Raw genomic sequence first — 57,671 nt, 5'->3', positions numbered from 1 at the left:
GGTGCCGCTCGACCTCGCGGACGAGGGCGGCCGGGTCGTCGAAGGCCGCGCCGCGGATCTTCACGGCGAGGTCGTGCCGGAGGCTCTCGGGTTCGATCGGCTCGTGCAGCCACCGGGAGAGGGCGGTGCGGCCGGGGCCGGCGACGGAGTACTCCTTCTTGTCCGGCCGGCCCTGCTGCGCCACCTCGCGGACGGCGAGCATGCCGTCGGTCTCCATGCGCTTGAGGACGCGGTAGATCTGCTGATGGGTGGCGGTCCAGAAATAGCCTATGGACCGGTCGAAGCGGCGGGCCAGCTCGTAGCCTGAACCCGGCTTCTCCAGCAGCGAGACGAGGATCGCGTGTTCGAGCGCCATACCCCCGATCTTTCTATGCAACTCGTTGCATAGACAAGCCGCAGCACCCGGGTGAGACGCGGCTCACCCACGGGCGGCGGGTCGGCCGCCGCGAAAGCGGGACCGACTTGTCACGCGATTTCGGCTGGAACCGCCGCGCGCCGCTGATCACCGACCAGCTCGACCCGTGCGTACCCGCGACCGGCCGCTCGCCCCGGCCCGGGAGGGCGCCGACTTCACCGTCCGGAGGCCTCTGACGCGAACGAACACTTTACCCGCCCCTCATGGCATGCCCCGGTCAAATCTGCCAGGCTCTTCCGGCAGTCGTCGCCCTGAACCCCAGGGGGACACCGCAGCAGATCTCACTCAGCGCTCGTGCAGACGATGCGCACAGCCCGCGGCCGCCCTCCGGCGCACCCGAGCCGACCGGGCGGCCACCGAGCAGGCCGGAATCCCGGCCGCCTCAAAGGAGTTCCGTGTGAGACCGACCCCCCACAAGGCTCTCGCCGCGAGCGCATTCGCCCTCGCCGCGCTGGCCGCCGCCGCACTCTCCGTCACCCCCGCGGCCGCCGCGCCGCCCAAGGCGCCTCTCGCAGCCGCCTGCACCCCGGCCCAGGTGGTCGCCAACGGCGACTTCGAAAGCGGCACTTCGCCCTGGAACCAGTCCCAGACCGGCATCGTCACCAACCGCGCCGGCCAGGCCGCCCACGGCGGCACCACCTTCGCCTGGCTGAACGGTGTCGGCCGGACGCACACCGACACGCTCTCCCAGAGCGTCACGATCCCCTCCGGATGCAGCACGGCCACCCTCACCTTCTGGCTGCACATCGACACCGCCGAGACGACCACATCGACCAAGTACGACAAGCTGACGGCGAAGATCGGCGCCACGACGCTGGCGACGTACTCGAACCTCGACAAGAACACCGGATACGTGCAGAAGTCGTTCGACGTGTCGGCCTTCGCGGGCCAGACCGTGAGCGTCGCCTTCACCGGAACCGAAGACTCCAGCCTCCAGACGAGCTTCGTCGTCGACGACGTCGTCCTCGCCACCTCCGGTGGCACGGTCCCGCCCGCCGACTCCACCCGTACGCCGGCCGCACCCTCGTACACCGTCAGTCTCAGCAGCAACACAAGCGGCACCGTCTGGACCGGCCACGAGAGCGCGACCTTCACCAACGCCTCCGCCACCCCGCTCAGCGAGGTGTACCTGAGGCTGTGGGACAACTACCACGGCACCTGCTCCGCCATGCCGATCACCGTCGGCAACGTCACCGGTGGCACCGCAGGCGCCCTCTCGGTCGGCTGCACGGCCCTGAAGATCGACCTGCCGGCGCCGCTGACGCAGGGGCAGACCGCCACGATCGGCTTCGACCTGGGCATCACCGTGCCCAGCGGCGCCGACCGCTTCGGCTACGACGGAGCCTTCAGCTTCATCGGCAACGCCCTGCCCGTACTCGCGGTCAGGGACGCGGCGGGCTGGCACCTGGACCCCTACACCAACAACGGCGAATCGTTCTACTCGCTGGCCGCCGACTTCCGCGTGGCCCTCGACCACCCGAACACCCTCCTGGTGCCCGCGACCGGCGGCTCGGTCGACACCCCGGGATCGAGCGGACGTACGGTCACCACGGCAACCGCCTCCAAAGTCCGCGACTTCGCCTGGGCGGCCGGCCCGTTCAGCAAAATCTCCGGCAGCTCGGCCGCCGGTACCCCGGTCAACGTCTACTCCGTCTCGGGCATCAGCTCGGCCGACGCGCAGTCGATGCTCACCACCGCCAAGTCCGCCGTGGACGCTCACGCGGCCCGGTTCGGCGCCTACCCGTACGGCGAGCTGGACGCCGTGATCGACAACAACTTCTGGTTCGGCGGCATGGAGTACCCCGGGTTCGTCCTCGACCTGGTCAGCAACACCGCACTCACCCACGAGATCGGCCACCAGTGGTGGTACGGCATCGTCGGCGACGACCAGTACACCAGCCCCTGGCTCGACGAGGCGTTCACCGACTACTCCACCGACCTGGCGCTGAACAAGACCGGCGCCAACTGCTGGAACAGCGTCTCCTGGGCCGGATCGGCGGAGAAGATCACCAACTCGATGGCCTACTGGGACGCCCACTCGTCCCGGTACTCCACCGTCATCTACGGCTACGGCAAGTGCGCCCTGCACGACCTGCGGCGCGTCCTCGGCGACAGCGTGATGGCCAAACTGCTGAAGGACTACGCCACTTCGCACTGGTACGGCGTCTCGACCACCGCCGAGTTCAAGGCGGCCGCCCAGGCCGCCACGACCACGGACCTGACCTCCTTCTGGACGCAGCACCGCATCGACGGCTGACCTGGCGTCGACCCCCTGGCACGGTCCGCCGCGGGCGGGCGCCTCCTGGCGTCCCACCCGCGGCGAACTTGTGACGTCTCCGGCACCCTAGCCGTCACCTGTGACATGTGAAATATTACCTGCGCTTCGACCGAACTCACCGAAAGGTCAGCCACGTTGCGCAGACTCCCCGCGGTGGTAGCGGCGATATCCCTCGCCCTCCTCGCCACCCCCGCGCTCGCCGCACCCGCCCCGCCGCCCTCCGCGGCGCGGCCGGCCCCCGAACTCTCCCCGGCCCCACCGCCCGCACCGCTGGAGATCCAGCGCCAGAGCCTGCGCCGCCAGGCGCTCGAGGGCGTCGCCTCCGGCGCCACCGCGGCCGAGGCGGACGGCACACTCCCCCGCCGCGCCGCGGTCGGCAAGCGGTACGTCGAACTCGCCCAGGAGCGCAAGGACAAGGTCTTCGTGATCCTCGCCGAGTTCGGCGACCAGGTGGACACGACCACCGAGTTCGAGGGCAAGCCGCGCTTCGGCGGCACGCCCGGACCCCGCCACAACACCATCGGCAAGCCCGCGAAGAGCGACAACCACACCCTGTGGCGCAAGGACTTCAGCCAGGCGTACTACCAGCAGCAGTTCTTCGGCACCGACCCCGGCGCCGTCACGCTCCGCAACTACTACCGCTTGCAGTCCTCCGGCCGTTACGACATGGACGGCCAGGTCAGCGACTGGGTACGGCTGCCGTGGAACGAAGCCCGGTACGGGACCGACAACTGCTCCGAGCCCGGCCAGTGCCGCACCAACTGGGACCTCGTACGCGATGCCACCAACGCCTGGTACCACACCGAGCGCGCCAAGGGCCGTACCCCGGAGCAGATCAAGGCCCAGCTGGCCGAGTACGACGTGTGGGACCGCTACGACGCCGACCACGACGGCAACTTCGACGAGCCGGACGGCTATCTCGACCACCTCGTCGTCGTCCACGGAGGCAAGGACCAGACCTGGGGCGGCGGCGACCAGGGCAAGGAGGCCGTGTGGGCGCACCGCTGGTTCGCGTACTGGGACCAGGCAGGCAGCGCGGGGCCCGCGGACAACAAGGCGGGCGGCGCCCCGGTCGGCGACTCCGGCATCTGGGCCGGCGACTACCTGACCGGCGGCGAGAACAGCGGAGTCGGCCTGTTCGCCCACGAGTTCGGGCACGACCTCGGGCTGCCCGACCTGTACAGCTCCGACGGGGACAACAGCGTCAACTTCTGGTCGCTGATGTCCTCGGCCTCCTACCTCGGCAAGGGCCGCAACACCACCGGCGACTACCCCGGTGACCTCGACCCCTGGAGCAAGCTGCAACTGGGCTGGCTGGAGTACACCGAGGCGGACGCGGGCCGCAAGACGCGCGCCGTGCTCGGGCTCTCCGGCTACAACACGGAGGATCCACAGGCGTTGTTGGTGCATCTGCCCCCATCGGTGACCCGCACCGAGCTGACCGACCCGTACGAGGGCGGCAGCCAGTGGTGGAGCGGCACCGGCGACTTCATGGACAACACCCTGACCCGGACGGTCGACCTCTCCGGCACAGGGCAGGCGGCCCGGCTCGACGCCCGCGTCTGGTACGACATCGAGCAGGACTTCGACTTCCTGACCGTGGAGGCCTCGACCGACGGCGGCACCACCTGGACCGCCCTGCCGGGCACGGTGGGCGGCGCGGCGATCCCTGCGAAGGGGGTCTCCGGTACGTCGGTCGGCTGGGCCGAACTTGCCGTACCACTGGACGGGTTGGCCGGTCGCAGCATCCAGCTGCGATTGCGGGTGACCTCGGACGGCAACACGCACGGCAAGGGAGTCACCTTCGACGACATCCGGATCACGGCGGGTGGGCGGGAGCTGCTGCGCGACGGCGCCGAGCAGGGCGCGAACGGCTGGAACGCGCTGAAGTGGTCGCGTACGCAGGGCCGTACGGGCACCGCGGAGCACCCGCGCGCGTACCTGGTCGAGAACCGCCGCTACACCGGCTACGGGGCCTACCTCAAGAGCGGCCCGTACAACTTCGGCGCCGGGAACGACACGGTGGAGTTCTACCCGTACCAGCAGGGCGTACTCATCTGGCTCTGGGACACGGCGTACAGCGACAACACCACGAAGGCGCACCCGGGTGCGGGGATGCTGCTGCCCGTCGACGCGCGGCCGGAGCCGCTGCGCAACGCCGACGGGACCCTGCTCAACGCACGGGCGCAGACCTTCGACGCGACGTTCTCCACGCGCCCGAGCGACGAGATCGTGCTGCACAAGGCGGGCGTACCGGTGCTGATCCCGGCGCGGCCGGGCGTCCCGGTCTTCGACGACCGGCGGGGCAGCTACTGGAACCCCGACCTGCCGCAGGTGGGCGTGAAGGTACCGGACACCGGGACCCGGATCGCCGTGGTGAAGGAGGCCTCCGGGGGCGCCCTGACCACCGTCCAGGTCAGCCCGTCCCCCTGACGCACGGCCGCCGGACCGGTCCTCTCGGCGTTGGGGCGCCGAGAGGACCTGGTGGGGGTGTGACCTCGTACGACTCAGGGCGTTCGGTCCAGCGATGCCTCCAGGTCGAGTTCGCCTTCACGGGTCTGGGCGCCGGCCGCAACGGCAGCACGCATGCGCTCGACCACGGAGTCCGGCGCCGGATACACCCCGCCCAATGCCTTGCTCTCCTCGTCGAGACCCTCGGGCAGGCTCCCGCTGCTCGCTGCGGCTTCGACCGCCGCCTTGGCCGCGGCGATCTGCTCCGGGCGCAGCGACGCGATGCGCCGGGCGAGGTCGTCGACGAAGCGGTCGAGTTCTCCGGCCGGGAGCGCACGATTGATCCAGCCGTAGCTCTCGGCCAGCTCCGGGTCGAACAGGTTCCCGCCGAGGATCACCTCGAGGGCCCTGGCCCGCCCCACCAGCGGGGGCAGCAGCTGCAGGTCGATCGTGGAACTGCTGCCGTGCGTCGTGACCGGCGAGGTGACGCCGGAGCTGCTCGAACGGCTGTCGGCGGAGCGGGATCGCATCGACTGCCAGATCAGCAACCTGGCCACCACCCGAGACCGGTTGGACACCATCATCGCCACGGCCACCACCACCTTCCGGACCGGCCGCCCCTGCCCCTGACCAGCGCGGTGGCCGCGGCTGATGCCGGCTCCGGCTCCCAGGTGCCGCTCAGTCGCTGCGGGCGGCGAAGGGACCGTCGGTACCGAAGGCCAGTTCCGCGAAGCTATCGGCCATGCGGCGGTGGGTGGCGGCGTCCGGGTGGAGTTGGTCGGGGAGCGGGAGGTCGGCGAAGTCCGACTCGCCGTAGAGCTCGCGGCCGTCGGCGTAGTGCAGGTGGGGGTCGTCGGCCGCCCGCTGTTTCACGATGCGCGCCAGCTCCTCGCGGATGACGTTGAGCGTCAGCTTCCCGGCTGCGCGCTCCGCGGGGTCGCCTTCGGCCCGGAACTGCAGCCTCCCGGCGCTGAGGGTGCTGAAGTCCGGGGCGGTGGGGCCGGGGGTGTCCTCGTGGATGGGGCACAGGATGGGCGAGACGACCAGCAGGGGCGTGGTGGGATGCCCCTCGCGGAGGGTGTCGAGGAAGCCGTGCACCGCCGGGGTGAAGGCGCGCAGACGCATCAGATCCATGTTGACCAGGTTGAGGCCGATCTTGACGCTGATCAGGTCCGCGGGGGTGTCCCGCATCGCACGGGCGGTGAACGGATCCAGCAGGGCGCTGCCGCCCAGACCCAGGTTGACCAGCTCCACATCGCCGAGGGAGGCGGCCAGTGCCGGCCAGGTCGTGGAGGGGCTCGCGGCGTCCGAGCCGTGGCTGACCGAACTGCCGTGGTGCAGCCACACCCTGCGGCTCCCCTGCGGTACGGGCTCGACGGGGGCGTCCGTGCGCAGGGCGACGAGCTCGGTGATCTCGTTGTACGGCAGCCAGATCTCGACGTCCTTCGGCCGGTCGGGCAGACCGGCGAACCGGACGGTGCCGACCGGGCCGGGGCGGGTCTCCGCGGACCCGGTGGTCATGTCCACCATGAGGACGTGGCCGCCGGTCACCCCGGACTGCCGGGCCGGGCGGCCGTCGACCAGGAGGTCGTACACGCCGTCGGGGCGGGGCGGTGCGCCCACGTAGGCCATCTTGGTGCGGAGCGTGTCCAGCTCGACGACGGTGGCCCGGGTGCGGAACACCAGCCGTACGCCGGAGGGCTGGGCCTCCGCCATCGCCAGCTGCCCGTCGGTGCACTGGGCGCGGGCCCCGGCCGGCAGCCGGTGCGGGAGCACACCGTGCTCGGTGCGCTCCAGGTCGAGGGCGCCGCGCAGGAGTTCCGCGGTCATGGGTGTGGTGGTCAGGTCGTTCATGATTTCAGCCTGTCAACCCGACGCCGGATCCGCACATCAGTTTGTGCCGGTTCAGCGGGCCGTCATGGAGCGGGCCGGGCTGTCGGCCGGGGTGCTACGGCGCTGGGGTGCCAGGAAGAAGACCATCGTCGGGACGAGGTAGAGGCCCCACACGACCACCTGGAGGACGGTCGGGTCGGGCTGGAAGTTGAACACGCCCTTGAGCAGGGTCCCGTACCAGCTGTCGGCCGCGACGGTGTCGCTGATGTCGAAGGCGAGGGTGTGCAGGCCGGGGAGGAAGCCGGCCTCCTGGAGGTCGTGGAACCCGTACGCGAGGACGCCCGCCGCGACGACGATCAGCATGGCTCCGGTCCAGGTGAAGAACCCGTTTACCGGGGCGCCTGCGGCGGCGACAACACCCTGATGTCACACACGCTTCGCCGCGGCCACGGCACCTGCGGCGGTCAGCCAGGTCAGGGCGTAGAGCCAGCCGCCGAGGACATCCGTGGGCCAGTGCACGCCGAGGTAGATCCGGCTCAGGCCGACGGCGATCGCCCAGCAGGCCGCCAGAGCCCAGCAGAACCGGGCGGTGGCCGGAGTCGCCGTACGCCATGCGGCCCAGGCCAGCAGCCCGGCCACGATCGCCGAGGTCGTGGCGTGACCGGAGGGGAAGGCGAACCCCGTGGCGAGCGCGGCCCAGTCGGCAACGGGCGGACGCGGCCGCGCCACGCCGTACAGGACGGCGTGGCGTACGGCCTGGACGAGCACCAGGAAGCCGAGCGCGCCCGCGGCGGTCAGCACCCGGCCGCGGGTACCCCGGCCCGCGATGAGCCCGGCGGCGACGGCGCACACGTACGGGACGGGGCCGCTGCCGGTCGCCGTGATACCGCGCGCGAAGGCCACCCCGACCGCAGGGCGGTGCTCCACCGACCACTGGTGCCAGCTCTCGTCGAGGGCGTACGGGGTGCCGTGGCGGGCCACGACCAGGGCGGTCAGCAGTGCGAACAGCGCGGCGCACAGCACTGCGGCCAAGGCCCAGCGGGTGGGTGATTGTGCCTGGCCGGTCCTCATCAGGGGGCGACCCGAGGCCGCCGCGGCGGCGTGTCGCCCGGTCGTCGTACGAGGGAGGCTGCCATGGGGAACAACTCCCGTGCGGTGAAGGGGTAAGAGCCCAGGACGGTTCCCGGCCGGCCGGCGACTGCAGCCCCGGAAACGTCCACGGAAAGGTAGACGATCGAGGTGCGCAGCACGTTCCCTCGGCCGACACGAACCCGGACCGGCCCCGGGCGGGGGCGGCCCCCGACCGTACGCGAGGTCAGGGCTCCAGCGCCGGAAGAGCACCGAGCCCCGTGTCGCGCATGATGCGGTCGACGGTGTCCGCCAGGGAGCTCTCGGCGTCGATGAGGCCGATGTTCGCGGCCCCGGGCCGATCGCGTTCACGCAGCGCGGCCCGGCGCAGATTGTCCTGCCCGACCCACGCCACGCCGCGGCCGAACCGCTCCCGGATCCCGGCGGCGACGGTCGACTTCCCCGACGCCGAGTTGCCTCGCAGCACGATCAATCGGGTCTGTGCAGCGCCCACCATCACCCGGGGGACGCTACCGAAATCATGACCAGGGGTGCCTATCCGATGGCGACCACGCGGGCCCATGCGGGCGGCGAGTCCGGGACGTAATCCGGGTCGTCCTCGTCCCACGCCTGCTGTCGGGGAAAGAGGCCGACCACCGTCCGGCACGGCGGTCGTGTGCTCGGCCAGGGGGTCTGCCCGTCGGTCAGGACCACGATGACGTCCGGCCGGGCCCCCGCTCGGAGCGCCTTCGCGAAGCCCGAGCGCAGATCCGTACCCCCACCCCCGAGCAGTGCGATTCCCTCGCCACGGCACAGGGGGTGGGCGATCCGTGCCGCCGCGTCGCACGCCACCACGGTGACCAGGTCCCGGCGGCCGCCCACGGCACGGGTGATCGCGGCGACCTCCAGGAGCGCGCTGCCCAGCTCGGCGTCGCTGACCGAAGCGGAGGTGTCGATGACCACGGAGACGCGGGGCGGCCTGCGCCGCAGGCTCGGCAGAACAGCGCCGGGCAGCCCGGCCGAGCGCCGCGACGGGCGGCCGTACGAATAGTCCTCGCCCGCGCCGGAACCGGAGGCCGCCGAACGGACCGCCGCTCCCAGCAGCTCCCGCCACGGCTGCGGCGGGTGGAAGGCCTCCTCCGCCCAACGCTTCCACCCCTTCGAGGCGTTCCCCGGACGGCCCCTGATGCCCTGCGCCACCCGGAACCTCACCGCATCCCGTTCCTGTTCGCTGAGTCCGTGCGCGCCGTCCTCCCCGAGGTCCCATTCCCGTTCCAGCCCGTCGGCGCCGCTGCCGCAGTCCAGCCAGGCCATGTGCTGGGTACGGGGCCCGAGCGTGAACTGGCGCAGGTAGTCCTCCATGAGCTGCCCCTCGGACAGTCCCAAGGACACCGGATCGACCACGTCTTCGGGCCGGACCAGCCCGTCGCCGAAGACGTCGTCGTTGATCTCGCAGTCCGCGGCGATGTTCATCCGCAGCCGCTCCGCCGGGCCGTGCAGCCCGCGCTCCCGCGCGACCCGGTCACCTCGCCCGTGGTGGTCGCGCAGCAGGTGGGACACCTCGTGCACCCATACCCCGGCGAGTTCCTCCACGGGCATGCGGTCCACGAAGGCCGGTGAGACGTAGCACCGCCAGTGCCGGTCGACGGCCATCGTCGGTACCCGCCGCGACTCCACGGTGTGCAGGGCGAACAGCGCGGTCGCCAAGTAGGGCCGGGCCCGGGCGGCGTGCAGTCGGGCGGCGAACAGCTTGTCGCGGTCGAGTGCCCGCGGTGTCTCCCCGGTCATCGCCGGCCCTTCGTGGCGGCTGCGGCCCGGGCCGCCGCCTGGTCCGCCCGCCGGGAGAGCGACACCGCTCCGGCGAGCCGCTCGATGGCGGCCGGCACGTCCCACTCCTCGCGGCGCAGCGAGGCGAGCGTGGACGCGGGGACGACCACCAGGTCCGGGGCTCCCGTCTCCAGCGCCCGGACCAGGAGCGCCCATGCCGCGTCCCAGCGCGTCTTGTCGGGGCGCTTGCGGACCGCTTCCACCACGCCGTCGAGCACCGCTTGGCGCAGATCGCCCCGCTCGGGCAGGACCGCGCCCGCCGGATCGGCGAGCAGCACCTCGGGGTCCGGGAGGTCCATCCGGTCCAGGCTCGCCAGCAGTTCAAGTCCGGGGCCGTCCCCCACCGCGCCCCTGACGAGCAGGGACAGCACGTCCCGGGAGGAACCGGCGGCGGTCGCGAAGGCGATCAGACTCAGGGTCATCTCCCAGCTCCGAGGTGACGGCCAGGGGCCGCCCCGGCGGGTTTCACCGCTGGGCAGCCGGTGTACGAGCGTGGGGCGGGCGGCGAGGAGCCCGCACACCGCGCGGCGGGCGAAGTCCACGGCCTGCGGCAGCATCGAAGGGTCGAGCCGCGGCAGCGTGGCCCGGGGCCACGTCCCGCCGAGGCCGCGTACGACGACGTCGTGGTCGTGGGTCCACTGGAGATGGACGAAACGGTTGGCGAGCGGCGGGCTCAGCTCCCAGCCGTCGGCCGCCGAGGACCGCGGATTGGCAGCGGCCACGATCCGGACCCCGGGCGGCAGTTGGAGGGCGCCGATGCGTCGCTCGAGTACGAGGCGGAGCAGGGCGGCTTGTACGGCCGGCGGCGCGGTGGACAGCTCGTCCAGGAACAGCAGCCCCCGGCCGGCTCGTACGAGGCGCACGGCCCAGTCCGGCGGGGCCATCGGAACGCCCTGTTCCGCGGGGTCGTCCCCGATGACGGGCAGGCCGGAGAAGTCGGACGGCTCGTGGACGCTGGCGATCACGGTGGTCAGGGGAAGGTCCAGTGACGCGGCGAGCTGGGTCAGGGCGGCGGTCTTGCCGATCCCCGGCTCGCCCCACAGCAGGACGGGCAGGTCGGCGGCCACGGCGAGGGTCAGGGCCTCGAGTTGTGTGTCGGGGCGCGGTTCGGTGGTCGTGTCGCGGAGCAGGGCCAGCAACTCGCCGGCGACATCCAGCTGGGTGGCGTCGGCGGCCGGGTCGGCGGGGGTACTGCGTACGGCGAATGGGGCGTATGCGGGCATGTTTGATCACCTTTTGCGGGTTCGTTGTGCGTGGAGGGAAGGGCGGGTGCAGGGTGCGGTCCCCGGCCCCCGGCCCCCGGGTCAGCGACCTGCCGTATGGCGTGGATGCGAGCGGTGCCCGCGGGGGCGGCTGGGGCCCGGACGGATGCGGCCGGGCGCGGGTCCGGTCAGGCCCGCTCTGAACAGCCTGTACGTGATCCGCTGCCGCGCGGCCGCCTCCAGTTCGTCCCGGAGGGCGCCGTCGCGCAGCAGTGCGTCGGGGCCCAGCAGGCTCTCGACGACGGCCAGTGCACCGGCGGTGTCGCCGTGGTCCAGGCGTTCGCGTACGCCGGTGAGGCAGTCCGGGCGACGGTGCGCCTCGTCGATCGCCTGCAGGCAGGGCAGCGGGGTTCCTGTCAGGGCAACCAGCAGTTCCTCCCGGCGGATCTCGGCCGGATCGTGGTCGAGCGGGGCCAGTACCTCGCCGACGAGGCCGATCCGGTGCTGGGCGCCCCGGCACTCGACGAGGTGCGGTTGGCCGGCCCGGTCCGGAATCCGGGACGGGGCGGTCGGCGCGTGATCCGGTACGAGTGCCGACGCGACCAGCGGGTGCAGCCGATCGGCGTCGATGGAACCGGTGCGGAGCAGTTCCAGGTCGGGCAGCAGCCAGGTCGCCGCGTCGGGCAGGATCGGGGGCGGGCAGGCGCCGGGATGCGTGGGCGCCGCCGAGATCCGTAGTACGGGCTGCACGTTGCCGTCCCTGCTGCCCCCTCTGTCCGTGCCGCCGCTGCCGTCCCTGTCCGCGGCGAGGTCAAGGTCCAGGTCCAGGTCCAGGTCCAGTCGCTGCCGGGACCCGAGCCGTACGGTGAAGGTACGGGTGGAACACCCGTCGGTCCGGAGCAGGATCCCCGCCTCGGCCGCCCACCGGTCGACGGCGCAGCGACGCCCCTGTGGCACGAGCCCGAGCACGTCCGGGTCCGTTGCGGGGGCCCCGGCGGCGGGTGGCGGCTCGGCCCCGGACCGGTTCCGGAGCTCATCGGTCCTGCGCGCGTCCCACAGGTGGCGGTGCAGGTCGAGGCGGAACCGGGGGCTGGGGTGGGGATGCGGATGTCGGCGGGCGCCGGCGTCGTCGGGGGATCCGTCCCAGAGCGCGAGGCTGATCCGCTGACCGGCATCCGCCCACGCCGGCGCGGTCCGGGCCACGAGGTGCACCGGGCGTTCGCCGACGGGCCCGGGGGCGGCGTACCGGGCCAGGGTGATGGTCAGGCCCGGGCGCAGCAGTCCGTCAGGCGCGATCCTGGGCATGTGCCAGCGCAGCAGGTCGGGAGCCAGGTGGCGGAGATCGGCCCGGAGCCGGGCCGCGAGTTCGCGCCCGTGGGTACGCGCCACGGAACGCAGATTGAGATCGACGTCGATGCCTGCGGCGGCGCACGCCCCACCCCAGTCCCCGGCAAGGCGGCGGGCGGTCGCAGTCTCGATCATGGACGGCGGCACGGCGAACTCGCGCACGCGCAGCCAGAGGGAAAGGCGGGAATCCCCATTCGCGGTGTGAGTGAGCATCAGCACTCACCTTGCGCGGACGGGACCCCCATTCTGTGAGCAGAGTGAGTCATCATCAAGGTGATCGTACCGACCCTCACCCCGAACTGCCAGGTAGTTTGTCGGGCCAGGGCACTGCTCACCGAGCCGGAAGCTCACCCGAGTAGCCAGGCAGGCACCTTCACTCCCAGCGCCGGTGCCATGCCCAAGCGCCCGGCCTCGGTCGTCGGCTTCTACCCCGGCACCGATGTCACCCGGATGTGGAACGACGATACAGCCGGCACCCGGAAGGCAGCCGGACTCCTCACCGGCGGCACGCCCCAGCAATACCCCGAGCGCTACCGCGAGGTGTCCCCCGCCACCGGCATACGCTCCGCCCTGCCACGCACCCTGCTGGTGGTCGGCGACCGCGACCGCAGCGCCCGCCCGGAGACCGTCACGTCAGGGCAGCTGGATCACCACGCAGGTGGGCCCGCGCTCCGCGAGCGTCTCGCAAACGTCAGACCCGTTGGCGGCCACGGCGTTGATGGCGATGCCCCACGCCCCGGCCGGAGTGGCGACCGGCGTGTCGACCCGGTGCTCGATCACGCCCCGGTCATTGGGCCGGAGATTGCTGCGGAAGAAGTCTGCCGGCTTCACGGCTTCCCCGTTCGCATCCACGGCGTACGCGTACACCGTGATGGTGGCCCATGTATCGACGCCGTCGGCGTGCACGCGGAACCTCAGCCTCGGATCGGACCGGGGCCCCGTGAGGCTGACATCGATGATGGACGGCCGCCCGTTCCCGCCCGCAGCCTTCGCGGCGCCGACCACCGCCACGCTCAGCGCGACCATGTAGAAGATCACCCCGAGGATGAGCACGGCGGTCTCCCACATGTTGCCCCGCCGTGTGGGACGAATCAGCATCGCCGCGATGCTGCAGACGATCGCCAGGATGGCGCAGAGCGACGCCACGTAGATGGGCCACGACTCGTTGTTGAGCGCGACGAAGACGACGTCGCTGCTGAGCCCGAGAGCGGTCATGACGCCTGCAACGGTGACCAGGGCCCCGGCGAGGATCTTGGCGACATCGTCCAGGCGCTTCCCGAGTCTGGCCTGGATCTCGTCGGGCAGCGGGGCGTGTTCCCGCCCATCGCCCGGCCTTCTCAGCCCGCTCATGGAACAGACGCTAGTCGTGGACGCGATCTCAGGCGCCAGGGTGTGGGCCGAACGGAGCAACGGCGCCGCCAACTGTGGCCAGTTTCGCGCATGACCGGCCGGTCCCGCTGGCCCGGAGCGAAGGAACTCGCAGCATGATCGACGGCTGTCGCATCAAGGACGCCGCGGACACGACCGCCGCCCTCCGCGCCGCCGCCGTGCACTGACCCCTCGCCACACCGCAGGCGACACGCCGCGCGACGGCCCTCCCGTGGGGAGTGCGGGAGGGCCGTGTGCCCGGGATGGTCCGGAGCCACACCATATACACGGATACGCGCAATGCGACAGGCATATGACATGAGCAACTCCGGATGCGGCGTACCCGCGGTCGATGCGACTCAAGTCGCAGAGCCTGCACAACCCGAGGGTGACGCCACGCTGCGGGAACGCCTCGAACATGGCGACGTGAAGGCAATGAGCGCACACGTGCAGATGTCCCCCTGGGAAGTCCTTCTGGTGCTGGGAGCAGTCGCACTGGTGCTGGCGCGGTGGCTTCCGATCCGGCTGCGGGGGCCGGTCACCGTCACCGCGGCGGCGGTCGTCGTGGTGTCCGGGGCAGCACTCGGCGTGCTCGGGCTGCGCTGGCAGATGGTGCCGGTGCTGGTCGGCACGGCGGTCGCCCTCCCCTTCGCCATCTCACCGCTGCTGCGGCGAGGTACCGGTCGGAGGGCGCGCAGGGCCGCGTGGCGGCTCGCGCTGCCCGGGTCATTGGTGTGCCTCGGCCTGATCGCCGCGGGCCCGGCCGCGGCCTGGGCCCTGCCCACGCCGGTGTTCCCCCAGCCGTCCGGGCGGTTCGCGGTCGGCACCAGCGTGCTGGAGCTGACCGACCCCGAGCGCCCCGAGACCGCCACCGCCGCACCCGACGACCGGCGCACGGTCGTCGCCCAGTTCTGGTATCCCGCCCGGAAGGGGCCCGCGGGCACCGGCCACGCCCAGTACCTCGGACGCACCGAACACGAGGCCCGCGTGGTCTCCGACGCCCTCGCGGACTATGCCGGCCTTCCCGGGACCCTGCTGGACGGCCTCCCGCGCGCCCGCACCCAGTCGGCGTACGACGTCCCGGTGGCCGGCGACGGCGAACGGGTCCCCGTGCTGTTCTCCCCCGGGCTGGGAGGGGTGCGTACGCAGAACACGGCCTGGGCGGAGGAACTGGCCAGCCACGGCTACGTCGTCGTCGGCCTCGACCACCCCTACGACTCCGCCGCCGTCGTGCTCAACGACGGCCGCACGATCCGTACGAAGGTCTCGGCGACGGGCAACGCCGCCGAGGACGAGAGGCGGGCGGCCGACTGGACGGCGGTCCGCGCCGCGGATCTCGCCTTCGTACGCACCCAGTTGGACCACATCGACAGCGGCGAGATCGCCGGCCTTCTCACCGGGCACCTCGACACCGGCCGCGTCGTGGCAGCCGGCCACTCCCTCGGCGGCGGCGCGGCCTTGCAGGCAGCCCGCCAAGACCCCCGGTTCGCCGCCGTCATCGACCTGGACGGCTTCCCCCACGACCCGGCGCCGCAGCCCTTCCATCAGCCGGTGCTCGCGCTCACCCAGGCCATCGGCCCGGACACCGACCCGGATTACATCCCACGCCTCACCGGTGTCCTCGACCTCGGCACTGCGACGAGCTACCGCCTCACCGTCCCCGGAGCCGCACACCTCACCTTCACCGACGCCACCCTCTACCTGCCGCCCCTCCCCTCACTCATCGGCTCCCTGGACCGCACAGCGGGCCCGCGCATCACCGCCGCCGCGAGCATCACCTTCCTCGACAGCACACTGCGCGACGACCCGCGCGACCCGACCGCAGCCCTGTCGTCGTACGGCAGTCTCGTCGTCCACCACCCCAACGGCCACTGACGGCCGCCCGGAGTCGCGAGAACCACGCGTTCGTAAGATCTTTCGCTGTCCTATCATCGCCCGGTGATACTCGACGCGGCCTTGGCCGACCTCATCGGCCAGGGCAGTTCCGAGAGCGGCACGGAACGGGTCCTCGCCGCCCTGATCGACCACGGCGTGTTCGTACCGGTCCACGACGACGGCTCGCCGTACCTCCTCCGACACGGCGCGGACGGCGCTCCGGCACTGCCCGGCTGCGTCAGCGAGGCGTGTTGCACCGAGCACCTGCCGAATGCCGCGGGCACGGTCCGCTGCGACGTGATACGGCTGATGGACATCGCCCGGGAGACCGGCGCCGAGCAGCTGCTGCTGTTCGCCTCGGACGGGGCGTCGGTGGTCGTCCCGTTCCCGGCCCTGTTCGGTGCCATGGCCCGGCGAGGCCTGCGGGGCGACGGGCAGCGGCTCAGGCTGACCTGGTCCACCCACCCGCTCGCCGTGGCCCTGCGCGACGCGGCATTCCGCCGGCTGCGCGAGTTCCCGGACATCCACTGCGTCTGGGTCTCACACGCCCGTTGGCTCGACACCGGCAGCGAGAACCTCATGGTGCACATGGCCGTCGACGAGGAGCTCCCCTCTGCGGCCTCGCAGCGGTTCATGCAGACGCTGCTGAACGACGGGGTGACGGTCGGAGGGGACGACCCGATGGTCTCGGCGCTCGCGCTGCACCGGGTCACCCACGCGGCCCAGATCGCCGACCTCGACCGGATGCGGCTGGACACCATCCGGATCGATCACTCCACCGGACGGATCGAGCTGATCTCCCGGAAGTACGACGACCCGGAGGCCGCCGAGGCCGCTCGCCGGGCCCTCTCCGAGCAGCAGGTCGACGACCGGAACGGCGACCGGCAGGACGGGCAGGACCGGCAGTCCCCTCCACGCCGTTGGTGGCGCCGCCGCTCCTGACGCCGGGCTCCGGTACGGCCGGGCCGGGCCGCGGGGGCGCCAAGTCCACTGCGTGAACAGTCGGTTGATCTCCCGGGTGGGGCGGCCACGCGGCACATATGCTCCCCCCGTACGTCAGTGCGTCACCGCGTCGTTACGCCGTGCATCCGAACGCCTCGCGAGCCGTAAGGGGACCGCCCCGTGAGTATCCGAATTCAACCCTCCTCCCAGGTCGACGAAACGGCCGAACTCGGGGACGGGACCACGATCTGGGATCTGGCGCAGGTACGGGAGGACGCGCGGCTCGGGCGCGACTGCATCGTGGGGCGGGGGGCGTACGTCGGGCCCGGCGTACAAATCGGCGACAACGTGAAGCTGCAGAACTACGCACTCGTCTACGAGCCCGCCGAACTCGGCGACGGAGTTTTCATCGGCCCGGCAGCCGTGCTCACCAACGATTTCTATCCGCGGGCCGTCGACCCCGACGGCCGGCAGAAGCGCGGCGGCGACTGGGAGGCCGCCGGTGTCGTGGTCGCCGAGGGGGCCTCGCTGGGCGCCCGTTCGGTGTGCGTGGCCGGGGTGCGCATCGGGCGGTGGGCGCTGGTCGCGGCCGGCGCGGTCGTGTCCCGGGACGTACCGGACTTCGCACTGGTCGCAGGGGTACCGGCCCGCCGCATCGGCTGGGTGGGCCGGGCCGGGGTCCGCCTGGTGGAGCGCGAGGGCGAGCCGGGCGTGTGGGAGTGTCCGCGCACCGGTTCGCTGCACGAGGAGAAGGACGGAACTCTGCTCGAGCGGACCTGACGGTACGTCGGCAATTTGGGTCAGCGGCATTTCCTCAAAACCGCAATCAACGCACACCCTTGGGCATACCTTGTCCCTGTACACGGGATCTGAGCAGGCAACAGGCTTTGTTCAGTGGGGGGTTGTACACGACGAGGGCATCGCGGACCAAGTGACGACGGACGGCGCGCAACGCGCCCGCCCGACGCTGCCGTTCGCGTGTGCTCCGGTCCTGGGCATCGCTGGGGGGATCCAGTGGGCGGCCCCGGACGGTTCGTGCCATCGGGGGAATTCACACCGCCGGCACGTGCGCCGTCATGCGCATTCCCCTCCGCGGAACGACGACCGCCGGGTCTGTCCGAGGAGCGATCAGAGGGGGTAGGTGTGTTGGAGCCGTACAGCTCGGACATACGAGGTGGGCGCAGCACACAGGGAACCGGGGTGGGGACCCGGTGACCACAGCACGAGCAGCACGATTAGAAGCACTGGCCCACGAGGACCCCTCGCTGTACGCGCTGGCCGAGCGGCTGCTCGCGCTGGCCGAGGCGGGACTGCCCGAGATGTACCTGGCGGGCTCCGACACCTTCGTGTTCACCCGGGTGGGGACGGTCACCTCCGACGGCATCCGCCGGGTGGAGGGGCGCGGAACCAGCACCCGGTACGCGGCCATCACCGCGCTGGGGGCGCGGTTCCTGCCCGAGGAGCGGCAGCGCGCCCTGTTCGGCGGACACGGCGTCGAGGAGTACGCGGGGCTGCTGGTGGAGCGGTTGCCCGTGGTGACGAACCTCGGGGACGCGGCGCTCATCGCCTGGGCCGCCGCCGAGACCGGGCACCCGAAGCTTGCGGACGCCCTCGCGCGGGTGGCCGAGCTGGACGTCCCCGGACGGCCGCAGTACACCGTCGAGGCGGCCTGGGTGCTCTCCGCCCTGGCCGCGGCCCGTACCTCGGCGGACGTGGAGCACCGGCTGGCGGCCGCCCGCGACCGTCTGCTGGCGGCCAGGGCTGCCGGCAGTCCGCTGTTCCCGCACGCCACCGGGCCGGGGCTGGTCCCCGGGTACCGCTCCCACGTGGCCTGCTTCGCCGACCAGACCTATCCGCTCCAGGCACTGGCCCGGCTGCACGCGAGCGGCCCGGACCCGGAGGCCCTCGCGGCCGCCGATGCCTGCGCCGCCCGGATCTGCGAACTCCAGGGGGACGGCGGACAGTGGTGGTGGCACTACGACGCCCGCACGGGCGGCGTGGTGGAGGGCTACCCCGTCTACAGCGTGCACCAGCACGCCATGGCCCCGACCGCCCTCTTCGACCTGGCCGAAGCGGGCGGCACCGACTTCGGCGCCGCCATCCGCCGGGGGCTGCGCTGGATGACGGACGTGCCCGAGATCAGTGGGCCCGACGGCTGTCCGCGCGAGCCCATGATCCTCGAGAAGTACGGGGTCACCTGGCGCAAGGTCTACCGGGGCGACCCGGCCAAGGCCGTCCGCGCCGCCCGCGGAGTCACCACCAAGGTGGCCCCGCAGGCGCGGCTGGCTCCGCTCGACCTGATCTTCCGTCCGGTCGTGATCGACCGCGAGTGCAGGCCGTACGAGTTCGGCTGGCTGCTCCACGCCTGGCTCGGGGGTCCCGGGAGATGATCCACCGAAAGTCCCGACCATCCCGCCAGACCCTCTTCGGGGTCACGCTCGACGCGCTGACCATGGACGAGACCGTGCAGCGCTGCCTCGAGGCGGTACGGCGCCGTGAACAGATCGAGATCGGCATGGTCAACGCCGCCAAGCTGGTCAACATGCGGCGCGACCCCCGTCTCGCGGCGGCGGTCTCCGGCTGCGACCTCGTCCTGGCCGACGGCCAGGCCGTGGTGTGGGCCGGCCGTGTCCTCGGCGTCCGGCTGCCCGAACGGGTCGCGGGAATCGACCTGTTCATGCGGCTGCTGGCCGCCGCCGAGACCGCGGACGTCCCCGTCTACCTGCTCGGCGCCCGGCCGGACGTACTCGACCTGATGCTCGGCCGGATCGCCGAGCGCTTCCCGGCGCTGCGCGTGGCCGGCAGCCGCAACGGCTACTTCGAAGACTCCGACCAGGCGGCGGTCGCCGACGCCGTCGCGCAGAGCGGCGCCCAGCTGCTGTTCCTCGGCATGACCTCGCCCAAGAAGGAGATCTTCACCGCCGGCTACGGCAAGCGCACCGGCGCCCACGTGGTGCACGGCGTCGGCGGCTCCTTCGACATCCTGGCCGGCATCACCAAGCGGGCCCCCGTGGTCTGGCAGCGCATGGGCCTCGAATGGTTCTACCGCGCCCTGCAGGAGCCGCGCCGCCTCGGGAAGCGCTACCTCACCACCAACACCGCCTTCCTCGTCATGACGGTCCGGGAACTCATCCGCCGCACACCGTCTGCCGTACCGTCTGCCGGTTCCGCGAACAGGAGTCACTGATGCGCGTCGTCGTCGTGGGACAGGGATACGTAGGCCTCCCGCTGGCCATCAGGGCCGCCGAGGTCGGACACCAAGTGGTCGGGTACGACGTGGACGCCCGGCGGATCAAGAGCCTCGCCGCCGGCGAGTCGTACGTGGAGGACGTCTCCTCCGAACGCCTGACCCGGGCACTGGAGCGCGGCTCCTACCAGCCCAGTGAACTCGCGCGCGACTGCGGCGGCTTCGACATCGCGGTCGTCACGGTCCCGACCCCGTTACAGGACGGTGCCCCCGACCTGCGCTACATCGAGGAGTCGGCACACACACTGGCCCGCTTCCTGCGGCCCGGCGCGACCGTCGTCCTGGAGTCCACCACCTACCCGGGCACCACCGAGGAGCTGTTCGGCCCGATCCTGGAGGACGGCTCCGGCCTCACCGCCGGAGCCGACTTCCACCTCGGCTACAGCCCGGAGCGGATCGACCCCGGCAACACCGTCTGGGGCTTCCAGCAGACGCCCAAGGTCGTCTCCGGCGTGGACGCCGCCTCGCTCAAGGCCGTGGAGGCCTTCTACGGAGGCCTCGTCGACAAGACGGTACCGGTGCGCTCGCCCAAGGAGGCCGAGCTGGCGAAGCTGCTGGAGAACACCTTCCGGCACGTGAACATCGCCCTGGTCAACGAGATAGCCATGTTCGCCCGCCACCTCGACATCGACGTGTGGCAGGCCATCGAAGCCGCGTCCAGCAAGCCGTTCGGCTTCATGAAGTTCACCCCGGGCCCCGGGGTCGGCGGACACTGCCTGCCGATCGACCCGTCGTACCTGTCCTGGCGGGTGCAGCGGGAACTCGGCCAGAACTTCCGCTTCGTCGAGCTGGCCAACGACATCAACAGCCACATGCCCGAGTACGTCGCGCGCCGCGTGATCGACTCGCTCAACGCGAAGCGCCGCTCGGTCAACGGCTCCCGGATCCTGCTGCTGGGGCTGGCGTACAAGAAGAACACCGGTGACGCCCGGGAGTCGCCGGCGGTACGCATCTCGCAGCTGCTGCTCGACATGGGCGCCAAGGTGCGCGCGGCCGACCCCCACGTGGTGGAGGGCCTCAAGGTCGACGCCCGCCTCGTACGGGTCGAGCCGACCCGCAAGGAGCTGGCCGCCGCCGACGTGGTCGTCCTACTCACCGACCACGACTCCTTCGACTACGCGATGATCACCGAGCACGCCTCCTTCGTACTCGACTGCCGCAACCGGGTCTCCGGTCCCGCCGTGGAGGTGCTCTGACACCATGCCCAGGATCATCTGCGTGGCCGGAGCACGGCCCAACTACATGAAGATCAAACCGGTGATGGACGCGCTGGAGCGCCGCGGCGCCGAGGTGATCCTCGTCCACACCGGCCAGCACTACGACGAGTCCATGAACGACGTGTTCTTCCGCGACCTCGGCATCCGTCCCCCCGACCGGTACCTGGGCGCCGGGTCCGGTACCCACGCCCAGCAGACCGGCCGGGTGATGGCGGCCTTCGAGCCGCTGGTCGACGAACTGGCCCCGGACGTCGTGGTGGTGGTGGGTGACATCAACTCCACGCTGGCCTGCGCCCTGGTCACCGCGAAGGCCGGCCCGCTGCTGGCCCACGTGGAGGCCGGACTGCGCAGCCGGGACTGGGGCATGCCGGAGGAGGTCAACCGGGTCGCCACCGACCGCGTCAGCGACTACCTGCTGGCTCCTTCCCCCGATGCGGCCGCGAACCTGCGGTCGGAGGGGTACCGGGAGGACCAGATCCACGTCGTCGGCAACGTCATGATCGACACCCTGCTCGCCAACCTGGACCGGGCCCGGGCCTCGGACGTCCTGGACCGGTACGGGCTCACCCGGGGCGGATACGGCCTGGTCACCCTGCACCGGCCGGCCAACGTGGACGACCCCGGGGCGCTGCGCGGCCTGCTGAAGGCACTGGGCGAGATCGCCGACCGCTGCCCGCTGCTGCTGCCCGTGCACCCGCGGGCGGCGGAGCCGCTGGCCGAGATCGGAGTCCCCGGCGGGATCCGGATGGTCCCGGCCGCGGGATACCTCGACTTCATCGCCCTGCAGGACGCCGCCCGGGTGGTGCTCACGGACTCCGGGGGCGTCCAGGAGGAGACGACCGCCCTCGGGGTGCCCTGCGTGACGCTGCGGGAGAACACCGAGCGGCCGATCACCGTCGAGGAGGGCACCAACGTACTGGCGGGCACCGACCCGGGGCGCATCACGGCCACTGTGCACCGAGTGCTCGACGATCCCCCCGCGGCGCGCTGCCCCGAGCTCTGGGACGGCCGCGCGAGCGAGCGCATCGCGCAGGTCCTGCTGGGCGAGGGGCCGACGCACACGCGGCTCAGACCCACCGACCTCCAGGCGGGCACAACGCCCGTCGTCTGAGTGGTCTCGGGGAAGTGGGGTGCGTTTTCGCGTCGTCCGGTGCGGTGCATCGCAAGGCGGAGCGGCACGCTCGTACTGGACGTACTTCCGAGGCTCTCCGCGTACGCACCAAGATTGTCAACTCCCCACCGGGCAAAGTCGGTGGTTCCCTCGAAAGAAGGCTGATGGATCTCGCGGAGATCTGGCGGGTCATGTGCAGGCGCTGGTACGTGCTGCTGCCCGGACTGCTGCTCACGGCCGCGCTCATCGCAGGCGTGTACGTGCTGGTCCCGGTGGAGTACCGGTCACAGAGCACGGTGACGCTCCTGAACTCGAAGAAGGCCACGGTGGCCTTCGACGGCAACCCCTTCCTGAGCACGCAGGCCTCGCTGACCGGCATGGCCGACGGCCTGGCCCGCAATCTCAACTCCGACGACTCCCGGGCCGACCTCAAGGCCCAGGGCGTCACCGGGGAGTACGAGGCGAAGATCGCCGACAACGCGCAGGGGCCCTTCATGTGGCTGAGCGTCACCGGAACCGAACCGGCCGCCGTCCTGAAGTCGGACCAGGTCTTCACCGCCTACGCCGAGAAGCGGCTGCAGGAGTTCCAGGCCCAGCAGTCGGTGACGCCGGAGGCCATGATCCGCATGGCGACGATCGTTCCGCCCCAGAAGCCGGAGGCGCAGACCAAGACCCGGCTCCAGTACCTGATCATGGCGGGGGCACTGGGCTTCGTACTCAGCCTGGTGGCCACCTTCTTCGTGGAGGCCCGCCGCCGCAGGTCGGGCAAGCCGGGCCGGCACCGGCCCGCGCCGGCCGAGACCGCCGCACTCGGAGGCACCGAGTCCGAGGCGGTACCCGACACCGCGGACACGGCGGGCTCCGCGGGCTCCGGGGCCTCCCGTAGCGCCCGAGCCTCCGCCGGATCGTCGCCGTGACCGGGACCGACCCCGGTGTCCAGGCGCCGCCCGAAGCACCGTCGCTGGGGCGCAAGGTCGGCTCCGCCGCCCGGTGGAGCCTGGTCAACACCGTGGTCATGCGCCTCGGCAACTTCGTCACCGGCATCATCCTCGCCCGCTTCTTCCTCGGTCCCGAGGCCTGGGGCGTGTACGGGATCGCCCAGACGGTGCTGCTGGTCCTGCTCTCCGCGAACGAGCTCGGCGTCTCCCTCGCCATCGTGCGCTGGGAGGGCGACCCGCGCCGCTTCGCCCCGACCGTGCTCACCCTGAGCGCCTCCTCCAGCTGCCTGCTCTACGCCGTGCTGTTCACGGCCGCCCCCGCGGTGGCCCGGGTACTCGGCTCGCCCGAGGCGTCCGGGATCCTGCGGGTGATGTGCGTCTGCGTGGTCCTCGACGGGCTGTCGCAGGTGCCCGCCGGGTTCCTGACCCGGGAGTTCGCGCAGGGCAAGCGGATGGCCATCGACGCCGTCAACTTCGTCCTCAGCACCGGGGTGACCCTGCTGCTGGCCGTCGAGGGCTGGGGCGCGATGAGCTTCGCGTGGGGCTCCGTGGCCGGCAACGCGGCCGCCCTCGTCGGCTGCTGCCTCGCCGCGCCGGGCACCCTGAGGTTCGGCTGGGACCGGGAGCAGGCGCGGTCCCTGCTCCGCTTCGGGCTCCCGCTCGCCGGGGCCAGCATGCTCGCCCTCGGCGTCGTCAACGTGGACACCATGGTGGTGGGTTCCGCCCTGGACCAACTGGCCCTCGGGTTCTACGTGCTCGCGTTCAACATTTCCGGCTGGCCCGTGCGGATCATCTCCGAGGCGGCCCGCCGTGTCTCCTTCGCCGGGTTCTCCCGGCTGGCCGACTCGCCGGGGGCGCTGGCCGGCGGATTCGGCCGCGCCCTGGGGATCGTGATGACCGGCACCGTCCCGCTCTGCGTCCTGCTGGCCGCCCTGGCCGCCCCGATCGTCGGGCTCGTGTACGGCGACCGATGGCTGCCCGCGGCCGCCGCGCTGCCCTGGCTGATGGCGCTCGGCCTGGTCCGGATCGGCTGCGAACTGGCCTACGACTGCCTGGTCGCCATCGGCCGCCGCCGCTCGCTCATCGGCGTCCAGGGACTCTGGCTCGTCATCCTGATCCCGGTCCTGGTGGTCGGCGCCGGCGCCGGCGGGATCGTGGGTGTGGCCCAGGGGCACGTCCTGGTCGCGGGCGCGGTCGTGGTGCCGGTGTTCCTCTACGCGCTGCACCGCGGCGGCGTCGGCCTGGGAACCGTGGCCCGTGCCTGTGCCTGGCCCTTCCTCGGCGGCGCCGCGATGGCCGCCGTGGTCCTCGGCCTGGAGCGGCTCCTCGGCGACGGCGTCCTCGCGCTCCTCGCGACCGCGGCCGCAGGCTCTGTCTGCTACGCCCTGTGCATCCTGCCGAGCCTCGGCTTCCTGCGCGGCTCCCCGCCCGCCGGAGCGACCGCGGCGGCCGGGGGCTAGCCGCGATGGCACGCAACCGGAGGCGGCGCCTGGGGGCCTGGCTGCTGGCCTTGCTCGTACTGGCCGTCGTACTGGCCCTGTACGAGGCCGACCGGACCGGGGTGAGCGAGCCCTCGGCCGGGTCCTGTCCGGACAGCGCCCTCCAGTGCCCCGGCACCAGCCCTGCCCCAGGGCCCACGCCCACGCCCACGCCATCCGCGGACCCGTCCGCGACCGGCAGCCCGAGTCCGTCCGCCACCGCGGCCCCGTCCTCCTCCGCCACCCCCTCGCCCGGGACCGGCGGGGCGCCCACCACCGGCCCCTGCTCCTCGCCCGGCGCCTGCGGATTCCCAGACCCCCACACCACCGGCCCGCGGATCGCGCTGGAGCGGCACGACACGGGGAACATGTCCGTCAAGACCGACGGCACGGTCATCAAGGGCTGGGACATCCGCGGTTCGCTGGACGTCTACGCCAACGACGTCACGATCATCGACAGCCGGATCACCTCCACGAACTGGTGGGGGATCAACCTCCGCCCCGGCTACAGCGGCCTGCGGGTCCTGCACACCACCATCACCGCCGTACCCGGCAAGGGCCCCGACAACGGCGGCGTCGACTACGCGGTCTCCAATATGGGCGGCAGCTCGATCGAGGTCGGCTGGTGCGACATCTCCGTGTTCGGCAACGCCCTCTCGATGGGCCAGGGCGAACTGCACGACAACTACGTGCACGACATCGTCGCCTTCCGCAACCAGGGCGGCGAGTGGCAGCACACCGACGCCGTCATCAGCGGCGGCGGCAACAAGGGCCGCCTCACCATCCGCCACAACACCCTGCTGAACCCCGTCCCCGTGGAGCAGGGCGCCAGCGCGGCCATCGGGCTCTTCGCGGACACGGGCAGCGTCTCCTCCGTGGTCGTGGACGGCAACTGGCTGGCCGGCGGGGCGTACGCCCTCTACGGCGGCGGGCCCGGCGCCACCGGCATCCAGGTCACGGACAACGTGTTCTCCGCCCAGTACCACCCCAACGGCGGTGCCTACGGGCTGGTCGCCGCCTGGAACGCGGGCGGCGCCGGAAACGTGTGGCACGGCAACCACACGGCCGACGGCCGGCCCGTCGTTCCCGAGCCCACCTCCTGAACACCGTGCCCCCTGACGATCGAGAGGACATCATGCACCGCATCGCCAGGGCCCCCTGGGAGCTGCTCAAGCGGGCCTTCGGCTGGCTGGTGCTCTTCGAGGCCAGGAACAAGGTCCTGCTCGCCCCGTCCGCCGTGCGGCTGCGCCGTTTCGAGGACGCCGAGGCCACCCGGCTCGCCGCCGTCCTGGGCAGCCCGCCGGCCGCGCTCGTGGCCACCGTGATCGCCACCCACCGGCGCCCCGAGGCGCTGCGCGCGGCGGTCCGCTCGGCCCTGGACCAGACCGTCCACGACCAGGTGGTCATCGTCGTCGACGACGGCGCCGGACTCCCCGAACTCCCTTCGGACCCAAGGCTGTTCGCCGTGTCCCTGGCCCGCAACACGGCCACGGCCGGAGTCGTGCGCAACGTGGGCATACGGCTGACCCGCTCGCGGTACGTGGCCTTCCTGGACGACGACAACCTGTGGGAGCCCGACCACCTGGAGCAGGCCCTCGCGGTGCTGGAGCCGTCCGGCGGGCCCGACGCCGTGTACACCGCGCTGCGCCGGGTGCTGCCCGACGGCACCGAACGGGACGTGCTGTCCGTCCCGTTCGACCGGCGCCGCGCCGCCCGCGAGGCGTTCCTCGACACCAACGCCTTCGTGGCGCGTCGTACCCGGTCCCTGTACTTCAGCCGGCTGCGGCGCACGCCCGAGGTGCTGCCGCGCGAGGACTGGGAGCTCGTACGCCGCTACGCGCGCCGCCACGAGGTTCGCCACGTGCCCCGGCCCACCGTCCGCTACCTGGTCAACCCGGCGAGCTTCTACACCGCCTGGGACGGGCAGGCGCCCACCGGGTGATCCGGCGGCCGCCTCAGGGCCCGGGCGTGGCGTGCAGCGCGGACGGGCTGGCCAGGGCCCGCGCCGCCGCCCTGTTCGCCGGCCGGCCGAGCGCCGCCCGCGAGGTCTCGCGCAGCAGGACGGCCCCGCGGAAGGCTGCGGTGGCCGCCGCCCCGTGCCGACGGCTGTAGAGCCGTACGCGGTTGAGGGTCAGCAGCGTCCACAGGCGCGGCGACACCTGCGAGTCCCCGCCGAGGTGGACGGCCGAGGCCGCGGGCTCGAGCCGGGTCGCGAAGCCGCGGTCCCCGGCGCGCAGGCAGTACTCGGTCTCCTCCGAGTACAGGAAGAACGACTCGTCCCAGGCCCCGCAGGCGTCCAGGCACGGGCGGGAGAGGGCCATCAGCGCACCGGTCGCCCAGTCGGCGACGGTCGCCCGCCCGTACGCGGACGGATCGGTGACCAGCTCGCTCCACCGCGGGAAGCGCCCGGCCCGGCGGTTGCCGATCACCGCCTCGCCCAGGGCCCGCGTCACCTGCGATTCGCGGCGCAGGGAGTGCTGGAGCGTGCCGTCCTCCTCGTACAGCAGCGGGACGGTGATTCCGACCCGGCGTCCGCCGGACAGCGGGGCGTCGAGCGCGTCGACGAGGAGCCTGGCGCAGCCCTGCCGCATCCGGATGTCGGGATTGCACACGAGGGCGGCGTCGAAGCCGCCCTCCCACGCGGCGGCGGCCTCCAGGGCGGCGTTCACCCCGGCCGCGTACCCGGCGTTGCGGCCGGTCTGGACGATCGTCGCGTCCGGGGCCAGCGACCGGACGAGCTCGACGGTGCCGTCGGCCGAGTCGTTGTCGGCGACGACCAGGCGCCAGTCGAGCCCGGCCATGCCCTCCGGCAGGGAGGCCAGGAACTCGGGCAGCACCCGGGCGCTGTTCCAGGTGACGACGAGGACGGCTATGGGACCGGCTGCGCGAGATCCGGCCGGGTGGCGGCGGGAGGGCATGGGAACTCCACGGTTCGGGGCTTCGGCGCGCTGCGCCGGATGAAGCCGAGGTAACTGCCTCCGGCGGCGATCGTCAGGAAGAACATCCCGGCGAACATCGGGAAGCTGAGGGCGTCGAAGGTGGCGCTGCTGACCAGGGCGACGAGGGCCGAGGCGAAGAACGCCTGGCCGAGCTCCCGGTCGGACTCGTCGGCGGCGAGGCGGCGGATGGCTCCGCCCTGGTGGATGCCGGTGAAGAAGAGCGCCAGGAGGGCGAGGAGGCCCAGCAGGCCCATCTCGGCCAGGGTCAGCATGTACTGGTTGTCCGTGAAGAAGTAGAGGTCCGGCGTGAAGGTTCCCAGGCCCCGCCCGAACAGCGGGCGTTCCTCCAAGTAGGGGACGATCGCGCTGTACTTGACGGTACGGGCCTGGGTGCTGCTGTCGGAGTTCGACAGGAAGGACCCGAAGAGCGTGGTGATCGTGCCGATCAGCCCGGGGACGAGGACCTTGAAGCAGGCCACCGAGCCCAGCAGGAGGCCGATCGCGCTCCAGCGCCGCTGCGGCTTCCAGCGCGGCACCATCACCAGCACGACGATGAGCGCGCCGATGATGGAGGTGCGTGACACGGTCAGCGGCAGTGCGCCGCCCATCAGGGCCACCGGACCCCAGCGCCGCCGGCGGCTGAGGTGGCTGCGGACCGGGTCGAAGGCCTGCTGTACGGCGAAAGGCAGCAGCAGGGCGAGCATGCCGCCGAACTCCAGCGGCTGCGCGGTGGTGGAGCGCGGCCTGGTGAACGCCCCGCGGTCCAGGGTGGTGATCTGGGCGACGCTCGAGTGGAGGCCTGGGATGCTGATGTGTTCGGCGATGTTCGTCGCGGTGAAGAAGTCGTAGTAGCCGATGGCGGCGACCACCGATCCCATCACCACGGCCCGCCGCAGCAGGACGTCGAGGCGGGCCCGGTCCTGGATGCCGGCGGAGACCAGCACGACGATCGACACCCAGACGAGCAGCCCGATCAGGCCGCGGTCCGCCCCGAGCACCTCCTTGTGCGAGCTGCCGCGGGCGGCGTTCGCGAGGTACGAGGCCAGCACCGAGACGGCCAGCAGCCACATCACGACCCGGGGCAGCCGGGTGCCCGCGGCCGACCGGATCCGGCCGGTCAGCCAGGTCGCGAGGTACCAGAACAGGCCGAGGAGCGCGAACACGTTGGCCGGGGTGCCCACGCCGCCCATGCCCGGCAGGGTCAGGTTCGAGGGGATGAAGAAGGCCAGCCCCAGGTAGCCGCTGAGTAGGGCGGCGGCGTCCGGCTGCCGGCCCCGCAGCCTTCTGCGGACGCGCTTGCGGGGTGCGCCGGCCGCGGCGGCGGCCTCGCGCCTGCGGCGGCGGGCCACCAGCAGAGTCTCCGTCACGAAGGAAAGCGTGAAGCCGGCGGTGACGGACGCGATGACGACGCCCAGCACCTGCTGGTAGCGGCTCTTGAGCTGGGGTTTGGGGGTCTGCGGCAGCACCACCGGAGCCGTCTGCACGAAGTACGCGGGCTGCACCTTGGCCGCCGCCTGGAGCGCGTTGAGCTGCTCGCCGGCGAAGGTGGTGAGCGTACTGGTCTCCTTGAGCACCTTCGCCCGGTCGGTACCCGTGACGGTCAGGGTGAGCATCGGGCCCGAGGTGTTCGCGGCGAAGCCGACCGTGTACGGGTCGGTCACGCCGAGGCCGTGCAGATCGCGCGCGGCGTCCGCCCCGGACAGGGTCCTGATCAGCACGTCCGCGGTCACGACGAGGGAACCGCCCGCGTTCGAGATGGGGTTGCCGAAGGCTGGGGCCAGTTCGGCCACCGCCGTGGAGTCGAGCAGCGCCACCGAGCTCTGCGACTGGTACGCCACGGGCACCGACCGGTACAGGTGCAGCCCCGCGAGGAGTCCGATCAGCGTGAGGGGCACCATCACGTACCAGCGGCGCCGCAGCACGGCGGCTATTTCACCGATGCTCACGAACACTCCCTTGCGCCTGCCGGAACCGATGGCGGGCCGACCCGCGTCCTGGGAAGATCGAACGCGACGGAAGGAATCCTGTGTCGCCTGGTGAGTTGTTCCGCACGCTTCGCCGCCGCTGGTACGTCCTGCTCCTGGTGGCGGTGCTCGCGGGCGCCGGGGCCCTGCAGGTGCTCCGCCCCACCGTGACCTATGTGAGCTCGGGGATCGTCGTGCTCAAGCCGCCGGTGACCGGCAGCCAGCCGAACCAGCTCGCCAATCTCCAGCCGCCGCTCGCCGCCGTGTCGTACGCGGCGGTCCAGCAGCTGGAATCCCCCGCCGGGGCGGCCGAGTTGCGTGCCGCGGGCGTGACGGGCACGTACCGGCTGATCCCGCGGAACAGCGGCACCAGCGTCACGCCCCGCTATCTGATCCCCTCGCTCCAGGTGCAGACGGAGCACGCGGAACCCGCCGCGGCCAACCTGGCCGTGCTCAAGGTCGTCGAGGCCTATACGAAGCGCCTCGCGGACATGCAGGCCGAGCAGCAGATCCCGGAGCCGGCGCGGATGAGCGTGACGCTCCTCGTCCCGCCGACGGCGGTGGCGCAGACCGGGACCAAGAGCCGCGGGCTGGCCGGGACGGTGCTGCTGGCCGGGGTCTGCGCCGTGGCCGCCGCCCTGTGGACCGATCAGGTCGTGACGCGCCGGAACCGGCGCCGGCGCGAACGCGCCGACACCGGTCCGGAGAACGCGGCCGAGCCCGAGGCCGAAAGCCGGGTGCCCGCGGCCGCGGCGGCCCGCTGAGGAAGCGGGCCGCCGGGCCGGTGGTGCCCCGAGCACGGGGCGGTGGTGCAGTTGGTGCTGTCGGTACTGCTGGTTCATCAAATCCCTCGGCGTTTCCAGGACTGCCACCAGAGCCACTCGCGCCCCCGGTCGGCGACGGCCGAGAGCACCAGCGGCTGGAGGTACGGCATCACACGGGCCCCGATCCGCCGTCGCCGGCGCAGCGCCCGGTACTCGGCGAGCGAGGTGTACTCCGGCAGGCACTCGGCGGCGAAGGCCTCCAGTTCCTCGACCGGAACCACCCCGGTGCGTCCCCGGTCGTACGCGCGGTAGGCGCGCCGCAGCGCGTACCGGGCGAGCCGGGACCGCGCCAGGGCCGCCAGCCGGCCGGACTCCGGGAGCAGCCCGGAGCACTTCTCCAGGACCGAGTCGAAGGCGACGAGGCGCTGGCGCAGGTCGTCGAGCTGTCCGCCGAAGTCCGTGGTGGACATGTTGTTGCCGTGGACGCGGTAGAAGGCCTGGTCGGCCCCGCGGACGTAGCCCACGTCGGCGTGCGCCGCGAGCCGCATCCACATCTCGATGTCGCCGGCGTGCGGGAGGTCCGGGTCGTAGCCCCCGACCTTCCGCTGGAGGCTGGTGCGGACGACCACCTCGGGCGAGGTGATGCACCCGGTGCCCTCCCGGAAGCGCCGCTCCAGCCACCACCGTCCGGGGTAGACCACCGAACCGGTGCTCCGGGTGCGGGCCGCGGGCAGCGGTCCGCCGTGCCGGAACCTGAGCGGCCTGCCGTAGGCGAAGCCGGCTTCGGGGTGGGCGTCGAGCAGCGCCGCGGCGCGTACCAGGGCACCGGGGACCAGCCGGTCGTCGGCGGAGAGCAGGGCGACGTAGTCCCCGTCGGCCCACTCCAGCAGGCCCTCGTTGTAGGTGGCGATGTGGCCTTGGTTGCGCTCGTGGACCCGGACCTCGATGCGGGGGTCGGCGGCCGCAAGCGCCCGCGCGACCTCCGCCGAGTCGTCCGGCGAGGCGTCGTCGATGATCAGGACGCGTACGTCGACTCCCGGCTGCTCGTCCAGGACGCTCTTGACGCAGTCGGCCAGGAAGTGGCCGTACTTGTAGCAGGGGATCACCACGCTGACGGTGCTCACTGGCCGGACACCTCCGTGGAGCCGTCCGTCGCGAGGCCGGCCGGCGCCGTGGTGGTGAACACCGGGCCGACCCAGTAGTTCACCGAGCCGAAGGTGTTGGTCGGGTAGGCGGTGGAAGCACCGTACTTGTAGAGGCCGTTGGCGCCGCCGCTGCCGTCGGCCGGGGCGACCAGCGGGTAGGAGCGGTGCGCGGCCGTGAAGTAGCCGCCGTCCACTGAGTACTTGCCGTTCGGTGCGTGGTAGGAGGCCACATAGCTGGTGCCCGCGGTAATGGGAACCGGCGTGGCGAAGTGGAGCTGCTGCCAGCCGGACAGCGTTTCGCTGCCGAAGGTGCCGGTCGCGAGGAGCGTCCCGTCTGCCGACCACAGGCTGCCGGTGTGCGTGCCGGTGTTCCCGGGGCCCTTGTAGAAGGTGATGCCGGTGACGTATCCGCTGACCGCGGACTGGAAGCGGGTGCCCAGTTCGACGGAGTTGGTGTCGTCGCCGACGTTGGCGGTGCTCGGCTCGGCGGTGGGACCCCACAGGGTGCAGGGGCAGTTCACGGTGGGCGGGCTCGCACTGGTGGTGAAGGTCCAGGTGACGGGCGCCATCATGGTGTTGCCCCACAGGTCGGCGGCCTGCACCGACGCCGTGTACGTGGCGTTCAGCACCAGCTCCGTGGACGGGGTGAAGGTGGCGCTGTTGGAGGCGCTGAGGACCTTGCTGCCCGGGACGGCGGCGCCGCCCGGGTCCTTCAGGGTGAAGGCGAGGGTGTCGGCGTCGATGCCCTCGCTGAAGGTGGCCTTCACCGCTGCCGTGATCGCGGTGCCGGTCGCCGCGGACTGCGGCGTGATCGAGGTGACGGTGGGCGGTGTCGTGCTCGCGGTGGAGGTGTCCAGGACCGCGTCGACCCAGTAGTTGCTGCCGGACGAGGCCGTGGAGGGGAGCCCGCCCGTGGCGCTGTAGCGGTACACGCCGTTGCCTCCGTCGGTACCGCTGCGCAGCGCGGTCAGCGGGGCCAGCCCCGCGTCGGCGGTGGCGAAGGTGTTGTCGAAGGAGTATCCGCCGTTGGGGGCGAAGTAGGAGGCGATGTACGTGGTGTTCGCCTTGACCGGGACCGGCGAGGAGAAGTTCAGCTGTTGCCAGCCGGACGCCGTCTCGTTGGTGAAGGTACCGGTGGCCAGGCGCTGGCCCGTGCTGCTCCACAGGCTGCCGGTGTGGGTTCCGGTGTTGGCCGGGGACTTGTAGAAGCGGACGCCGGTGATCGAGCCGGGTGCCGAGGAGCGGATCTTCACGCCGAGTTCGACGGCGCTGCCGTCGCCGGCGTTGACGGTGCCCGGTACGGCCGCGGCCGGCCAGACGGTGCAGGGGCACTGCTGGGGTCCCACGGTCAGCGGCACGGTGGTGGTGGCGCCGATGTTGACGCTGTCGTCCACCGCGCGGACCTTGATCTGCACGGGTCCGGGCGTGGTCGGGGTCCACTTGTAGCTCCAGGACCCGATGCCGGTGGTCGCCTTCCAGGTGGTCCCGCCGTCGGTGGAGACCTCCACCCTGGCCACGACGCCGCCGCCGCTGTCGGTCGCGGTGCCCGTGATGGTCACCGGCCGCAGCGCGGGCACCGTGGCGTTGGGCGCCGGGCTGGCCACCGTGATGGCCGGGCCCGTGGTGTCCGTGGAGGCGGTCGCCGCGATGAGGTTGCTCTGCAGGGACTTGGGCTGGACGCCCATGTCGGCGAAGACGTTCACCGTGGCCTGCTGCATCCGCTTGTCCTCGGTGACCACCGCGTCGTCGGGGTTGCCCGTCGGCATGTTGGTCAGGCCCCAGGACCACTGCACGGTGCCCGCGCCGAAGACCAGGGCGTGCGAGGTCTGGTCGCGGAAGGCGACCAGGCTGTGCGTGGCGGTGCCGTTCCCGTACGTGTTGCCGTAGTCGAGGCGGAGTTTGCCGTCGTTGATGTCCACCGTGGTGGACGACAGCTGGATCTGGCCGGGCGGCCGCGCCGCGTCCTCCGTGTCGCTGTCCCACTCGTAGCCGAGCGTGCCGGCCGGGAACGTGGCGGTCTGGGAGGGGGTCAGGCTCGCGACGGTGGTGTTCCGCCACAGCCGCATCTTGGCGAACGCGCCGGGGACGGTGAGTGCGTCGCTGCGGTAGCCGTTCACGCTGAACAGCGAGCCGGTCAGCTGGTTCTGCGGCTGGTAGGGCCGTCCGTTCGTGGAGCTGGCCGGGTCCATGAAGGTGCCGGTCCAGATTCCGCTCGGGTCGGGGATGCCGTTGGGCTGGGGGAAGGAGAGCTTGGTCTCCTTGTAGCAGACCAGTGTCCGGTTGGCCGTGGCCGCGCCGTCGATGCTGGGCGCGAGCCGGGTCTTCCAGAAGACCTCGTTGCCGCTGAAGTACGTCTGGTGGAGCCCGGCGCGGCGGGCGTTCAGCGCGTTGGTGAACTGGTCCTGGGTCCAGTACTCGTCGTGGCCCGAGGACATGAAGACCTTGTGGTTCCGGAGCTGCGTCGCGCCGCGGGTCGACATGTCGATTCCGGACATATAGCTCACGTCGTACCCGTTGCGCTCCAGCCAGGAGATCATCTGGTACTCGGACCCGTAGATCCCGTTCTCCCCGCCGATGTCCATCGGCCGGTTGTAGCTGACCTCGTACGCCCGGCCGTCCGGCGCGGGTCCCCCGCCGTCGTACAGGTCCTGGCCGCCGTAGTTGTTGTACGCCTGCCAGGTCTGGTCGCTGGTCTGCACGACGATGTCGGAGTGGCTGGAGTCGTTGCGGACGACGAACGGGTAGGGCATCACCCCGTTGCCGTCCGCCTGGTCGAGGTTGGCGATGTACAGGCCAGACACGGCGTCGGCCGGTACGGTCCACGTCGCGGTCACGGGCCAGTTGCCGCAGTCGACCAGGCCGGTGGCGGCCTTGGTGGTGCAGCTGTGCGGGTTGCCGCCCGGCAGGAAGTTCGCCGGGTAGGTCTGGGCCGCCTGCGCCGCGGTCGACATCAGGCGGGCCCCGTCACCCCCGTAGTGGCCCAGCCGGTAGACCGACACCCGGTACGGGGTCGGCGACTGGACCTTGAACTGCACCGTTTCGCCCGCCTGGACGCTCATCTGGGCGCTGAAGCCCTTGATGTCGCCGTAGGCGCTGGGCGCGAACCAGTCGGACATCGGCGTGCCCGGCTTGGAGTTCTCGCACACGATGGCGTTCGTGCCGGGACCGCAGGGGTCCGCCGCACCAGCCACCGAGGACGGAGGTAAGACCGTGGCCATCAGGGCCGCGACCACGGTGAAGAGGCCGTACCGGAGCAACCTTGTCCGTCTGTTCATCTGTACCTCATTTTTGTACGTCGGCGCGGCGCAGGGCGTCAGCGCAGCGCGTCGGTGAGCGCGTCCACGACCCGCTGCTGTTGGGCGGCGGTGATCTGCGGGAAGAGCGGGAGGGAGAGCATCCGGTCCGCGGCCTGCTCGGCGTGGGGGAAGTCCCCGCGGCCGTGTCCGAGGTGGCCGAAGGCCGGGGTGAGGTGGACCGGGGCCGGGTAGTGCACGCCGGCGCCGATACCCTCCGCGTTGAGCTTGCCGACGACCGCGCCGCGGTCCGCACCGCTGACCCGGACGACGTACAGGTGCCACACGTGGACGTTGCCGTCCGCGGTGACCGGCAGGGTCAGGCGTCCGGCGGCCGCCAGGCCGCCCAGCAGATCGTCGTAGCGGGCGGCGGCTGCGCGGCGGGCCGCGTTGCCGTCGGCGAGGCGGGCCAGCTTGGCCCGCAGGACCACGGCCTGCAGCCCGTCCAGCCTGCTGTTGAACCCGGCCACGTCGTGCCGGTACTTGGCGATGCCGCCGTGGTTGGCGAGGGCCCGTACGAGGTCGGCCTTCTCCTCGTCGTCGGTGACCACCGCGCCCGCGTCGCCGTACGCGCCCAGATTCTTGCCCGGGTAGAAGCTGGTCGCGGCGATCCCGCCGCCGCCCGGGGAGCGGCCGTTGCGGGTGGCACCCTGGCTCTGCGCGGCGTCCTCGACGACCTTGGCGTACGAGGGCAGTTGCGCGGCCAGCTCCGCCGCGGGGGCGCACTGGCCGTACAGGTGGACCGGGACCACGGCGCGCGTGGCCTTGCCGACCGCGTCCAGCGCGGCCTGCGGGTCCATCAGCAGGGTGTCGGGGAGGCAGTCCACCAGGACCGGACGAGCGCCGATCCGGGCGACGGCGCCGGCGGTGGCGATGAACGTGTTGGCGGGCAGCACCACCTCGTCTCCGACGCCCACCCCGCTTGCGCGCAGGGCGAGTTCCAGCGCGTCGGTGCCGTTGGCCACGCCGACGCAGTGGCCGACCCCGGCGAAGGCGGCGTACTCGCGCTCGAAGGCGCGGACCTCCTCACCGCCGATGAAGGCGGTGTCGGCCAGCACCCGGTCGAATCCTGCGCGTAATTCCTGCGCGACCTCGGCGTGCGCCGCCTTCAGGTCCACGAGCGGTATCTGGTTCATCCGACTGTGCTCCCCCTTCGCGTTTCCGGCCTCATGCGTGTCTCGGGCCTCATCCGTGTCTCCGGCCCCAGGCCGGTCTCCTCGCCGTCGGCCCGCAGCTCGTCGAGCGCCGGGCCTCCCGCCTCGCGCAGCCGGCGGGCCGGGCTTCCGGCCCACACCTCGCCGGGCGGCACATCGGCCAGGACCGTGCTTCCCATACCGGTCAGCGACCAGGCGCCGACCGTGATGTTCTCCCGTACGAGGGCGCCCGCGCCCACGTACGCCCCCCGCCCCAGCCGGACCCCGCCGCCGAGGCGGACCCCGGAGGCGAGCGTCGCGAAGTCCCCGACCGTGTCGTCGTGGGTGAGCACCGCGTGCGGCATCACCGCCACGTGCGCGCCCACGCGTACGGCCGCGGTCAGCACGCAGTGGGCGAGCAGCACCGAGCCCGCGCCGAGCACCGAGGACTCCGAGACGGCGGCCGTGGGGTGGACCACGGTCGCGTACCGGCTCTCGGACAGCGCCAGGCGCCGCACCAGGCGGGCCCGTACCGCGTGGTCGCGCGGACTGCCCACGCAGACCACGACCCGGGCGTCCCGGCGCTGGTGCACCAGCTCGCTGCCGCCCAGCACCGGCACGCCGTCGACGTCCCGGCCGTGCAGGGCCGGGTCGTCGTCCAGGTGCCCGGCGAGCCGCCACCGCGGGGCGCGGCCGCGCTCCCGGTCGGCGGCGACCGCGTCCCGTACGGCCTGGGCGGTCTCCCGGGCGAATCCGCCCGCGCCGACGATGAGGAGCGCCTGGGTGATCGGGCCGGTTGGGGCGGTCATCCGCCGGCCTGTTCGCGCAGCACCGCCACCACCCGGTCCTGCTGGTCCTCCGTCATGGTGTGGAACAGCGGCAGGATCAGCGAGTCGCGGCTGATCCGCTCGGTCACCGGCAGCGGCGCCGCATCGTGCCCGGCGTACGCCGGTTCCAGGTGCGAGGCCGTGATCCCGCGCCGGGCCGAGACCCCGGCCCCGGCCAGCACCGCGAGCAGCTCGTCCCGGCCGACCGGGAAGTCCTCGGCCAGCAGCACCCAGTACGACTGGAAGTTGCCCTCGCCGTGCCCGGGGTCCCGGACCGGGCGCAGGCCGGGGATTCTGGCGAGCAACTTCCCATACCGGGCGCCCAGTTCACGGCGGCGGGCCACGATCGCGTCCAGCTTGCCGAGCTGCACCAGGCCGACCGCGGCCTGGATGTCGGTCATCCGGTAGTTGTAGCCGACCTCCAGATAGCTCTCGGCGATCGGCTTGCTGCTGGCGTGCCGCTGCGCCGCGGACACGCTCATGCCGTGTTCGCGCAGCCGGCGCAGCCGCTCCGCCCACTGGGCGTCGTCCGTGGTCACCATGCCGCCCTCGCCGGTGGTGATCACCTTGCGGGGGTGGAAGGACCATGCGGCGAGGAGTGCGCCGTGGCCGACCGACTTGCCGCCCACGGTCGCGCCGATGCCGCAGGCGGCGTCCTCCACGAGCGGGATGCCCCAGTCGGCGCAGGCCGCGCGCAGGGCGTGCACGTCGGCCGGCACCCCGCCCTGGTGAACGGCGAGCACTGCCCTGGTCCGCGGGGTGCGTACGGCGTCCACGGTGGCGGGGGTCAGGTTGCCCGTGGCCTCCTCGACGTCCGCGAACACCGGGTGGGCGCCCACGTAGCGCACCGCGTTGGCGGTGGCGATGAAGGACAGCGAGGGCACGACCACCTCGTCGCCCGGCCCTAGTTCCAGCGCGATCAGCGCCAGGTGCAGGGCGGTGGTGCACGAGCTCACGGCGATGCCGTGCTCCGCGCCCACCCGCTCGGCGAAGGCCCGCTCGAACTCGGCGACCCGGGGGCCCTGGGCGACCCAGCCGGAGAGCACGGCGTCGGCGGCGGCCTGCGCCTCCTCCTCGCCGAGCCAGGGGACCATGACGGGGATGCGGGCGGGGGCCGGGTCCTGGGCGCTCATCGGCCGGCCTCCCCGGCCGCCGGCTGCGCGGCCGCGTCCGCCGCGCGTTCGGCCCGCCACCAGTCCACCAGGTCCCGCAGCCCGCGGCGCATGTCGATCTCGGCGGTGAAGCCGAGGCGCCCCGAGGCCTGCGAGGTGTCCGCGAGGCGCCGGGTGACCCCGTTCACGGCGCGGGCCGGTCCGTGCTCCGGGACCATCCCCTCCGCGCCCATGGCCTCCAGCAGCCCGAGGGCCAGGTCGCGCAGGCTGGTCTCGGACCCGCTCGCGACGTTGAACACCTCGTCGGTCAGGTCCGATTCGGCGGCCAGCAGGTTGGCCCGCGCTATGTCCCTGACGTCGGCGAAGTCCATGGTCTGGGTGCCGTCGCCGAGGATCAGCGGCGGCTCGCCCGCGGTGATCCGCTCCATCCAGCGGATCAGTACCTCGGTGTACAGCCCGTGGATGTCCATCCGGGGCCCGTACACGTTGAAGTAGCGCAGCGCGATGTAGTCCAGCCCGTACATGGCGTGGAAGCTGCGCAGCACCCCCTCGTTGAAGGCCTTCGCCGCCCCGTAGAAGGTGTCGTTGTTGTACGGGTGGTGGCGCTCGGTGGTCGGGAAGGCCTCCGCCAGCCCGTACACCGAGGCCGACGACGAGGCGATCACCTTGCCCACCCCGGCGGCGACCGCGGCCTCCAGCACGTTGAACGTGCCGTCGACCAGCACCTCGTTCGCCAGCCGCGGCTCCTCCGCGCACTGGGTGATCCGGATGGCGGCCAGGTGGAACACCAGGTCGGCGCCCTCGGTCGCCTTGCGTACGGTGGTCGTGTCACGGATGTCGCCGTCGACGACCTCCACCACGCCGCTCTGCAGGGCGCGGGCCAGGTTGGCGGTGCGCCCCCGCACGAAGTTGTCGAGCACCACGATCTCGCGCGCCCCGTTGTCCACCAGCAGGTCGACCACGTGCGAGCCGATCGTGCCCGCCCCGCCGGTGACCAGAATCCTCTTGCCTCGTACGCTGCTCAACGCCCTGCCCCTACTGAGTCGGTCATCGTGTTTCCTGCTGCGCCCGCCGCGGTGCGCGCGGCCGCGTGCGCGTGCGGTCCCGTGGAGGGTCCCGCCAACGGTCAGCGCCCGGTGCGCAGTCCGACGACCGCGCCGCGGAACTCCAGGCTCCGGGAGGCCGCTTCCAGGATGTCGAGCACTTGCAGGCCCGCCCAGCCGTCGGTCAGCGCCGGCCGCCGCGTCCTGATCGCAGCGGCGAACTCCTCGACCATGCTGCGCAGGGCCTCCTTCTCGACGAGCGCGGGCGCCACCATGTCTCCGGTCCGGTAGGAGACGAGCATGTCGCGGCGCTCTTCCGCGCCGATCTCCTGCGGATGGGTCATGTCCACGCCGCGGTCGAAGACCGCGACGCGCTGCGTGGGGTTGAGGTCGTCCCACACCAGGGTGCGCTTCGAGCCGCTGACCATCGTCGTGCGGACCTTCACCGGGGACAGCCAGTTGACGTGTACGTGGGCGATGGCGCCGGTGTTGAGCGTGAGCGTCAGATAGGCCACGCAGGACTGGCCGGCGCCGATCGGGTCCGCCCCGTGGGCGGCGACGGCGACGGGCCGGATGTTCTCCGGGAGGATGAAGTCGAGGACCGAAAGGTCGTGGGGGGCCAGGTCCCACAGGACGTCGATGTCCTTCTGGACGAGCCCCAGGTTGATCCTGACCGAGTCGACGAACTGGATCTCGCCGAGTTCGCCGGAGCGGACCATGTCCCGGATGCGGGCCACCGCCGGGGTGTAGCAGTAGGTGTGGTCGCACATGAGGGTGAGGCCGCGTTCCTCGGCCTCGGTCACCAGCTTCAGGCCGTCCTCGTACGTGGCGGCGAGGGGCTTCTCCACGAGGACGTGCTTGCCGGCGCGCAGGGCGGCCAGTGCGACGTCGAGGTGGGTGCCGGCCGGGGTGGCCACGGCGACCGCGTCGACGGCCGGGTCGGCAAGGACGGCCGCATAGTCGGAGGTCGCCTGGACCGTGGAGTAGCCGCCGAGCACCTTCCGGGCCCGGTCGACGTCCAGATCGCAGAGCCAGCGGAGCCGGAACCCCGGACTGGACTGGAAGTTGCGGACCAGATTGGGGCCCCAGTAGCCCGCTCCGATGACGGCGACGCCTAACGGCTTGGCCGGCCACGCACCTGCGATCGCGGCGCGCCCCGCACCCGTCGCAGCGTCCTTCTCGGATTCCTTCGCCGATTCCTTCTCGGATTCCTTCACAGCGTTCCCTTTCCTTCGGCGCACGCCCGAGGGCGTATCGACAGCCCATGGCCGGGACGCGTGCGAAGGAAGGGGGTGCCGCCGACGGCCGGCGCCGGGCGCATGCGCGACCCGTGCGTGACTGCCGAACGGTGATGGCCCCCCACGACCGATGCCCTACGTGTTGCGACGTACTTTCCGCCCCCCGGCCGCCCGGCACCCCTCGCCGGTCCGGCCACGGGCAGGCGGCCTGTTCCCCCAAGCCGCCGAACCCGCATTTCCCCAACTGCCCTGCTCCGGTTGGATTTCAGCGTCGCCGAAGCACGCCGAATCCGGTCGGCTGCGCTCAATCTAGACCACCGGGCCTACCCCCGTGGAGAGTTGGAGGAAACGGTCGGATCGGCTGTTCGAGCGTGCATACTTCCGGGGTGACCAGCATCGTGATCCCGGCCCACAACGAGGGCCGGGTCATCGGCCGGCTCCTCGACGCGCTCCTGGCCGACACCCCGGCCTCCGGGCCCGACATCGTCGTGGTGTGCAACGGCTGTACGGACGACACCGCCGCGGTGGCGGGTGCGCGGGGCCCCCGCGTCCGGGTGGTGGAGATACCGACTCCCTCCAAGCACACGGCACTTCGGATCGGGGACGAGCACGCGCGGGGTTTCCCCCGCCTGTACGTGGACGCCGACGTCGAGTTCGGAGCGGCCGGCGTACGGGCGCTGGCCCTCGCCCTCGCCGCCAGTCCGGACCTCCTCGCCGCGGCCCCCGGCCGCGACATCCCCCTCTCCGGCTGCGCCTGGCCGGTCCGGGCGTACTACCGGGTCTGGCAGCGGCTGCCGGCCGTCCGCGAGGGGCTGTTCGGGCGCGGCGTCATCGCGGTGTCCGAGCCGGGGCACGCGCGGATCGCCGCCCTGCCCCCGCTGATGGCCGACGACCTGGCGGCCTCCCTCGCGTTCGCGCCGGAGGAGCGGCGCGTGGTCGAGGCGGCCCGGGTCGCGGTGCATCCGCCGCGCACCTGGGGTGACTTGATCAGGCGGCGCGTCAGGGCAGCCACCTCGTCCGCCGAGCTGGAACGCTTCCAGGCGGCGGAGGCGGCCGGGAGCCCGGAGGGGGCGCATGCGCCGTCCGCGCGCACCGGTACGGGCGACCTGCGCGCCCTGCTCCGGGACAGGCCGAGTCTGCTCCCCGGGGTCGTGGTGTTCGTCGTGGCGGCCCTCGCCGCCCGCCGGGGGGCCCGCAAGGCCATCCGGACCGGGGACTTCTCCACCTGGCTGCGCGACGAGAGCAGCCGGCAGGGCTGAGCTGCCCACCGAGCCGAATCAGGCCGTACACCGCCCAGTTGGCCCGTACAACCACTAGGGTTTCACTCGCACGAACGAGTGACTCAGACCGTCGGCACCGGGAGCTCGAGAGCATGTACCTCGCGGACCGCTCCGCGTCCGCCGGCGCGAAGACCGCACCGGAGACCACACCGGACGGCGGGCCCGTCCGGGCCCCCGCAGTCGCCTCGGCCGTCCTCGCGCTGGGCACGGTCAGCCTGATCACCGACGTCTCCTCCGAGATGGTCACCGCAGTGCTGCCCCTGTACCTGGTCGCCGGACTGGGGCTGAGCCCGCTCGGCTTCGGCGCGCTCGACGGCGTCTACAACGGGGTGAGCGCGCTGGTGCAGCTGACCGGCGGCCACCTCGCCGACCGGGTCCGCAACCACAAGCTGATCGCCGGCATCGGATACGGCCTGTCCGCCCTGTGCAAACCACTGCTGCTGCTCGCCCACAGCCTCGGTCCGGTGGGCGTGGTGCTCGCCCTGGAGCGCACCGGCAAGGGTCTGCGCACCGCCCCGCGCGATGCGCTGATCTCCCTTTCCACACCGGCCGAGTTACAGGGCCGCGCGTTCGGCGTCCACCGCGCCATGGACACCACCGGGGCCCTGCTCGGCCCACTCGCCGCCTTCTTCATCCTGAACATGGCGGTGGGCGGCTACGACGCCGTCTTCGGCGTCAGCGCGTGCGTCGCCGTACTCGGCGTGGTCGTACTCATGCTGTTCGTCCCGTCGGGCGCGGGCCTCGGCCCGACCGGGCCGGACTCCGGCACCTCTCCGAGGCCCACGGCTCCGGAGCCGGACGCCCCGAAGCCCGCCGCGGTGAACCTGCGGGAGGCGGTGGCGCTGCTGCGGCTGCCCCGGCTGCGCGCCCTCGCGCTCTGCGCCGCCCTGCTGGGCCTGACCACCGTCAGCGATGCCTTCCTCTACCTGCTGCTCCAGGACCGCACCGGCATCCGCGAGCAGTGGTTCCCGCTGCTCCCCCTGGGCACCGCCGCGGTGTTCCTGCTGCTGGCCGTGCCCGCCGGCGCCCTGGCCGACCGGATCGGGCGCCGCACCGTGTTCCTCGCCGGGCACGCCCTCCTGCTGGCCGGGTACGGGCTGCTGCTCTGGGCCCCGCGCTGGCCCGCCCTCCCCTACCTGGTCCTCGTACTGCACGGCCTGTTCTACGCCGCGACCGACGGGGTCCTGCCCGCCGCCGTCGGCGCGACCGTCCCCGCGAAACTGCGCGCCACCGGCATCGCCCTCGTCGGGACCAGCCAGGCGCTGGCCCGCTTCGGCTGCTCGCTCGCCTTCGGCGCTGCCTGGACCCTCTGGGGCGCCGGCCCCGCACTCGCCGCCGCCGCGGCCGGTCTGTGCTGCTGCGCAGCCGTCGCCGGCTTCGTACTCCGCCCGGCGGCCCCCGACACCGCTCCCGAACCGGCCCGACGCCCCCGAGGAACCCGATGACCCGCTCACGCCGGCTGCTCGTACTCGCCGTGGCCGTGCTGCTCCTCGGGGGCCTCGGCGCCGTGCTGGTGCTGCGCGCCGCCGCACGGGCCGAGCAGACGCACGAGGGGGACCCGACGGTCGCCCAGGGCCCGGTCACGCTCGGGCGCCAGGATCGGCTGGCCTTCCTCAACGGCGCGCAGGGCCCGCACCGCGGGGCCCTGGTCTCGGTCCCGGGGCAGTCGCCCCAGGCCGAGCGCACCGCGTCGGGGCTCACCTGCCAGCGCTTCCACGCGGCCGCCGGAACCGGCGTGTGCCTGAACTCCTCCCCGGGCGCGCTCGCCCAGGACAACCGGGCCCTGATCGTCGACCCCGGCCTGCGCACGCTGCGCAGCTTCCCGCTCGCGGGCACCCCGTCCCGGGCCCGGGTATCGCCGAGCGGCCACTTCGCCGCCTGGACGGTTTTCGTCTCCGGTGAGTCGTACGGCGCCGCGTTCTTCTCCACGCGCACCGCGATCGTGGACACCCGTACCGGGGCGCTCGAACCGGACCTGGAGAAGTTCTCCATCCAGCTGGACGGCCGGCCGTACGCCTCGGGCGACGTGAACTTCTGGGGCGTCACCTTCTCGAAGGACGACGACACCTTCTACGCCACTCTCGCCACCGCCGGGCAGACGTACCTGGTGAAGGGCTCGGTCTCGCGGCGCAGCGTCACCACCCTCGCCCGGAACGTCGAGTGCCCTTCCCTGTCCCCGGACGAGACCCGGGTCGCGTACAAGAAGCGCGTCGCACGCGGCGCGTCGCTGTGGCGCGAGCACGTACTGGACCTGGGGACGCTGCGCGAGACGCCGCTCGCGGAGAAGCGGAGCGTGGACGACCAGGCCGTCTGGCTCGACGACCGCACCCTGGCCTACGCCCTGCCTGCCGAGGGCCGGGCGGACACCACCGATCTGTGGTCGGTCCCGGCGGACGGTACGGGCGCCCCGCGCATCCTGGCCCCGGCGGCCTCCTCCCCGACGCGCCTCGGCTGACGGCCGTACGCGCGGATACGAGGGCCACCTGCCTGACGCCGTGGCCCTGTCGGGATCGCGCGGAGCCCGCGCTCGTGCAGACTCGGTCCTCGTGGGCCGGGCGCCCGGGACCCGGTCCGCACCTCGTCGAGGAGCACCGCGTGGACCTGCATCTCACGGACAAGGTGGCGGTCGTCACCGGAGCGAGCAAAGGCATCGGCCTGGCGGTCACCCGGGCACTGGCCGGCGAGGGCGCCCGGGTGGTCGCGGCCGCCCGTACGGTGAGCGGCCCGCTGACGGAACTGGCCGCCGGCGGGCGGGTCCGGCCCGTCGCGGTCGACCTGACGACCCCGGACGGACCGGAGCAGGCAGTACGGGAAGCGGTCGCGGCGTTCGGCGGGCTCGACATCCTCGTCAACAACGTCGGCGCCGTGCGTCCGCGGCTGGGCGGCTTCCTGTCGCTGACCGACGAGGACTGGATCTGGGCCCTGACCATCAACTTCCTCACGGCCGTCCGCACCACCCGGGCGGCCCTCCCGCACCTCATCGAGCGCGGCGCGGGGTCGATCGTCACCGTCGGCTCGGTCAACGCCTTCCTGCCCGACCCGGCGGTGATCGACTACTCCGCGGCGAAGGCTGCGCTCACCAACTTCTCGAAGGCGCTGTCCAAGGAGGTCGGCCCGCACGGCGTACGCGTCAACACCATCAGCCCCGGCCCGGTCGAGACGGCCCTCTGGCTCGGGGAGCAGGGCGTCGCCGCCACCGTCGCGGGCGGTACGGGGAGCACACCGGCCGACATCGTCGCGGGAGCCGCCGCCCAGAGCGTCACCGGGCGCTTCACCCGCCCCGAGGAGGTCGCCGATCTCGTCCTGCTGCTGGCCTCGGACAGGGCCGGCAACACCACGGGCTCCGACCACACCATCGACGGCGGACTCATCACGACGCTGTGAGCGGCATGCCGCGTCGGAAATCGCCGGAGAAACCCCCCTGAGCGCAGCCGAATTCGCCCTCGCGAGGGCCTTCCGCAGGCCTGTGGCGACACTCCGGGCCGGCCGCAATCCCCCGGGGCCACCCCTTGCACCGGAGCCGCGCAGACGCCACCCCAGACCCCCCGCACACCCCTTCTGACCTGGGCTTTCACCCGTTCTTCCATAGAATGGGACACGTCCCCGCACAAGATCGCCCAGAGAGGATCCTTCATGAGCGAGACGTCGTACGACGCCAGTTGCATCCAGGTACTGGAAGGCCGTGCAGCCGTGCGCAAGCGGCCGGGCATGTACGTAGGTTCGACCGGCGAGCGCGGTCTGCACCGCATGGTCTACGAGGTCGTCGGCCACGCGCTGGCGGAGGCTCTGGCAGGCCACGGCGACACCATCGATGTCACGATCACGGCCGACGGCGGCGTGCGCGTGGTCGACAACGGCCGGGGCATACCGGTGGAAGTGGAAGAGCCCAGCGGAAAGCCGGGTATCGAGGCCGTACTGACCGAACTCCGCGCCTGCACTATTCACAGCATAGGCATCTGCGTGGTCAACGCGCTGTCGAGCCGCCTCGAGGTCGAGGTCCGGCGCGACGGCTTCCGCTGGACGCAGGAGTATGAGAGGGCCGTCCCGCTCGCCCCGCCGGCCAGGCACGAGGAAACGACCGAAACCGGCACCACGATCACCTTCTGGCCCGACGCCGACATCTTCGAGACCACGGAGTTCTCGTTCGCCATACTGTCGCTCCGCTTCCGGGAGTTGGCCTCCCTGAACAAGGGCCTGGCCCTCTCCCTCACCGACGAGCGAGACACGACCCACACGGTCCGCCACTCCTACGAGCAAGGCGCCCAGGACTTCGTGAGCCACCTCAACTCCCGCAACGGCGAACCGATCCACCCCACCGTCATCGCCTTCGTGGCGGAGGACGAGGACATCACGATCTCCGTCGAGATCGCCCTGCAGTGGGACACCTCCGACAGCGAGAGCATCCACTCCTTCGCGAACAGCATCCGTACGGATGAGGGCGGCACCCACGAGGTGGGCTTCTGGACCGCGCTTCCGGAGGCGTTCAACGCGTACGCACGGCAGGAGCAACTGCTGCCCGAGGCGGACGACGACCTCACCCGCGATGCCATCGGCAGGGGCCTGACGGCAGTCATCTCGGTCAAGCTCGACGACCCCTGCTTCGAAGGCGCGACCAGAACCAGGCTGGGCAGCACCGCGACGAGGACCTACGTCCAGAAGGCCGTCCACGAACACCTCACGGCCTGGCTGAACCGCAACCCGACCGAGGCCGCAGCCATCATCCGCAACGCCACCCACACCCACACCCGCACCCGCACCCGCACCCGCACCCGCACTTCCGACTCGGACGCCCCGTAGAGCCGGCGGCGGGTCAGAAGCGCTTGTCGGCGAGGATGCGGTCCGCCGCGTAGTGCGGGCACGATGCGGTGTGCCAGGTGACCGTCAGCATTCCGGCCTCCGCCGACAGGGTCCGGGCCGTCCCGTCCTTCGGGCCGGCCTGGCAGTACGAGCACACCAGGGCTCGCGGCTTGGGAAACTCCAGCATGATCGTGCCCTTCCCGCTCAGACGCACTGGCGCACCGGTTACGCCAACTCCTATCAAACCTGGGCGGAACACGGTCCCATACCGGCCGGTAGGACCTGAATTCCCGCAACCCGGACGAGGATGTGCGTAGACGGTGACGTAGCGTTTGGTCATGAGCATGCCCGCGCCCCCGCACTCCCCCGGTCCGTACGGACCCCCGCAGCAGCCGAGTCCGTACGGCGGGCAGCAGTACCCGCCCCATCCGCAGCAGCACACGAGTGCCTCCGTCGACCTCGAGCAGCCGGCCAGGACCACCGTCAAGGTCCGCGCGGAGGCCAGGCAGCCGATCAGCTGATCGGGGTCCGGCCGCCGTCGGCTGACTGCGCGGCGTACGCATGATCGAATGGGTGCGCAGACAGCCGAACGGGAAGAAGGCGGGCCGTACCTGTGTCAGACACCCCCCATCCGGATGGCCGGCTCAGCCCCGCCGACCCGAACGCCCAGGTATGGGAAGGCGGCGGCCCTTCCGGTGGCGCAGCCCCGTGGCCCCCGCCGCGGGGCTGGCCCGCTCCCCCTGCCGGGTACGTTCAACCCCCTGCCCTCGTGGCCGCGCCGGCCGGTTCCAAGTATCACGAGCAGGCGAGGAACGGACGGCAGGGCGCACTCGGGCGTCTCGGCGAGGTTCTCCTCGTCACGGTCCTCCTGGCGGTGGGCCTCATAGCCGTCACCGTGGCCGGCATCGCAATCGGCCACGCGCTGGGCCTGAAGCTCGCCCCCGACGGCAGTGACCGGGTGCTGTCCGACCCGCTGGCGGACGAGGCCATGGGGCTCGTGGGCCTGGCGGTCGGCATTCCCGTTGTCCTGCTGGCGGTCCGTGCCTGTGGCCGTCGGCCCGCCGGAACGGTGATTTCCGTCCTGGGGTGGCTGCGCTGGCGCTGGCTCGCCCGCTGTGCCGGCGTGGCATTCCCCCTGATAGCGCTCCAGATGGGCATTCTCCTGCTCTGGGGCTGGTTCGAGGACGGCCCGGAGAGCCTCTCCGGCGCATTCCCCGGATGGCTGCCGCTGCTGCTCGGCCTCGCGGTGTTCCTGGTGCTGGTCCCCTTCCAGGCCGCGGCCGAGGAATTCGTCTTCCGAGGCTGGCTCGCTCAGTTCTTCGGAGGGTTTCTCCGCTCCCCCTGGCCGGGGATCGTCGTCGCCTCGCTGCTCTTCGCCCTCGCCCACGGGTTCGGTGCATGGTCGGGGTTCGCGCTGCTCTTCTACTCCGCGGTGTGGTGGGGCTGGCTCGTCATCCGTACGGGCGGGCTGGAGGCCGTGATCGCGATCCACACGGCGAACAACGTACTGTCCTACGGCATTGCGCTCGCGCTGGGGCAACTGGCCGATTCCGGAACCGCAGCAGATGCCCCATGGCAGGCGCTCGTCCTCGAGCTGGTGTGCGCACCCGCCTACTGCCTGCTGATCTCGAAACTGAGCGCCCGGCACGGCGTAGAAAGCCGCGCCCACGGACCCGCCCGGCCTTTCGCCTTCCACGACCTTCCAGGGAATGCGCGAGGCCGCGGGTGACGGCCTTCGAACCGGACGGCAACCCCACACCGTTGTGGGGCCGGGACGACCTGCCGCTGCCGGTCCGGGGCGCCGTCAGGCCAGCAGCTTCGCCTTGGCCTGCTGGAACTCCTCTTCGCTGAGCGCGCCCTTGGCCTTCAGCTCGGCGAGCTTGGCCAGCTCGTCCGCGCCGCCCGATCCGCCGGCCGAAGGGGCGCCTGCCGTCTGGCGGATGTAGTCCTGGAGGGCGGCCTCGTTGTCCTTGGCCTGCTTGACGTCCCTCTGGGTCATGCCCTTGCCGCGGGCGATGACGTAGACCAGTACGCCGAGGAAGGGCAGCACGATGACGAAGATCAGCCAGCCCGCCTTGCCCCAGCCGCTCATTTCGTGGTCACGGAAGATGTCCGTGATGATCTTGAACAGCAGGAACAGCCACATGATCCACAGGAAGAACCAGAGCATGGACCAGAAGATGCTGAGTGCCGGGTAGTCGTCCACGGATGCCTCCTTCGGGCGGGCCCGATGCCCGCGATCAGCAGTATTGGCTCGCCTACCGCGTTCCGCATGTCGAGCCGCCCCGTACGGCTTCCCCGGTGCCTCACCGCACGGCGCAACCGCCGTGCTCGGGGGCCGCACCGCAGGCCACGGATCGCATCGAGGGGTCTCACCCGGTCGGGTCACCTCCGCTCGCCGGATCGAGCGGGCCGGGATTGTCTGGCATACGACTCCTAGGAGGGCTGTCATGCCGGACGACGAAAGCCAGGGCGAGCTAGCTGCACTGCGGGCCCGGGTTGCCACACTGGAGAGCGAGGCCGCGCAGCGCCCGCCGCCCCACCACCGGGTGCGCGCGTTCCTGTCAGCGCTGCTGATCGTCATCGGCTGCGTCCTGGCCCCACTGGGCATCGTCGCCGCCTGGACGTCGGACATCGTGGGCGACACCGACCGCTACGTCTCCACCGTGGCCCCGCTCGCCTCCGACCCCGACGTACAGGCGGCCGTCGCGAACCGGGTCACGGGCGCGGTCATGCAGCACATTGACCTGGCCTCCCTGCTCGAGGACGTGGCGCCTGACCAACGGCCGCTGCTGCAGAAGGCACTGGGAAAGCTGGGCGACGGGCTCGAGGGAGCCGTCCGGAGCTTCGTGCACGAGAAGGCGCAGGACGTCGTCGCGTCGAAGGCCTTCGAGACGATCTGGACCGGCGCGAACCGTACGATCCACACCTCGCTCGTACGCGCCCTGACCGGCAGCGACGAAGGAGCCGTGGAGATCAAGAACGACTCGGTGACCCTCGATCTCGCCCCGGTCATCGAACAGGTGAAGACCAAGCTCGTGGACGCCGGGCTCAGCGTCGCCGGCAAGATCCCCGAGGTCCACACCGACTTCACCGTTCTCCGGTCGGACGACATCGGCCGGGTCAAGACGGGCTTCCGGCTGCTCGAGCTCATCGGCCTGTGGCTGCCGATCCTCGCGGTCATCCTCGCGGCCGTGGGCGTCCTGCTCTCCGCCCACCGGCGCCGCACCCTGATCGCGTCCGCCCTCGGCTTCGCCGCCGCGGCGCTCATCCTGGGCATCGCCCTGACGGTCTTCCGTACGGTCTATCTCAACGCGCTCCCCGACACCGTCTCCCAGCCGGCCGCCGGCGCCGTCTACGACGCGATGATCCGCCTCCTGCGCATCACCGTCCGGACGGTCGTGGTCCTCGGCCTGTTGCTCGCGCTCGCCGCCTGGCTCTCGGGGCCGGGGCGCTATGCCACGGTGGTCCGCGAGGTGTGGCATTCCGGTATCGCGGCCACCCGGGCCACGGCCGACCGGGCGGGCCTGCGTACCGGCCCGGTCGGCTCGTTCGTCGGTCGCCACCGCAGCTGGATCACCTGGATCCTGGTGGCGGCAGCCGTCCTCGCCTTCATCCTGTGGCCGCATCCGACCGGCTGGGTCGTCCTGGGTATTGCCCTCGTGCTCCTCTTCGCCCTTGCCCTGATGGACTTCATCGCCGAGGACGCCGAGAGCACGGCGACGCCCGGAGGAAAACCGCCGCGTCCCGCGTAAGCGGCCTCGGGGAAGTGGGGCACGTCCCCGCGCCGCCCGGCACGGCGCCTCGCCGCGTTGTCGCAGCACCCCGGTACGTCCAGTACAAGCGTGCCGCTCCGCCTTGCGATGCACCGCACCGGACGACACGAAAACGCAACCCCACTTCACCGAGGCCGCTTAGGGCCTCTCTTCCGGATCAGGGGCGCGCCGATCCAGGCTGGGTCTCGGGGAGGCGCGGGGTGAAGAACAGCGCCGTCAGTGCGGCCAGGGCGAGGATCGCGAGGGCGGCCCGCAGGCCGTCGATCCGCGCGGTGGCGTTCGCGTCGAGTGCAGCCTGGGTCACCTCCGATTCCGCACCCGCCTCGTCGAGGGCGGCGGTGAGCTGGGCATCCGACAGGAAGGGCGCTCCGCCCGTGAGTTGGACGTTCGCCTGGCTCTTGACCTCGGCCGGGATCGCCGGGCTCTCCCCGATGGTCGTGAGGAACGACGAGGTCAGGACCGTGATGAGGATCGACCCGGCGAGCGCGGTGCCGATCGACGCGCCGAGGTTGGTGACGGTGTTCTGGATCCCGCCGACCTCGGCGCTCTGCTCGTCCGGGACCGCCGAGACGGTGACCGCCCCGAGCTGGGAGGCCAGCGCCCCCATCCCCAGGCCGATCAGCAGCATCGGGACGGTGACGACGGCCGCACCGGAATCCACGTCCAGGGTGACCAGCAGGACGACGGCGCCGGCGAGCATCAACATGATCCCGCTCTGCACCACGCGCCGCGGTGAGGCGTCCGGACGGAACCGGGGGACCCCGATCGCGGCGGCCAGCAGGGAGACGGAGAGCGGCAGGATCAGCACGCCCGTCTTGATGGCGGACAGGCCCAGCGCGACGGACAGATAGAGCGGGACGACGAAGAACACGCCCATCTGTACGAGGTACTGGAAGAAGAACATCGTCAGGCCGCCGGTGAGCTGCCGGTTGCGCAGGAGCTCCGGATCCACGAGCGGTTCCGTACGGCGTGCGACGAGGCGTTCCTCCCAGCGGAAGAAGAGCCAGACGAGGAGAAGGCCGGCCAGCATCAGCCATACGACGGGCGAGAGGGCGAACCAGGACGGTGCGCCGGCCTTGGGCCGGAACCAGCCCCATTCGCTCGTGCGCAGCACACCGTAGACGAACAGCCCGATGCCCAGGGCGGACAGGACCGCGCCCAAGATGTCGATGCGCGGCTTGCGGTCGGGGGGCGCGTCCGCTGCCCGGCGGGCGAGCACCAGGATGACGAGCACAACCACGACTTCCCCGGCGAACACCCAGCGCCAGGAGAAGAACGTGGTCGCCACACCGCCGATGAGCGGCCCGAGCCCGATGGCGATCGCTGCCGCGGCTGCGATTAGGCCGTAGGCTGCCGGCCGCCGCTCCACATCGAAGTTCGAGGCGACCAGCGCCACGATCGCCGGCAGGATCAGCGCCGCCCCCACGCCCTCCAGGAACGACCAGCCGAGCATCAGGACCGTCAGGTTCGGGGCAATTGACGTGGTGAAGGATCCGCACCCGTAGACGACACAACCGATCATGAACGCCCGCTTGCGGCCGATGAGCGCGCCGACCTTGCCACCGCTGATCATGAGCATCGCCATGACCAGCGTGTAGGCCGTGATCGCGCCCTGCATTCCGGTCACCGTGGTGCCGATGTCCTCGGCCACCGTCGCGATCGAGACGTTCATGACCGAGCTGTCGAGGGCCATCAAGAACTGCCCGGCCGCCAGTGTCAGCAGGACGATCCTCGCGCCTTTCGCGTTCCCGGCCGTGGGTGCCTTGGCTGTCATGGCCAGAGCCTCCCACGGTCACGGAGGGCGACGTGGCGCCTCGCCGGGCAGGTCAGCCGACTGGCAGAGAGGCGCGGTGCTCGGGGCGCCCGCCGACGTTCACGCCGACTCCGCCGAAACCCGGCCGGAGGCCACCGCGTCCACCAGGGCCCGGTGGTCGCGCTCGTTCAGGTCGGCATAGGTTTCCGCGAACCGCACCAGCGCCCGGTCGAACACGTCGCCGCTGCCGAGATAGGTGGCGATGCCGATCCTGTCGCCGGACCGGGCGTGTGCCCGGGCCAGGGTGGCGCTGCACACGTCGCCGAACGCCCGCATGCCGCGCGGCGCCATGAGCTCCGGTTCGATGCTCCCCTTCCAGTCCCGCAACTGCCGTACGTAGAAGTCCCGCTCGCGGCCGTCGATGCCCGTCGCCCGGTGCCAGCCCAGGAAGATGTCGCTGGCTGCCTGCATCAGGCGCTGCCCGGCCACCACCCGCTCGCCCTGCATGGAATGCTCGCCTGCACCGACGTACGGGGCGAGGACCGACTCGCCGGCCTCCTTGGCCTGGAGGATCAGCGGGTCGTCGCCGTCCCTGCCCAGGAGCAGAATGATCCAGCACCGGGTGCCCACACTGCCGACGCCCACCACCTTGCGGGCCATGTCGACGACGGTGAACTGCCGCAGCAGGTGCCGCCGGTCCGAAGGAAGGGTCTGGCCGTACTGCTCGACCATGTCGCGGATCTGCTCCTCCAGCGTGCTGCGCTCGTTGTCCGGCAGCAGCTCCGTGAGCGGTGTGACCAGGGGCGGCATCGACCTGAACCGGCGCTCCCCGGCGTCCACCTCGGTGAGTTTCCCGGCCGCCTGCAGGCTGTCGCGCCCGCGTGCTTTGGCCAGTGTCTCGGCCAGCCGCTTGCGGCCGCGCGAGCGCAGTTCGGCCGCCCCCAGCGTCTGGAGCTGCTCCGCGTCGACCCTCGCGTACCAGACGTCGAGGTGGCGCATGGCGGCATAGCGGCGCATCTGCTCGCGGTAGGACCTGCCTGCGGACTGGACGATCTCAGCGCGCTCGATGTCGGTGAACCCGTTCTCCCGCCCGGCGATGGCCAGGCTCACGGCCAGCCGCTTGACGTCCCACTCCCACGGTCCGGGCAGCGTCTCGTCGAAATCGTTGACGTCGAACAGCAGATTCCGCTCCGGGGAGCCGAGTAGCCCGTAGTTCAACATGTGGGCATCGCCGCACAGTTGGACCCGAAGGCCGGAGTCCGGGGTGTGGGCCAAGTCGGCGGCCATGACGGCGGCGGCGCCCCGGTAGAAGCGGAACGGTGACTCCGACATCCGCCCGTAGCGGATGGGCACCAGCTCCGGCACCCGGCCGGCCGACTGCCCTTCGAGGATGTCCACGGGATCCTGCCGGTGCGCGGACGGCTCGAATTCCCCGTGCCCGGTGCGGGGCGTCCTGCGCCGGGCAGCGCGGCCGCGTTCGGCCCGCTCCTCGGCGGACAGCCGGCGCATGCCGTTCTCCGTCTTTGCTGCACGCTTTGCCATCGCTGCGGACCTCCAGGCCACTCGGGCCCCTGCTGCCCAGCATGGCACCCCTGGCACCGCGCTGCCGTACGGTGCCACGCGGGGCCGGAGCGCCGGAGCTCAGCCCTGCTCCGTCCGCTGCCGGCTCGGCGCCGGACTGTCCAGCCGCCGGGCCAGGTACGGCTCCTGCGCCAGGACGGCGCCCATGGTGAGACCGACGGCGATGGCCACGCACAGCACGATCAGCCATGACAGCAGGACGAAGACCGAGCCGGCCGAACCGTACTCGCTCAGTGCCCGGTTGAGAGCGCGCGGCATGTAGAAGCCCGCGGTGACCGACAGGGCCGTGATGGCGCCGGCTGTGATCACCGCTCCCGGCAGCAGAGGCAGCCAGCGGACGAGGCCACCCAGCAGGAGGTGCTGGGTCCACCACCACACCACCGTCTGGAAGACGAACGTGAGGGGGATGCCCAGCCAGAGCCCGACGCCGAACCCGCTGCGCACCGGTTCCTGCACGACCAGCAGACAGATCCAGACGGCGATCCACGCGAGCCAGCGCCAGATCGCGATCCGCGCCCCGGTACGCGGAATCTCCCACGCGCGCTTGCACAGCCTCTGCATGGCGCGGCTCACGGCGGTCGCGGACAGCAGCACCATCAGGGAGCCGACGACGCCCACCGCGTTCTGGAGATCCGCTTCGGAGCTGCCGAAGATGGCGGACAGCTGATCGCTCGCGTCGCCGTTGAGCCCGAACACCGCGCGGATCGATGCGGCCATCTGCTGCCGTACGCCCTCCGGGGCGAACGACGCGACCACGAAGACCAGGGGGACGGCGGTCAGAAAGCACTGCGCGGCGAGCCGTGTCGCGGAGTCGAAGATGTTCACCGACACCATGCGCTCCGCGATGTGGGTGATCACCGGAAACCGGGTCTCGGCCCGGCGCTGGAGCCGCCGGGCCTTGGCCGCCGTCCGCCGCGAGCGGGTACGCCACCACTCGGAGTGCAGGACGGCGCGCTTGCTCCTGCCGGAGGCCATCAGCACACCGGGGAGGGAGTCGGCGCAGCGGGAGACGGACGGCTCGACGCCGACGCCAGGGCCGGTGAACAAGTCGTCGTCATTGCGGTCTCCTTCGTGTGCGTCCAGGTTGAAGGACACGGCCGGGAGCGGCATCTCGAACGGCTCCGGCCGGCCGCGCTTCGCCCGTCCACCGAATGGCCGCGAAAAGGTGTCGGGGCCCGGACCCGTGCGTAGTGTCGTGCCTCGTCACACGATTGGGGCGCCATGGTCCTGGACCTCTTGCTCATCGCGCTGGCCATCACCGTCGATCCGCTGCCCATCATGGCGTTCGTGCTCGTGGTGTCGTCCGCCAGAGGCGTGTGGAAGGGCCTCGCCTTCATCCTGGCCTGGCTCGCCTGCCTCGTCGCGGTGATCGCGATCGTACTCACCATGACGGACGGCCAGCCCCCGGCACCGCGCTCCCCGCCCGGCATCGCAGGGGTGGCGGCCAAACTGGTCATCGGACTCGGGCTGGTGTTCTACGGGCTCCATCGCCACCGCCTCATGAAGGCGGGCACCGCCCCGACCGGCTCCACCACCCCGCTCGGCCCCGACGCGCACGGCGGATCCTCCGACAGCGCAGCCTCCCGCGTGGACTCGAGCTCGGTCTGGGCGGCCGCGGGCCTGGCCGTGCTCGTCCAGCCGTGGGGCTTGGTCGCGGCGGGCGCGACGACCGTGCTCGAAGCGAACACTTCGCACACGTCCACCTACCTGGCCCTGTTCGGCTTCTGTTTCCTCGCGACCGCCAGCCTGCTGGCCGCCGAGCTGTACATCGTGTTCGCACCCGAGGTCGCGCACGACCGGTTGATGCGCCTGCGCGGCTGGCTGGAGGACCACACACAGCAGGCGATCGTCGTCATCTGCCTGGTGCTCGGCCTGTGGCTGACCGGCAAGAGCATCTACCAACTGACCGGCTGACCGATCGGCTCGTTCAACGGGTGACCTTCCGGATGTGCGGAGGTACGTGCGCGGTGCTGGAATGGGCTTAGGCGACGTCCCTCCTGCCCACCGCGTGCCGGAGCCCACCGCCCGCGGATCAGCGGCCGACGCGACGTCTTCCCTCCCCCAGCGCGACAGGAGCAGCCATGAGCAGCGAGGTCGAGGAATCAGGCGGGCTCGGCGACATCGACGACATGGGTCCCGTGGACTACGCCGTGATCGAGTTCCCGGGCAACCGGATGACGGGCAAGGGACTCCCCATGCTCGTCGATCTCGTCGATCGCGGCATCATCCGCATCTTCGACCTGGTCTTCGTCCGCAAGGACCTGGACGGCTCGGTGACGGCGGTGGAGCTGAACGACCTCGGCAGCGAGGTCGACCTTTCGATCTTCGAAGGCGCCTCGTCCGGCCTGCTGGACCAGAGCGACATCAACGACGCAGGCATCGCGCTGGAACCCGGGAACTCGGCGGGGATCATCGTGTACGAAAACACGTGGGCGGCGCCGTTCGCCCGCGAACTGCGGCGCGGAGGTGCCCAGCTCGTGGCAGCCGGCCGGATTCCCGTGCAGGCGCTGCTCGCTTCGCTGGAGGCCACGGAGGTACCGCCTGGCGACGAGTGAGGACGGCCGCAGCCCTGCTTCACCGCACCCCTGGAGATGAGCATCATGCCCGGACTTCTTCGCGGAGTCGCCCGTACGGCCGTCGTCGCCGGCACCGCCACCGCCGTGTCCAACCGGGTGTCCCGGCGGCAGGCCGGCCGGTGGGCCCAGCAGGAGGCGCCGCAGGCCGAGGCCGCGCCACCGCCCCCTCCCCCGCCGCCGGCCCCGGCTGCAGCCCCTGCCGCCGACGACATGACCACCAAGATCGACCAGCTCAAGCAGCTCAGCACCCTCAAGGAGCAGGGAGTGCTGACCGAGGAGGAATTCGCCGAGCAGAAGCGTCGGCTCCTCGGCTGACGGAGCACCCTGTACCGGAGGCACCGGTGAGGGACGGGGGACGGGAAGGAACGGCCCCATGACGCAGCCGACGCAGCCGAGTCCGCGTCCGCAGCCGCCGTCGCGGCCCGCGGAGGCCCAGAAAGTCGGCGAGCTGCTCCGGACTCCCGGATACCTCAAGACGCTGGTGTTCTGCGGGCTCATCGGCATCCCGGTCTCGCTGGCCGCATTCTGGTTCCTCGCCGGGCTCCAGAAACTGGAGAGTCTGGTGTGGGCGGACCTCCCTCACGCCCTCGGTCACGACACTCCGCCGTGGTGGTGGCCCCTGCCGCTGCTGCTCATATCGGGTCTCTGTGTCGGGCAGATCGTCACCCGTTTTCCCGGGGCGGGCGGGCACATCCCCGCGTCCGGCCTGCACCCGGGCGGTCCCGGGGCCGCAGCTCTGCCCGGAGTGGTCCTCGCGGCCGTGTTCAGCCTGCCGCTCGGCGCCACGCTCGGCCCCGAGGCCCCACTCATCGCGCTGGGCGGCGGACTCGCGATCGCGCTGCGGCACCTCACCGGAACTCCGGAGACACCGATGAGCACCGCGCTGCTGGGCGCGGCCGGATCCGCTGCGGCGATCGCCACCATCTTCGGCAATCCGCTGGTCGGCGCGGTGCTGCTCATGGAGGTCGTGGGCGTGGGCGGGCCCCAGCTGTTCGCCGTCATGCTGCCCGCGCTGCTGTCGAGCGGCATCGGCTCGCTCGTGTTCACCGGTTTCGGCCGCTGGACCGGTCTGGGGACCGGCGATCTGAAGCTGAAGGCGGGCCCGCAGTTCCCCCGTCTGGACGTTGGTGACGTGGTCTGGTCGATCCTCATCGCGGTGGTCATCGCCGTCGGCGTGCACCTGATCCAGTACGGCGGCCGCCTGACGGCCGTCCACGTCGCCAGACGGCCCCTGACCGTCACGGCGCTCTGCGCGTTCGCCGCAGGCGTCTGCGCCGCCGCCTATGCCCTGGGCACCGGCCGCTCTCCCGCGGACGTGGCCTCCTCGGGCCAGGCCACGCTGGGCCAGCTGGCCGCAGATCCGCAGGCCTGGGGCGTGGGCGCGCTGATCGCCGTCCTCCTGTGCAAGGGCGCCGCCTTCTCCCTGTGCCTGGGCAGCCTGCGCGGCGGCCCCATCTTCCCGTCCCTGTTCCTCGGCGCCGCGGCAGGCGTCCTCTGCTCGCCGCTGCCCGGCCTGGGCATCGGCGCCGGGCTGGCGGCCGGCATGGCCGCCGCCACCGTGAGCGCGTTGCGTCTGCCGGTCAGCAGCGTGGTGCTCGTGGTCCTGGTCCTGGGCAGCACCGAGATGATCCCGGTGGCGATCCTCTCCGCCGTCGTGGCCTTCGTGACCGCCGAGCTCCTGCCACCCGGCCCGCAGATCCCGCCGGTAGGCCGCACATCCCGGCCGGCCGCTCCTGCCGCCTAGTGCCGCGTCAGGCAACGTTCGCCCCGTCGCGACGCCCGGCACGCACTCTCGCCACGCCGGCCGAAAGCTCACGTACGTCCAGTACGAGCGCTTGCGGCCGGCACGCCGA

Annotated in this window: 48 protein-coding genes and 2 pseudogenes (1 of these 50 running past the window's edge); 26 read left to right on the top strand and 24 right to left on the bottom strand. The window is 71.8% G+C overall.

What is annotated here, in order from left to right; all coding sequences use genetic code 11:
- Positions 1 to 355, bottom strand: the 5' portion of a protein-coding gene (locus AB0M76_RS28260; RefSeq protein ID WP_365955540.1) for a PadR family transcriptional regulator. Its footprint begins 212 nt before the window's first position; the window shows 355 of its 567 coding nt (coding positions 1–355); it begins with the start codon at positions 353 to 355; its stop codon lies beyond the left edge, outside the window.
- Positions 356 to 812: 457 nt separating this feature from the next.
- Here AB0M76_RS28260 and AB0M76_RS28255 point away from each other — a divergent pair, with 457 nt between their 5' ends.
- Positions 813 to 2,672 carry a M1 family aminopeptidase gene (locus tag AB0M76_RS28255; protein WP_365955539.1) on the top strand — a complete coding sequence of 620 codons (1,860 nt, stop codon included), beginning with the start codon at positions 813 to 815 and terminating at the stop codon, positions 2,670 to 2,672.
- Positions 2,673 to 2,828: 156 nt separating this feature from the next.
- A complete protein-coding gene (locus tag AB0M76_RS28250; RefSeq protein WP_365955538.1) occupies positions 2,829 to 5,126 on the top strand; it encodes an immune inhibitor A domain-containing protein in 2,298 nt (765 codons plus the stop codon).
- Between the two features lie 74 nt (positions 5,127 to 5,200).
- Here AB0M76_RS28250 and AB0M76_RS28245 read toward each other — a convergent pair whose 3' ends face one another.
- The 9 genes and pseudogenes from AB0M76_RS28245 to AB0M76_RS28205 form a co-directional block, all read right to left on the bottom strand.
- Complete coding sequence (locus tag AB0M76_RS28245) at positions 5,201 to 5,728, bottom strand: enoyl-CoA hydratase-related protein (protein ID WP_365955624.1); 528 nt, start codon at positions 5,726 to 5,728, stop codon at positions 5,201 to 5,203.
- 94 nt (positions 5,729 to 5,822) lie between these two features.
- Positions 5,823 to 6,998 (bottom strand): GDSL-type esterase/lipase family protein, encoded by a 1,176-nt coding sequence (locus AB0M76_RS28240; RefSeq protein ID WP_365955537.1) that lies wholly within the window; start codon positions 6,996 to 6,998, stop codon positions 5,823 to 5,825.
- A gap of 51 nt (positions 6,999 to 7,049) precedes the next feature.
- A pseudogene (locus AB0M76_RS28235) lies at positions 7,050 to 7,361 on the bottom strand (FTR1 family protein); the annotation flags it as partial.
- A 42-nt stretch (positions 7,362 to 7,403) separates the two neighbouring features.
- Entirely contained in the window at positions 7,404 to 8,000 is a 597-nt protein-coding gene (locus tag AB0M76_RS28230) for a phosphatase PAP2 family protein (protein WP_365955623.1), read from the bottom strand.
- Between the two features lie 373 nt (positions 8,001 to 8,373).
- Positions 8,374 to 8,562 (bottom strand): annotated as a pseudogene (locus tag AB0M76_RS28225) (kinase); the annotation flags it as partial.
- A gap of 38 nt (positions 8,563 to 8,600) precedes the next feature.
- Entirely contained in the window at positions 8,601 to 9,833 is a 1,233-nt protein-coding gene (locus tag AB0M76_RS28220) for a VWA-like domain-containing protein (RefSeq protein WP_365955536.1), read from the bottom strand.
- Positions 9,830 to 11,095: a MoxR family ATPase gene (locus tag AB0M76_RS28215; RefSeq protein ID WP_365955535.1), complete on the bottom strand. Its 1,266-nt coding sequence runs from the start codon at positions 11,093 to 11,095 to the stop codon at positions 9,830 to 9,832. Before AB0M76_RS28215 ends, AB0M76_RS28220 begins: the two co-directional genes overlap by 4 nt.
- A gap of 81 nt (positions 11,096 to 11,176) precedes the next feature.
- Complete coding sequence (locus AB0M76_RS28210; protein WP_365955534.1) at positions 11,177 to 12,634, bottom strand: hypothetical protein; 1,458 nt, start codon at positions 12,632 to 12,634, stop codon at positions 11,177 to 11,179.
- A gap of 420 nt (positions 12,635 to 13,054) precedes the next feature.
- The gene (locus tag AB0M76_RS28205; RefSeq protein WP_365955533.1) at positions 13,055 to 13,771 is read right to left on the bottom strand and encodes a hypothetical protein; all 717 of its coding nucleotides are present in this window, start codon (positions 13,769 to 13,771) and stop codon (positions 13,055 to 13,057) included.
- Positions 13,772 to 14,224: 453 nt separating this feature from the next.
- On the opposite strand from AB0M76_RS28205, the gene AB0M76_RS28200 reads away from it, so the two are divergent.
- From AB0M76_RS28200 to AB0M76_RS28150, 11 genes are all read left to right on the top strand, one after another.
- Positions 14,225 to 15,664: a hypothetical protein gene (locus AB0M76_RS28200; RefSeq protein WP_365955532.1), complete on the top strand. Its 1,440-nt coding sequence runs from the start codon at positions 14,225 to 14,227 to the stop codon at positions 15,662 to 15,664.
- A gap of 63 nt (positions 15,665 to 15,727) precedes the next feature.
- The gene (locus AB0M76_RS28195; RefSeq protein ID WP_365955531.1) at positions 15,728 to 16,606 is read left to right on the top strand and encodes a hypothetical protein; all 879 of its coding nucleotides are present in this window, start codon (positions 15,728 to 15,730) and stop codon (positions 16,604 to 16,606) included.
- A 180-nt stretch (positions 16,607 to 16,786) separates the two neighbouring features.
- Positions 16,787 to 17,386, top strand: a complete 600-nt coding sequence (locus tag AB0M76_RS28190) for an acyltransferase (RefSeq protein WP_365955530.1) — start codon at positions 16,787 to 16,789, stop codon at positions 17,384 to 17,386.
- A gap of 431 nt (positions 17,387 to 17,817) precedes the next feature.
- Positions 17,818 to 18,996 carry a hypothetical protein gene (locus AB0M76_RS28185; RefSeq protein WP_365955529.1) on the top strand — a complete coding sequence of 393 codons (1,179 nt, stop codon included), beginning with the start codon at positions 17,818 to 17,820 and terminating at the stop codon, positions 18,994 to 18,996.
- The gene (locus tag AB0M76_RS28180) at positions 18,993 to 19,793 is read left to right on the top strand and encodes a WecB/TagA/CpsF family glycosyltransferase (RefSeq protein ID WP_365955528.1); all 801 of its coding nucleotides are present in this window, start codon (positions 18,993 to 18,995) and stop codon (positions 19,791 to 19,793) included. Before AB0M76_RS28185 ends, AB0M76_RS28180 begins: the two co-directional genes overlap by 4 nt.
- The gene (locus tag AB0M76_RS28175; RefSeq protein WP_365955527.1) at positions 19,793 to 21,049 is read left to right on the top strand and encodes a nucleotide sugar dehydrogenase; all 1,257 of its coding nucleotides are present in this window, start codon (positions 19,793 to 19,795) and stop codon (positions 21,047 to 21,049) included. Before AB0M76_RS28180 ends, AB0M76_RS28175 begins: the two co-directional genes overlap by 1 nt.
- A gap of 4 nt (positions 21,050 to 21,053) precedes the next feature.
- On the top strand, positions 21,054 to 22,181 hold the full coding sequence (gene wecB, locus AB0M76_RS28170) for a UDP-N-acetylglucosamine 2-epimerase (non-hydrolyzing) (protein WP_365955526.1): 1,128 nt from the start codon (positions 21,054 to 21,056) through the stop codon (positions 22,179 to 22,181).
- A 164-nt stretch (positions 22,182 to 22,345) separates the two neighbouring features.
- Positions 22,346 to 23,098 carry a chain length determinant protein gene (locus AB0M76_RS28165; protein ID WP_365955525.1) on the top strand — a complete coding sequence of 251 codons (753 nt, stop codon included), beginning with the start codon at positions 22,346 to 22,348 and terminating at the stop codon, positions 23,096 to 23,098.
- Entirely contained in the window at positions 23,095 to 24,579 is a 1,485-nt protein-coding gene (locus AB0M76_RS28160) for an oligosaccharide flippase family protein (protein ID WP_365955524.1), read from the top strand. Before AB0M76_RS28165 ends, AB0M76_RS28160 begins: the two co-directional genes overlap by 4 nt.
- Before the next feature lie 5 nt (positions 24,580 to 24,584).
- Complete coding sequence (locus AB0M76_RS28155) at positions 24,585 to 25,700, top strand: hypothetical protein (protein ID WP_365955523.1); 1,116 nt, start codon at positions 24,585 to 24,587, stop codon at positions 25,698 to 25,700.
- Between the two features lie 32 nt (positions 25,701 to 25,732).
- Positions 25,733 to 26,539, top strand: a complete 807-nt coding sequence (locus tag AB0M76_RS28150) for a glycosyltransferase family A protein (protein ID WP_365955522.1) — start codon at positions 25,733 to 25,735, stop codon at positions 26,537 to 26,539.
- A gap of 13 nt (positions 26,540 to 26,552) precedes the next feature.
- On the opposite strand, the gene AB0M76_RS28145 is transcribed toward AB0M76_RS28150, so the two are convergent.
- Both AB0M76_RS28145 and AB0M76_RS28140 read right to left on the bottom strand, forming a co-directional pair.
- Positions 26,553 to 27,515, bottom strand: a complete 963-nt coding sequence (locus AB0M76_RS28145; RefSeq protein ID WP_365955521.1) for a glycosyltransferase family 2 protein — start codon at positions 27,513 to 27,515, stop codon at positions 26,553 to 26,555.
- On the bottom strand, positions 27,467 to 29,482 hold the full coding sequence (locus AB0M76_RS28140; protein WP_365955520.1) for an O-antigen ligase family protein: 2,016 nt from the start codon (positions 29,480 to 29,482) through the stop codon (positions 27,467 to 27,469). The genes AB0M76_RS28145 and AB0M76_RS28140 overlap by 49 nt, the downstream gene beginning before the upstream one ends.
- Before the next feature lie 95 nt (positions 29,483 to 29,577).
- On the opposite strand from AB0M76_RS28140, the gene AB0M76_RS28135 reads away from it, so the two are divergent.
- On the top strand, positions 29,578 to 30,264 hold the full coding sequence (locus AB0M76_RS28135; protein ID WP_365955519.1) for a hypothetical protein: 687 nt from the start codon (positions 29,578 to 29,580) through the stop codon (positions 30,262 to 30,264).
- A 77-nt stretch (positions 30,265 to 30,341) separates the two neighbouring features.
- Here the strand turns inward: AB0M76_RS28135 and AB0M76_RS28130 are convergent, their stop codons facing one another.
- The 7 genes from AB0M76_RS28130 to AB0M76_RS28100 form a co-directional block, all read right to left on the bottom strand.
- Positions 30,342 to 31,388: a glycosyltransferase gene (locus AB0M76_RS28130; RefSeq protein WP_365955518.1), complete on the bottom strand. Its 1,047-nt coding sequence runs from the start codon at positions 31,386 to 31,388 to the stop codon at positions 30,342 to 30,344.
- Complete coding sequence (locus AB0M76_RS28125; RefSeq protein WP_365955517.1) at positions 31,385 to 34,684, bottom strand: DUF4082 domain-containing protein; 3,300 nt, start codon at positions 34,682 to 34,684, stop codon at positions 31,385 to 31,387. Before AB0M76_RS28125 ends, AB0M76_RS28130 begins: the two co-directional genes overlap by 4 nt.
- 38 nt (positions 34,685 to 34,722) lie before the next feature.
- On the bottom strand, positions 34,723 to 35,838 hold the full coding sequence (locus AB0M76_RS28120; RefSeq protein ID WP_365955516.1) for a DegT/DnrJ/EryC1/StrS family aminotransferase: 1,116 nt from the start codon (positions 35,836 to 35,838) through the stop codon (positions 34,723 to 34,725).
- The gene (locus tag AB0M76_RS28115) at positions 35,835 to 36,644 is read right to left on the bottom strand and encodes an acetyltransferase (RefSeq protein ID WP_365955515.1); all 810 of its coding nucleotides are present in this window, start codon (positions 36,642 to 36,644) and stop codon (positions 35,835 to 35,837) included. Before AB0M76_RS28115 ends, AB0M76_RS28120 begins: the two co-directional genes overlap by 4 nt.
- A complete protein-coding gene (locus AB0M76_RS28110) occupies positions 36,641 to 37,795 on the bottom strand; it encodes a DegT/DnrJ/EryC1/StrS family aminotransferase (protein ID WP_365955514.1) in 1,155 nt (384 codons plus the stop codon). The genes AB0M76_RS28115 and AB0M76_RS28110 overlap by 4 nt, the downstream gene beginning before the upstream one ends.
- Positions 37,792 to 38,799, bottom strand: coding sequence for an NAD-dependent epimerase/dehydratase family protein (locus AB0M76_RS28105; protein WP_267001816.1), 1,008 nt, complete (start codon positions 38,797 to 38,799; stop codon positions 37,792 to 37,794). Before AB0M76_RS28105 ends, AB0M76_RS28110 begins: the two co-directional genes overlap by 4 nt.
- 101 nt (positions 38,800 to 38,900) lie before the next feature.
- Positions 38,901 to 40,034, bottom strand: a complete 1,134-nt coding sequence (locus tag AB0M76_RS28100; protein ID WP_365955513.1) for a Gfo/Idh/MocA family oxidoreductase — start codon at positions 40,032 to 40,034, stop codon at positions 38,901 to 38,903.
- A gap of 407 nt (positions 40,035 to 40,441) precedes the next feature.
- On the opposite strand from AB0M76_RS28100, the gene AB0M76_RS28095 reads away from it, so the two are divergent.
- From AB0M76_RS28095 to AB0M76_RS28075, 5 genes are all read left to right on the top strand, one after another.
- On the top strand, positions 40,442 to 41,314 hold the full coding sequence (locus AB0M76_RS28095) for a glycosyltransferase (RefSeq protein WP_365955512.1): 873 nt from the start codon (positions 40,442 to 40,444) through the stop codon (positions 41,312 to 41,314).
- A 113-nt stretch (positions 41,315 to 41,427) separates the two neighbouring features.
- Positions 41,428 to 42,780, top strand: coding sequence for an MFS transporter (locus AB0M76_RS28090; protein WP_365955511.1), 1,353 nt, complete (start codon positions 41,428 to 41,430; stop codon positions 42,778 to 42,780).
- Entirely contained in the window at positions 42,777 to 43,790 is a 1,014-nt protein-coding gene (locus tag AB0M76_RS28085) for a TolB-like translocation protein (protein WP_365955510.1), read from the top strand. Before AB0M76_RS28090 ends, AB0M76_RS28085 begins: the two co-directional genes overlap by 4 nt.
- Before the next feature lie 140 nt (positions 43,791 to 43,930).
- Positions 43,931 to 44,719, top strand: coding sequence for an oxidoreductase (locus tag AB0M76_RS28080; RefSeq protein ID WP_365955509.1), 789 nt, complete (start codon positions 43,931 to 43,933; stop codon positions 44,717 to 44,719).
- A 249-nt stretch (positions 44,720 to 44,968) separates the two neighbouring features.
- The gene (locus tag AB0M76_RS28075) at positions 44,969 to 46,132 is read left to right on the top strand and encodes an ATP-binding protein (protein WP_365955508.1); all 1,164 of its coding nucleotides are present in this window, start codon (positions 44,969 to 44,971) and stop codon (positions 46,130 to 46,132) included.
- A gap of 13 nt (positions 46,133 to 46,145) precedes the next feature.
- On the opposite strand, the gene AB0M76_RS28070 is transcribed toward AB0M76_RS28075, so the two are convergent.
- Positions 46,146 to 46,319 (bottom strand): hypothetical protein, encoded by a 174-nt coding sequence (locus tag AB0M76_RS28070; protein WP_365955507.1) that lies wholly within the window; start codon positions 46,317 to 46,319, stop codon positions 46,146 to 46,148.
- 151 nt (positions 46,320 to 46,470) lie between these two features.
- Here AB0M76_RS28070 and AB0M76_RS28065 point away from each other — a divergent pair, with 151 nt between their 5' ends.
- Positions 46,471 to 46,653 carry a hypothetical protein gene (locus AB0M76_RS28065; RefSeq protein ID WP_365955505.1) on the top strand — a complete coding sequence of 61 codons (183 nt, stop codon included), beginning with the start codon at positions 46,471 to 46,473 and terminating at the stop codon, positions 46,651 to 46,653.
- 248 nt (positions 46,654 to 46,901) lie between these two features.
- Complete coding sequence (locus AB0M76_RS28060; protein WP_365955504.1) at positions 46,902 to 47,861, top strand: CPBP family intramembrane glutamic endopeptidase; 960 nt, start codon at positions 46,902 to 46,904, stop codon at positions 47,859 to 47,861.
- A 75-nt stretch (positions 47,862 to 47,936) separates the two neighbouring features.
- Here the strand turns inward: AB0M76_RS28060 and AB0M76_RS28055 are convergent, their stop codons facing one another.
- Positions 47,937 to 48,338 (bottom strand): SHOCT domain-containing protein, encoded by a 402-nt coding sequence (locus tag AB0M76_RS28055; RefSeq protein WP_365955503.1) that lies wholly within the window; start codon positions 48,336 to 48,338, stop codon positions 47,937 to 47,939.
- A 244-nt stretch (positions 48,339 to 48,582) separates the two neighbouring features.
- On the opposite strand from AB0M76_RS28055, the gene AB0M76_RS28050 reads away from it, so the two are divergent.
- Positions 48,583 to 49,887 carry a hypothetical protein gene (locus AB0M76_RS28050; protein WP_365955502.1) on the top strand — a complete coding sequence of 435 codons (1,305 nt, stop codon included), beginning with the start codon at positions 48,583 to 48,585 and terminating at the stop codon, positions 49,885 to 49,887.
- A gap of 178 nt (positions 49,888 to 50,065) precedes the next feature.
- On the opposite strand, the gene AB0M76_RS28045 is transcribed toward AB0M76_RS28050, so the two are convergent.
- From AB0M76_RS28045 to AB0M76_RS28035, 3 genes are all read right to left on the bottom strand, one after another.
- Entirely contained in the window at positions 50,066 to 51,682 is a 1,617-nt protein-coding gene (locus AB0M76_RS28045; protein WP_365955501.1) for an MFS transporter, read from the bottom strand.
- Positions 51,683 to 51,781: 99 nt separating this feature from the next.
- A complete protein-coding gene (locus AB0M76_RS28040; RefSeq protein ID WP_365955500.1) occupies positions 51,782 to 53,203 on the bottom strand; it encodes a DUF2252 domain-containing protein in 1,422 nt (473 codons plus the stop codon).
- Positions 53,204 to 53,302: 99 nt separating this feature from the next.
- Positions 53,303 to 54,352: a YhjD/YihY/BrkB family envelope integrity protein gene (locus AB0M76_RS28035; protein WP_365955499.1), complete on the bottom strand. Its 1,050-nt coding sequence runs from the start codon at positions 54,350 to 54,352 to the stop codon at positions 53,303 to 53,305.
- A 111-nt stretch (positions 54,353 to 54,463) separates the two neighbouring features.
- Here AB0M76_RS28035 and AB0M76_RS28030 point away from each other — a divergent pair, with 111 nt between their 5' ends.
- From AB0M76_RS28030 to AB0M76_RS28015, 4 genes are all read left to right on the top strand, one after another.
- Positions 54,464 to 55,156 (top strand): GAP family protein, encoded by a 693-nt coding sequence (locus AB0M76_RS28030; RefSeq protein ID WP_365955498.1) that lies wholly within the window; start codon positions 54,464 to 54,466, stop codon positions 55,154 to 55,156.
- A gap of 167 nt (positions 55,157 to 55,323) precedes the next feature.
- Positions 55,324 to 55,797: a DUF6325 family protein gene (locus AB0M76_RS28025; RefSeq protein WP_365955497.1), complete on the top strand. Its 474-nt coding sequence runs from the start codon at positions 55,324 to 55,326 to the stop codon at positions 55,795 to 55,797.
- A 45-nt stretch (positions 55,798 to 55,842) separates the two neighbouring features.
- Positions 55,843 to 56,133, top strand: coding sequence for an SHOCT domain-containing protein (locus AB0M76_RS28020; RefSeq protein ID WP_266670415.1), 291 nt, complete (start codon positions 55,843 to 55,845; stop codon positions 56,131 to 56,133).
- 58 nt (positions 56,134 to 56,191) lie between these two features.
- A complete protein-coding gene (locus AB0M76_RS28015; protein WP_365955496.1) occupies positions 56,192 to 57,562 on the top strand; it encodes a chloride channel protein in 1,371 nt (456 codons plus the stop codon).
- The last annotated feature ends 109 nt before the right edge of the window (positions 57,563 to 57,671 follow it).

The organism is Streptomyces sp. NPDC051364, assembly GCF_040682115.1.
Classification (GTDB): domain Bacteria; phylum Actinomycetota; class Actinomycetes; order Streptomycetales; family Streptomycetaceae; genus Streptomyces.
The sequence above is the reverse complement of the archived record's forward strand: the minus strand, read 5'-3'. Positions and strand labels throughout refer to the sequence as shown.

Bases quoted from the DNA above. Each gene is read 5' to 3' on its own strand.
- AB0M76_RS28245 (WP_365955624.1), bottom strand. From the start codon at position 5,728: ATGATGGTGTCCAACCGGTCTCGGGTGGTGGCCAGGTTGCTGATCTGG.
- AB0M76_RS28240 (WP_365955537.1), bottom strand. From the start codon at position 6,998: ATGAACGACCTGACCACCACACCCATGACCGCGGAACTCCTGCGCGGC.
- AB0M76_RS28220 (WP_365955536.1), bottom strand. From the start codon at position 9,833: ATGACCGGGGAGACACCGCGGGCACTCGACCGCGACAAGCTGTTCGCC.
- AB0M76_RS28215 (WP_365955535.1), bottom strand. From the start codon at position 11,095: ATGCCCGCATACGCCCCATTCGCCGTACGCAGTACCCCCGCCGACCCG.
- AB0M76_RS28210 (WP_365955534.1), bottom strand. From the start codon at position 12,634: ATGCTCACTCACACCGCGAATGGGGATTCCCGCCTTTCCCTCTGGCTG.
- AB0M76_RS28205 (WP_365955533.1), bottom strand. From the start codon at position 13,771: ATGAGCGGGCTGAGAAGGCCGGGCGATGGGCGGGAACACGCCCCGCTG.
- AB0M76_RS28200 (WP_365955532.1), top strand. From the start codon at position 14,225: ATGAGCGCACACGTGCAGATGTCCCCCTGGGAAGTCCTTCTGGTGCTG.
- AB0M76_RS28180 (WP_365955528.1), top strand. From the start codon at position 18,993: ATGATCCACCGAAAGTCCCGACCATCCCGCCAGACCCTCTTCGGGGTC.
- AB0M76_RS28175 (WP_365955527.1), top strand. From the start codon at position 19,793: ATGCGCGTCGTCGTCGTGGGACAGGGATACGTAGGCCTCCCGCTGGCC.
- wecB (WP_365955526.1), top strand. From the start codon at position 21,054: ATGCCCAGGATCATCTGCGTGGCCGGAGCACGGCCCAACTACATGAAG.
- AB0M76_RS28165 (WP_365955525.1), top strand. From the start codon at position 22,346: ATGGATCTCGCGGAGATCTGGCGGGTCATGTGCAGGCGCTGGTACGTG.
- AB0M76_RS28155 (WP_365955523.1), top strand. From the start codon at position 24,585: ATGGCACGCAACCGGAGGCGGCGCCTGGGGGCCTGGCTGCTGGCCTTG.
- AB0M76_RS28150 (WP_365955522.1), top strand. From the start codon at position 25,733: ATGCACCGCATCGCCAGGGCCCCCTGGGAGCTGCTCAAGCGGGCCTTC.
- AB0M76_RS28145 (WP_365955521.1), bottom strand. From the start codon at position 27,515: ATGCCCTCCCGCCGCCACCCGGCCGGATCTCGCGCAGCCGGTCCCATA.
- AB0M76_RS28125 (WP_365955517.1), bottom strand. From the start codon at position 34,684: ATGAACAGACGGACAAGGTTGCTCCGGTACGGCCTCTTCACCGTGGTC.
- AB0M76_RS28120 (WP_365955516.1), bottom strand. From the start codon at position 35,838: ATGAACCAGATACCGCTCGTGGACCTGAAGGCGGCGCACGCCGAGGTC.
- AB0M76_RS28115 (WP_365955515.1), bottom strand. From the start codon at position 36,644: ATGACCGCCCCAACCGGCCCGATCACCCAGGCGCTCCTCATCGTCGGC.
- AB0M76_RS28110 (WP_365955514.1), bottom strand. From the start codon at position 37,795: ATGAGCGCCCAGGACCCGGCCCCCGCCCGCATCCCCGTCATGGTCCCC.
- AB0M76_RS28090 (WP_365955511.1), top strand. From the start codon at position 41,428: ATGTACCTCGCGGACCGCTCCGCGTCCGCCGGCGCGAAGACCGCACCG.
- AB0M76_RS28085 (WP_365955510.1), top strand. From the start codon at position 42,777: ATGACCCGCTCACGCCGGCTGCTCGTACTCGCCGTGGCCGTGCTGCTC.
- AB0M76_RS28075 (WP_365955508.1), top strand. From the start codon at position 44,969: ATGAGCGAGACGTCGTACGACGCCAGTTGCATCCAGGTACTGGAAGGC.
- AB0M76_RS28070 (WP_365955507.1), bottom strand. From the start codon at position 46,319: ATGCTGGAGTTTCCCAAGCCGCGAGCCCTGGTGTGCTCGTACTGCCAG.
- AB0M76_RS28065 (WP_365955505.1), top strand. From the start codon at position 46,471: ATGAGCATGCCCGCGCCCCCGCACTCCCCCGGTCCGTACGGACCCCCG.
- AB0M76_RS28050 (WP_365955502.1), top strand. From the start codon at position 48,583: ATGCCGGACGACGAAAGCCAGGGCGAGCTAGCTGCACTGCGGGCCCGG.
- AB0M76_RS28045 (WP_365955501.1), bottom strand. From the start codon at position 51,682: ATGACAGCCAAGGCACCCACGGCCGGGAACGCGAAAGGCGCGAGGATC.
- AB0M76_RS28040 (WP_365955500.1), bottom strand. From the start codon at position 53,203: ATGGCAAAGCGTGCAGCAAAGACGGAGAACGGCATGCGCCGGCTGTCC.
- AB0M76_RS28035 (WP_365955499.1), bottom strand. From the start codon at position 54,352: ATGCCGCTCCCGGCCGTGTCCTTCAACCTGGACGCACACGAAGGAGAC.
- AB0M76_RS28030 (WP_365955498.1), top strand. From the start codon at position 54,464: ATGGTCCTGGACCTCTTGCTCATCGCGCTGGCCATCACCGTCGATCCG.
- AB0M76_RS28025 (WP_365955497.1), top strand. From the start codon at position 55,324: ATGAGCAGCGAGGTCGAGGAATCAGGCGGGCTCGGCGACATCGACGAC.
- AB0M76_RS28020 (WP_266670415.1), top strand. From the start codon at position 55,843: ATGCCCGGACTTCTTCGCGGAGTCGCCCGTACGGCCGTCGTCGCCGGC.
- AB0M76_RS28015 (WP_365955496.1), top strand. From the start codon at position 56,192: ATGACGCAGCCGACGCAGCCGAGTCCGCGTCCGCAGCCGCCGTCGCGG.